Here is a 52,294-nt window from a genome sequence, read left to right on the forward strand (position 1 = left end):
GCTACCCGGCGCGCGGTACCGGTCCTGGCTCCGATGGCGGTGTCGACGTGATCATCGCCGACCATCGGGATCCCGCGAAGGTGTTCGCCGTGGCGCAATGCAAGGCGTGGTCGAAGCCTGTTGGCGTTGAGCCGGTGAGGGCGCTGTGGGGTGCCAGGGATCACTTCGGTGCGCAGCTTGCGATTTTCTATTCGGTAGCCGGATTCTCACCCGACGCGCGCACCTTCGCCGATGGCAAGCACCTGAAACTGGTGTCTGGAGAAGAACTGTTGGCGCAGCTACTGACGTTGCCGCCGATCGAGTGCACGGCCCTGTTGCAGCACGTGACTCGCGGCGACTACAGCACGCCCAGTTGCCCTAAGTGCGAGGTCAAGATGGTCCGCAAGCCGGGCCAGCAGGGTCGCAGCGATTATTGGGCCTGCGCAAACTTTCGGGCCTGTCGCAGTCGGCCAATACCCGTCCGAGCAGGGACGTAGCGAGCCGCAAGGTGAGGAAAGCCCCGCTAGACCGGGTTAGACGTGCCTAACCCGCCGTCCCGCGTTTCATGGGATTTCGTTGAACATGAATACGCGGAAGGCCGATCGTTATACGCTCTGGCAATAATCCGCCCGCAGGATGCGCATCGATCGCCGTATCCCCTGTGGTTCGCGGCGGGGGCGCTGCTCCCATATCCCGTCGGTAAACCGGCGGCTCAGCCGGCGGCGGTTTTCCTGGTATCGGTAATGCGTTGGGCTTCGGCGCTGAAGCGGGTGACGCGGGCCAGCGAACGGCAGGATGCAGCGCGGCACGAACCGCGTCTATCTCGGCATTCACCTTCTTCCGTCAAAGCGATCGCCTGGGTTGCGCACTCCAAGGGCAAATATGGGTTGGCATGCCCAACAGGCCCCCCCTACAAATACGGCGAGAACAGCCAGCAGGCGGCGTCGCGCGTGCGCTCGGCAAGGCCGCGGCCGCTGATTTCGTCGAGCGTCACCGGGCGGGCGGCGGCCCAGGCGGTGGCGAAGTTCTCGCCGAGCGCGGCGTTGAAGTCGGCGTCGAACACTTCGACGTTGAGCTCGAAGTTCAGGCGCAGGCTGCGCGGGTCGAGGTTGGCGGAGCCGACCTGGGCGTAGTCGTCGTCCACCAGCAGGACCTTGGTGTGCACGAACGGCGGCGGCTGGTAGCGGACTTCGACGCCGTGCTGCAGCAGTTCCCACAGCATGTTGCGCGTGGCCCAGTGCACGTAGGGCAGGTTGTTGCGGCCGGGCAACAGGATGGATACCGCCACGCCGCGCAGCGCAGCGGCCTGGAGCGCACCGACCAGCTCGCGGCTCGGCAGGAAGTAAGGCGTCACGATGGCGATGCGCCGCTGCGCGGCCGACACCGCCGCGAGCAGCACCAGCGCCAGGCGATCGAGATCCTCGTTTGGGCCGTCGGTGATGACGCGGCATGCCGCACCGTGCGCGTTGGGCCGGGCGGGTTTTGGGTCCGGCAGCGTCTGCCCGGTGGCGAACTGCCAGTCCTCGGCGAACACGCTCTCGATCTGGCTCACCACGGGCCCGGTGAGGCGCAGGTGCAGGTCGGCCACGCGAAACCCCTTGCCGTCGCCGAGCACGTGGTAGTCGGCGATGTTCATGCCGCCGGTGAAGGCGATCTCGCCGTCCACCACCAGAATCTTGCGGTGGTTGCGCAGGTTCACGTGCAGGCTCGGCGGCCACAGGCGCAGCGGCAGGAACAGCGCCACGCGCACGTCGCCCCGGCGCAGCGCCGGGGCCGCGCGCGCCAGCGTGTACCAGTGGCCGAGACCATCGATCAGCACGCACACGGTGACGCCGCGCCGGCGGGCGGCGCACAGCGCCTCCACGATGTCCCGCGCCGCGCCGTGCACGCCGAAGATGTAGGTGGACAGGTACACGTAGCGCTCGGCCGAGCGGATGGCCTCGACCATCGCCGGGTAGGCCTGCTCGCCGTTGTGCAGGTGTTCGATGCGGTTGCCGGGCAGGCACTGGCGGCGGCTGATGCGCGCCGACGCCCGCGCGATGGGGCCGGCCGGCAGGCCGTCCAGTGGGCCAGGCGCGGCGGGCTCGGCAAGGTCGGCATCGTCCGGCTGCTCGTAGTCGAACGCCATCGGCAGCGGAAAGCGCGTGCCCAGGCGCCGCCCGCGGGTGCGGATGCGGTTCACGCCGAACAGGAAGTACAGCAGCGGGCCGCCCAGCGGCAGCAGCAGGCTGATGCCGATCCAGGCGAGTGCCGAGCGCGGATCGCGCTTGCTGATCAGGGCGTGCCAGGCGCACAGCAGGCCGAGCGCGACCTGCAGCGCCAGCGCCAGCCACGCCAGCGTGGCGGTGAACTCGGCACTCACCGGGCGGCGCTCAGAAGCGGATCACGCTACGGATGCTGCGCCCGGCGTGCATCAAATCGAAGGCCTCGTTGATGCGGTCGAGCGGCAGCGTATGGGTGACGAACTCGTCGACCTTGATCTCGCCGTTGAGGTAACGCTCCACGTAACCCGGCAACTGCGAGCGGCCCTTGACGCCGCCGAACGCGCTGCCGCGCCACACGCGACCGGTGACGAGCTGAAACGGCCGCGTGCGGATCTCGTCGGCACCGCCGGCCACGCCGATGATGGTCGACTCGCCCCAACCCTTGTGGCAGCACTCCAGCGCCGCGCGCATCACGTCCACGTTGCCGATGCACTCGAAGGAATGATCCACGCCGCCCTGCGTCAGCTCGACGATCACGTCCTGGATCGGCGCCGCGTGGTCGGCGGGGTTCACGAAATCCGTCGCGCCAAGCTGGCGCGCCAGTTCGAACTTGGCGGGGTTGAGATCAACGCCGATGATGCGCGCGGCACCGGCCATGACTGCGCCCTGCACCACCGACAGGCCAATCGCGCCGAGGCCGAACACCGCGACGGTCGAGCCTGGCTGCACCTTGGCGGTGTTGAGCACCGCACCGACGCCGGTGGTGATGCCGCAGCCGAGCAGGCACACCTTGTCGAGCGGCGCGGCGGGGTTGATCTTGGCCACCGCGATCTCGGGCAGCACCGTGTACTCGCTGAAGGTGGACGTACCCATGTAGTGGTACACGGTGCGGCCGCGGGCGGTGAAGCGGGACGTGCCGTCCGGCATCAGGCCCTTGCCCTGAGTGCTGCGGATGGCCTGGCAGAGGTTCGTCTTGCCGGACGTGCAGAAGCTGCACTGGCCGCACTCGGGCGTGTACAGCGGAATCACGTGATCGCAGGGCTTGAGCGTGCTGACGCCGGGGCCGACGTCCTCCACGACGCCGCCGCCCTCGTGACCCAGGATGGCCGGGAACACGCCCTCCGGATCGCGGCCGGACAGGGTGTAGGCGTCCGTGTGGCACACGCCCGTTGCCACCAGCCGCACCAGCACCTCGCCGGCGCGCGGCGCGGCGACCTCGACCTCGTCGATTTCGAGCGGCTGGCCGGCGGCCCAGGCGACGGCGGCGCGTGCTTTCATCCATCGGCTCCCTGCGGGGTGTCACTGGCCGGGCATTATGCCGCTGTGGTTCTGTTGGTCGGGAAGGTTCGCGGACCGTTCGGGACCGTCTGCGTGGCGCTGGTACCATCCGCGCCGGCCGAATGGGCGTCACGCTGGGCGTGCGTCGACGTCGAGCGTAGGCATTCCAGGGCATTGCCTTACTTCGTGACGAATTGACACCGTGCTTCGCTTTATCTCGTTTGGTGCGGTGGGTGTGTTTGCGACGGCCGTCCACGTGGCGGTGGCGAGCGCGCTCATTTCGGTCGCCGGCTGGCCGGCCGGGCTTGCCAACGGCGCGGCGTTTTGCGTGGCCACCGTGGCGTCGTACTCGATCAATTCGCGTCTCACCTTTCGGCAGGCCATGTCCCGTCGCACGCTGTGGCGGTTCATCGCGGTCGCGGCGGCCGGTGCGGGGCTGTCGATGGCGATTTCCGGCGGCGCCGAGCGGCTCGGTCTGCACTATCTGGTCGGTATTGCGCTGGTCGTGGTCAGCCTGCCGCCGCTGACCTTTCTGGCGCACAGCCGCTGGACCTATCGCTAACGATGTCCGCAATGAACCTTCCGCTGCGCCTGCTGGCCGGCGCCCTATCACCCGCCGGTCGGCGCGCGCGGCTGTCGGTGCTGATCTACCACCGCGTGCTGGATCGGCCGGACCCATACCGGCGCGGCGACCCGACGGTGGCCGAGTTCGACTGGCAGATGGCGCTGCTGGCGCGGGAGTTCACTGTGTTGCCGCTGGCGGACGCGGTGGCTCGGCTGGCCGCCGGCACGCTGCCGGCGCGCGCGGCCTGCGTGACCTTCGACGACGGCTACCGCGACAACCTCACGCTGGCCGCGCCGGTGCTGCGGCGGCACGGCGTACCGGCGACGTTTTTCGTGGCGACCGATTACCTCGACGGCGGCACGATGTGGAACGACAGCCTGATCGGCGCCGTGGCCGGCGCGCCCGACGGGACGCTCGATCTTGCCGATCTCGATTTGCCGCGCTGCGAGATCACCGATGTGGCCTCACGCCGGGCCTGTCTGAACACGCTGCTGCCGGCGGTAAAGCACCTGGAGCCCGCCCGGCGCGCGGACGTGGTCGCGCGGATCAGTGAGCGCTGCCGGATGGATGCGCCGCCGCAGTTGATGTTGACGTCACCGGAACTGCAAGCCCTGCATGGGCAGGGTTTCGAGATCGGCGCACACACCTGCTCGCACCCCATCCTGACCCGCCAGGACGACGCGACCGCCCGGCGCGAACTGGCTGACGGCCGCGCCAGACTCGGGGAGATCACCGGCGTCACGCCGCGCCTGTTCGCGTATCCGAACGGCAAGCCCGGCGACGACTACGACGCCCGCCACGTGGCCATGGCGCGCGGGCTCGGCTTCGACGCCGCGGTGTGCACCGCCTGGGGCGCGGCGCGGCGCGGGGATGACCCGTTCCAGATTCCGCGCTTCACGCCGTGGGATGCGTCGCCGCTGCGCTGGCATGCGCGCCTGGCGGCCAACCTTTCGCGGCGCGACACCTGGCCCGCCCGGGTTTGATGCCCTGTTGATGCCGTTCGCGCTGCGCGGGCGTGCCCCGCGCAGCGCGGATCGGCGCCTACCTCAGTGCCCGCCGCCCGGAATCACCGGCACCAGCAGGTGCGAGGCGTGGTCCTTGTCGCGGTACAGCTTGTAGTAGGTGAGGGTCATCGACGGCAGCGGGCCCATCACGTTCAGGCGATGGTGCCAGGGGATGTCGATCGGGTCGCAGGTGGAGATTTCGAGCTCCAGGCGCTCGCCCGGCCGGAACACGTACGAGATGGTCGGGAAACCAATCGCGTAGTGGTTCACCTCGCCCGGCACCACCGGCTGCGGGTTCACGTGCGGGTGGACGGGGTTCCAGGGCGTCGATTTTTCCTCGTCGAGCGCGCGGTGCGAGGCCTTCAGCACGCCGCGGCACAGCGGGAAGCGCTCGCCACCCGGGCCGACCGCCCACAGCTTGGCGATGAAGGTCGCATCCGGCTGGTCGAGCGCGGCGTGCAGGTTCAGCACCACGGGGCCGGTGACTTCCAGGGGCGCGCTCATGGGCGGCGTCGCGTAGCGCACCTGGCTGCGCTCGGTTGAGATGATCGGCGGGCGGTGCACCAGCGGATCGGGCTCGGCGTCGGTCGGTTCCGGCAGCGGCGCCAGCGCCCCGAACGGGCGCAGGTACAGCTTGGTCCACTGCGTGCGGGCCAGCGGCCACTCGTGCTCGTAGCGGTACTGGTTGATGCCCATCACGTACAGGCGGATGGGCGGCTCGTCCATGATTCCGGTGTCGACGCCCTTCATCCAGTGGTCGTACCAGCGCAGCGCCTCGTACTTCAGCTCCGGCGGGCCGGGCAGGGCGGTGTGGATGTGGTGGCCGAAGATGGCGGCCTTCTTCGGCACGTTCAGAGTGGGGTCGTTCAGGTCGTCCCACACGGCCTGCATGAAGGGCTTGAAGAACGGGATCCAGCAGCTGGCCGTGTACACCGGCACCTTGATCTTGTGCACCTTGTCGCGCGAGCGGCGGCGCGCCCAGAAGTCGTCGTTCTCGGGGTGCAGCAGCTGATCGAAGAAGGCCGTCTTGCGCCGCGCCAGCAGGCGCACGTAGTTGCTGTTGAGCGCGATGTCGCGGTTGGCGCCGATGGCGTTGAAGCGCGCTTCGAGTTCCTCCGGCGAGTACAGCTTTGCCGATTCCGACTGCGTGGTGTGGGCCGGGATCTCGCGTTCGAGCTCCCACCAGAACGGCTGGATCACGCCGCCTTCGTAGGCCACGCCGTACAGATCATTCGCGGCTTCGTAGGGGAAGATCGCCGCCAGGTGCGGCGGCGCCTGGGCGGCGATGAAGCGCTGGATCATGCCGAACCAGGAGATGCCCATCATGCCGACCTTGCCCGAGCACCACGCCTGGGCGGCGATCCACTCGACGATGTCGTGCCCGTCCTCCTGCTCCTGCACGCTGAACGGGCCGTTCCACACGCCTTCGGATTTGCCAAGGCCGCGCTCGTCCGGGATCACGTACACGTAGCCGCGCGACACGAAGAACTCGATGTCGCCGGCCTCGACGTTGTGGTCGAACACCCAGGAATGAATCGGCTGCGCCGGAATCGGCACGCTCTGGCTGTCCTTGCCGTAGGCGGACAGCGCCAGCAGACCCGGGAACTGGCCGGGCGCGTCCGGGCGGAACACGTCCGCGCGCAGGACCACGCCGTCGCGCATGGGTACCGCCACGTCGCGCTCCACGACCATGCGGTACTGCGGCTTGGAGAGCTGCTCGACGTTCTTGAGGTATTGCGCGTCCCAGTAGGAAGGGCGCGGCAGGCTGACTGCCGCGAGCGCGCGTTCGAGTTCGGCGTCCGTCATGGTCGGGGTCTCCTCGTGGTTGTTATGGCTGCCGTGTGGCGGCCGCCATATTGCCACCCGAGACCGGCATTGAGTGTGCGCCCAGGGAACGCTGATTTGCTCAGCGCTTCAGCCCTTCAGTCAGGAAGCGCCGCGCGGGCGTGTGCCGCACGGCAGCGAGCGGAAAAATTCCTGGGACGGAATTTTTCCGCATCCATCCAGCCGCCTAGCTGTTCTTGAGTGCTTCCGACACGCGCGCGAAGGCCGGCTCCAGCATCTGCCGGTACTTCTCGTCGATGCCGACGTCCAGCATCGCCTGGCGCATGCACTTCATCCACTGCTCGGCGGCGGCATCGTCGATCTTGAACGGCTTGTGCGCCTTGGCGATGCACGGGCTGCCGCGTTTCTGGATGAACAGCGGCGGCCCGCCGAGCCAGCCGGACAGGTACTCGAACAGCGACTCGCGCATCGGGCTGAGGTCGTCCTTGTGCATGGCACGGATGGGCGCCACGGCGGGGTCGGTGTCCATCAGGTCGTAGAAGCGGTTGACCAGCTTGCGGACCGTCGCCTCGCCGCCGAGCCAGTCGTACATCGTGTCGCTCACGGAAACCTCGCGTCTGTGGGGAGTATCGCGGGCGGACTATGCCGGGCGGCGCGGGGCGCGGGTTGACGGCTGTCAATGCGGGCGGATTTGGCAGGCCCGGAGGCCTGCGGCTGCCGGTGTCAGAGGGGGTGGTGGCAGGCCACGCGCTGGCCGCCGTCGAGCGGCGTCGCGGTCGGGTAGCTTTCGCGGCAGCGCGTGTCGGCCAGCGCGCAGCGCGGGTGGTAGTGGCAGCCGGCCGGCGGCGCGGCCGGGGAGGGCGGGTCTCCAGCGGCAATGGGCGCCGGTGTCGCATCCAGCGCCACCCGCGGCACGGCAGCCAGCAGGGCCTTCGTGTACGGATGGCGCGGGTGTTTCAGTACCTGTTCGGCCGGGCCGTGTTCGACGATGCGGCCCAAGTACATCACCGCCACGTCGTCGGCGAGGTACTCGACCACGCCGAGGTTGTGCGTGATCAGCACGTAGGCGAGGCCCATCTCGGCCTGGAGCTCCCGCAGCAGGTCGAGCACGGCGGCCTGGATGGACAGATCGAGCGCGCTGGTGGGTTCGTCCAGCACCAGCAGCCGCGGGCCGACGGCGAGCGCACGGGCGATGCTGATGCGCTGGCGCTGGCCGCCGGAGAACTCGTGCGGGTAGCGTTCGCCGGCGTCGGCCGGTAATCCCACGCGTTGCAGCAACTGCGCGACGCGCTCGTCCCGCGCGCCACGCACGCCGATGCCAAGTGCGTCGAGCCCCTCGCGCACGATGTCCGCCACGCGAAGGCGCGGGTTGAGCGACCCGTACGGGTCCTGGAACACGATCTGGAAATGCCGGCGCAGCGGGCGCAGACGCCGCGCCGGCAGGCTGGCCAAATCCGTGCCCTCGAAGTGCACGCTGCCGCCGGTCGGCTCCAGCAGGCGCAGGATGGCGCGCGCGAGCGTGGTCTTGCCGCAGCCGGATTCGCCCACCACCGCCAGCGTGCGGCCGCGGTGCAGCGTGAGCGACACGCCGTCCACCGCGCGCACCGCGCCGACGGCGCGTTGCAGCAGGCCGCGGCGGATGGGGAAGTGGACCTGCACGTCGCGCACGTCGAGTACCGTTTCGGAGGCGTTGTCGCTTGCCGCGAGTGCCCCGGCATCGTGTCCAGCGGCGTTGCCTGTCAGCGCCTGCCCACGGCGCGAGAAGTCCGGCAGCGCCGCGAACAGCGCCCGCGAGTAGGGGTGCTGCGGGGCGGTGAAGAAGCGCTCGCGCGGCGCCTGTTCCACCACCCGCCCGGCCTGCATCACGGCGACGTGGTCGGCCATGCGCGCGGCGACGCCAAGGTCGTGCGTGACCAGCAGCAGGCCCATGCCGCGCGCGCGTTGCAGGTTTTGCAGCAGGTCGAGAATCTGCGCCTGGGTGGTGACGTCGAGCGCCGTGGTCGGCTCGTCGGCGATCAGCAGCTCCGGGTCGCAGGCCAGCGCGATCGCGATCATGGCGCGCTGCTTCATGCCGCCGGAAAGCTGGTGCGGGTAGTCGTCGTAGCGGCGGGCCGGGTCGGCCATGCCGGTGGCAGCCAGCAGCTCCACGCCACGGGCGCGGATGGCGCGCTCGCGCCCGCCCAGGTGCCGGCGAATGACCTCGGCGATCTGCGCGCCGATGCGCATCACCGGGTTCAGGCTCGTCATCGGCTCCTGAAAGATCATGCCGATGCGCCGCCCGCGCACGCCGCGCATGGCCGCCTCCAGCAGCGCGCTCAGGTTCACGCCATCGAGCCACACCTCGCCGCCGCTCTGGCGTGCGCCGGGCGGCAGCAGGCGCAGGATGGACAGCGCCGTCAGCGACTTGCCGCTGCCGGATTCGCCGAGCAGCACCAGCGTTTGCCCGGCCGGCACGGCGAGGCTCACGCCGTCCACTACTGTGCGCGGGCCGACGGCGGTGCGAAATTCGGTGCGCAGGTCGCGCAGTTCGAGCAGCGGCTGGGTCATGGGCGGTGATTGGCCTCGCGGGGGTCGAGCGCGTCGCGCAGCGCGTCGGCCAGCAGGTTGGCCGGCAGCACGAGGCCCAGCATGAACACGAAGGCCGCCGCGAGCGACCACCACACGGCGGGTTCGCGGGCGAGTTCGAGCCGCGCGGTGTTGATCATGTTGCCGAACGACGTGGTGCCGGGATCGACGCCGACGCCCACGTACGACAGCACCGCCTCGGCGAGCACCAGGCCGCTGAAGTCGATCACCGCGGTCAGCAGCACCAGGTGCATCAGGTTCGGCCACAGGTGGCGGGTGACGATTCGCCACTGCGCGAGCCCGAGTGCCTGTGCCGATTGCACGTATTCGAGCTCGCGCAACTTGAGCGCCTCGCCGCGCAGCAGTCGGCACAGGCCGATCCAGCCGGTGGCGCCCAAAATCAGGCACAGCGCCGTCAGGCGCAGGTCTGCCCGCTGCTGGGCGTCGGCAAAGGCGGCGAGGTTCTGGTCCATGTAGAGGTCGAGCGTCAGCACGGCGGCCGCGATCAGCAGTACGCCCGGGATGGCGTTCAGCGTCGCGTACAGGTACTGCACGAGATCATCGATGCGCCGGCCGAAGTAGCCGGCCGCCGTGCCGAGCAACAGCGCGAGCGGCAGCGCCAGCAGCAGGCTGCCGCTGCCGATGACCACGCCCGTGCGGATGCTTTTCAGGCTGAGGTACAGCACGTCCTGGCCGACCTTGTCCGTGCCGAGCACGTGATAACCGCCGGCCAGCGCCAGCACGGCGGCGGTGCCGACTATCAGCACCGCCGCGCACAGCAGCGCGCTGCGCCAGGCGACGTCCGTCTGTCCGCGCAGCAGGCGCCGCGCGGCCTCGGCAAACCGCCAGCCGTGCTGTCGCGCGAGGGCCGCGCACAGCAATGCCGCCAGCAGCACGGAGATCGCAAGACCGACTGCGACGGCCGGCCACAGCCGCTGGCGCAGGTCGGCCGCGCGCGCGTCGGCATCGGCCAGATGCGCGCCGCCGTGTTCGAGCCGCACGAACACACGCGCAACCCGCCCGTCGGCGTCGGTCACTGTCTCGCGCGCGTAGCTGTAGAGCGCGAGCGGCGCCGAGTAGGTCTTCTCGGTGCGCTCGCGCAGCGGTGCCAGCATTCGGTCGAGCACCGACTCGACCGTGTTGCCGTAGGTGCCCGGCGTGTCCGGCAGTGGCGCGCGAAAGTGCAGCGAATCGAGCAGAGCCACCATCACGTATGGCGCGAGGAACGCGAGCGAGCCCACCGCCACCGGCCGCCGTGCCAGCGCGCGGGAGGCCGCCGCGAGGCGCGGTGTGCGCCGTGCCCGCCACAGCAGCAGCGCGGCCGCCGCGACGATGGCCCACAGCAGCGCGTCGGTGGTCAGCAGCACCGGCTGGAAGGGCAGGTTCATCACGCGAGCCGCACCCGCGGGTCGGCCAGCGTGTACGACACATCGGTCAGCAGCAGACCCAGCAGGTACAGCACGGCGCCGAGGTACACCATGGCGCGCACGATGGAGAAATCCTGGCTCTGGATGGCGTCGATGGTGTAGCTGCCAAGGCCGGGGATGGCGAAGAACGACTCGGTGAGCAGCCCGCCCATGAACAGCAGCGGGATCACGGCCACCACGCCGGTGAGGATGGGAATCGCCGCGTTACGCAGCACGTGCCGGCCGAGCACCGCGCCCTCCGACAGGCCCTTGGCGCGGGCGGTGCGCACGTAGTCCTTGCCGGCTTCCTCCAGGAACAGGAGCCGGTACCAGCGCAGCCCGCCGCCGATGCCGGACACGACGCCCACCAGCAGCGGCAGGATGAGGAACTTGAGCGCGCCCGCGCCGTCCTGCCAGCCGGACACGGGCGCTAGGTTCAGCAGCTTGGCCACCACGTACTGCGCGCCGATGATGTAGAACAGCGTCGACACCGACATGCCGAGCACGGCGAGGAACACCGCCGCCCGTTCCAGCGCGCTGCCGCGCACGAACACCACGCCGAGCGCGAGCGTGATGTTGGTGAGCAGGCCCAGCACCAGCCCCGGCAGCGCGATGGCCAGACTCGGCCCCATGCGCTGGCGGATGTCGCGGCCGATGTCGCGGCCGTCGTCGGCGCGGCCGAAGTCGAACACGAGCAGCCGCACCGATTTCTCGAAGAACACCGTGCGCGTGAAGCGCTGCGCGCCCGGCGCATCCGGCGCGTACAGCAGCGGGCGGTCGTAGCCGTGGGCGCGCTTCCAGGCGTCGATGGCGTCGGTGGTGACGTGCTTGTTGCCCAGGTGCAGCCGCGCCATGTCGTCCGGACTGTTGACCACGAAAAACAGCACGAACGTGAGCAGGTTCACGCCGATCAGGATCGGCACCGCGTACAGCAGCCGGCGCAGCAGGTAGGCCGTCATGCGCGCGGGCCAGGTCCGGACTGCGCCGTGGCGGCGAGGCGCCGCCGCCACACACGCAGCGCCGGCAACACCGTCAGCAGGGCAAGGCCGCCCGCGATGGCCGGCGGTGCCCAGTGCGGGCGGTTCCATTCCTCGCGCAGACGCGCCCGCAGCGCAGGATCGAGGCGCTGGTACTTCAGCGTGTTGGTGGCCATGTCGTTCGGCTTGAGGTTGCCGGTCCAGGCGTGGTTCAGCACCACCTGCTGCGGGTGAAAGCCGGCCACCCAGGGCGCGTCGCGCCGCAGCAGTTCCACCATGCGGTCGATCAGGCGCTGGCGCTCGGGGCCATTCGGCAGCACGCGCATGCGCTCGAACAGGCGGTCGAACTGCGGGTTCGCATAGTTGCTGGCGTTCTCGCCGCCGTGCTCGACCTTGCCGTGCGGGCCGTAGAACAGGAACAGGAAGTTCTCGGGGTCGGGGTAGTCGGCGTTCCAGCCCCACTGATAAATCTGCGCCTGGCCGCGGCGCATCTTGTCCTGAAAGCGGTTGTAATCGGTGCTGCGCACGACCAGCTGCACGCCGAGCTTCGCGAACTGCTTGCGCAGCCAGTCGAGGTAGCTCTTGGCGTCCGGGCCGCTGGCCATGGAGTCGAAGTACAGCACCAGCGGGGCGCCGTCCGGCTTGCGCCCGCCGGGATAGCCGGCCTTCTTGAGGAGGGCGCGCGCCCGGTCGATGCCGAGGCGCCGCGGGCGGCCCTGGTCCCACGTGTACGCGTGGCGATTGATGCCGGCGGCGCCGTCGCGGTAGCCAAAAATCCCCGGCGGCAATGGCCCCTGCATGGCGACGCCAAGGCCGTTCTGGAAGATGGCGATCGATTCTTCCTGGTCGATGGCGATGGCGATGGCCTGCCGCAGCGCGAGGCGCTTAGCGTCGTAGCCGCCGACCACGTCGTCCAGCATGTTGAAGCCGGTGTAGAACACCGACGCCATCACCGGCGACGACAGAAGCATGCCGCGCGCCCGCATGGTGTCGGTGAGCGCGAGCTCCCCGCCGGCGCCAAGGTTCACCACCTGGTCGAAGCTGTCCTGGCCTACCGCCGAGCGGTCGTAGTAGCCCTGCAGGAACTTCGTCCACACTGGAATGCTCTCGCGCTCCAGGCTGAACACGGCGCGGTCGATGAAGGGCATCGGCCGGCCGGCATCCTTGAGCAGGCCGGCCGCGGCGTCGCCGGGCTCGCCGTCGCTCGGGTAGGGCTCGCCGCGGAACAGCGGATTGCGCTCCAGCACCATGCGCCGGTTCGGGTCGTTCACGGTCAGCATGTAGGGCCCGGTGCCGACGGGATACCAGTCGAGCGTGATGTTCTTGGCGGCAAGTCCGGGCTGGCTGTGGAAGCGGTCCGCCTCCCACGGCATGGGCGCGAAGAACGGCATCGCCAGCCAGTACTGGAACTGCGGGTAGACGTCGTTCAGACGGATGCGCAGGGTGTAGCGGTCGACCACGTCGATGCCGGCGAGCGGGAAGTCGCGCAGGTCGAGCCACGCGCCGGCGTTGGCCTTTGCGAGAGCGTCGGCCAGTTCCCGAAAGCCCGCAATGTGCTCGTGCAGCAGGCCGCGGATGGGCGATTGCACGCGCGGGCTCGCTAGGCGCTTGATCTGGTAGGCGTAGTCGTCGGCGGTGAGTTCGCGGCTGCCGCGCTTCGCAAAATCGGCCAGCGTGTCGATGTCGCCGAGCGCCGCCGCGTCCAGCCGGTGATAGAGCAGCTCGCCGTCGTCGCCCCGCGCCAGCGCCGGATGTGGGGCATAGCGGATGCCGGGGCGGATGCGCAGTTCGTACACGCTGCCCTTGGCCAGCGCGGGATCGGCGCCCGTCGGCAAGGGGCGGCCGCCGCCATCGAGCAGCGTCACGCGCGGCAGTTCGGCGGCGGCGAGTGGCTCCAGCGTGTACGGCCGGCGCAGGTAGTGGTACTGGAGCGGGGGCTCGTACACCTGCTGGATGAACACGTACTCGTTCGAGCTGTACGAGAGAGCCGGGTCGAGGTGCTTGGGACGCTCGGCGAATGCCGCGTAGAGCGTGTTGGCGTCGCGCTCGCTGGCCGGGTAGGGGCTGTTCGGCGGCACCCTGCCGCACGCGGCAAGCGCGATCAGCAGCAGCGGCAACAGCAGGCGGAGCGGGGTCGGGCGGCGCATCGGGCCGGATTCTGCCACAGCGCCCTGCGGGCCTTGGCGCCGGGGGCGGCGGCTATAATGCGCGCCGCATTTTTGGGCCAGTGCAGGGGGTGTGCGATGGGATTCTTGACCGGCAAACGGGCGCTCGTGGTTGGCGTGGCCAGCGACCGCTCCATCGCCACCGGCATCGCCGAGGCCATGCACCGCGAGGGCGCCGAGCTCGCCTTCACCTACCAGAACGACAAGCTGCGCCGACGGGTCGAGGAATTCGCTGGCGAGTGCGGCAGCGATATCGTGCTGCCGATGGACGTGGCCGAGGACGCGCAGATCGATGCCGCGTTCGCGGCGCTCGGCCAGCGCTGGGACGGGTTCGACATCGTGGTGCATTCGGTGGCCTTCGCGCCGCGCGAGGAGCTGCAGGGCGCCTTCGTGGACGCGGTGACGCGCGACGGTTTCCGCATCTCGCACGACATCAGCGCCTACAGTCTTGCGGCGCTGGCCAAGGCCGCCAAGCCCATGCTGCGGCCGGGCGCGGCGCTGCTGGCGCTGACGTATCTGGGCGCCGTGCGGGTGCTGCCGAACTACAACGTGATGGGGCTCGCCAAGGCGAGTCTTGAGGCCTGCATCCGGTATCTGGCCGCCTCGATGGGCCCGGATGGCGTGCGCGTGAACGGCATCTCGGCCGGACCCATCCGCACGCTCGCGGCGTCCGGCATCTCCGGCCTGCGCGGCATGCTTGACTACCACGCCGCCAACGCGCCGCTGCGGCGCAACGTCACCATCGAGGACGTGGGCAACGTGGCGGCCTTTCTGTGCTCGGATCTTGCCGCCGGCGTGACCGGCGAGATCACCTACGTCGACGCCGGCTACAACGTGGTCGGCATGGGCGGCATGCAGGACTGAGGCTCGCTCGCACCCCGGGCCGGTGTAAACCGGCACGGGGTTTGTGGCGCCGCGTGACCTACTGCTCGGCGGCCTGCAGGACGCGTACCGGATACCGCTCGCGCAGGGCCGCGAGCTGCGCCGTGAGCGCCTGATCGGCGCGGATGGTCAGCAACTGCCGGCGCAGCGCATCCCGCGCTTCGGTGTTGCTGGCCGCAGCGCCCGGGCGGCGCGCGGTGACCATGACGATCACGTAGTTGCCGTTGTCGAGTTCAACGCCGCCCTGGCCGGGCTTGTTGTCGCCCACGGCCAGCGTGAAGGCCTTCTTGAGCACGGCGTCGGCGAGGCCTTCCTTGCCCTCGCGTCCGACGTCGGTCATGTCGACGAAAGACGTGCTGTGCTTGCCCAGCTCGGTGTCGATGGCTTCGCCCGCGCGCAGTTTCGCGATCAGCGCCTCGCCGGCGTCGCGCGCCGCCGCGGCGCCCGTCTGTTGCTTCAACCGCGCCGTGATGTCGGCTTTGACCTCGTCCATCGGGCGCTGCATGGCCGGCGTGTGGTCGACCACGCGCAGCACCGCGTAGCGCCCGTCGCCCAGCTCGAACACCTCGCTGTTGTCGCCGCCGATGGCCTCGGCGCTGAAGGCGTGGCGCAGGAACTCGGGATTGGCGGCCACGCCCGCGCCGCCCCGGCGCGTGATCGGTCCGGTCTCCTGCACCGTGAGCTCCAGCGCCTCGGCGACTGGCGCGAGCGTGTCCGGGTGCTCGAACGACTGCGCGCGCAGTGTTTCGGCGGCGGCGAAGAACTGCTCCTGCGCCAGCTCGCGCTGCACGCGCTGGCGCAGCGTGTCGCGGATTTCCGCGAGCGATGGCGCGGCGGAGGGCTTGATGCCCGTCACCTCGATGAGATGAAAGCCGAACGGCGTGCGCACGGGTTCGCTTACGGTGTTGACGGGCAGCGCGAAGGCCGCTTCCTCGAATGCGGGCGTCATGCTGCCGCGCTCGAAATAGCCAAGGTCGCCACCCTGCTCGGCGGAGCCGGTATCGGCCGATTCCGTTTTGGCCAGGGCCGCGAAATCGCCACCCGCGCTCAACTGCGCGCGCAGCGCCACGGCTTTCTGGCGGGCCTGCTCCACCGCTTCCGGTGTCGCATCGGCAGGGATCCTGATCAGGATGTGCCGCGCCTGGCGCTGTTCCGCGCCGCCGAGTTCGGGCTTCAGTTCCTCGTAGCGCTTGGCGAGCATCGCGTCGTCGACGGTGATGCCGGCGGCCATGGCGTCGAGGCTGAGTTCAAGATACGCGACGCGGACCTGCTCGTCCGTCATGAACTCGGCCTTGTGGGCGTCGAAATAGGCCTTGATGGCCGCCTCGTCGGGTGGCCCCGCGGGCGTGAACTGCTGCCAATCGAGCGTCGCGAGACGCAGATCCCGCCGCTCGAACCACAGCGCCGCTAGCGCGTCGAGCTCGGCGTCAGACATGAAGGCCGAATTGGCGAGGCCGCCTTGAATCTGTTGCAGCGCGAGCGAGCGCTTGAGATCGGCCTCGAAGGCGGCCGGCGTCAGGCCCTGCCGGCGCAGCACCGACTCGTAGCGGGCCCGATCGAAACCGTTCTCCCCAGCGAACGCGTCCGCAGCCTGGATGACCGCCAGCACCGCGGCGTCGGACACCTGAAGGCGCCGCGCGTGGGCGTCCTGCGCCAGCAGCTCGCGGTTGACGAGGCCGTCCAGCACGGTGCGCCGGGTGGCCGGATCGTCCATGAGGGTAGGCGAGTAGGCGTCGCCGAGCGACTGGCGCAGGCGCTGTCCCTCCTGGCGCAGCGCCTGCTGCAGCGCGTCGACGCTGATTGCGGCATCGCCGACATGCGCGGCGTCCGCGCTGCCGCCCGGCTGCACGTAGGAGTTGACGCCCCACAGCGCGAACGGAACCACCAGCAGCAGCAGGATCAGGCTCACCAGCCAGCGCGGCGCCTTCTCGCGGATTTGTTCGAGCATGGTTGGATTTATCGAGGTGGTATTAAACGAAAAGGGCGGAGCCGGTTTCAGCCGACTCCGCCCTTCAAGGCTGGTACATGACGATTGCCAAAATGGCGGAGCGGACGGGACTTGAACCCGCGACCCCCGGCGTGACAGGCCGGTATTCTAACCAGCTGAACTACCGCTCCTTAGGTCATTCGGTGGGTGCTGAGAGGATCGAACTCCCGACATCCGCCGTGTAAAGGCGACGCTCTACCAGCTGAGCTAAGCACCCCTGCAGAGCGCGCTATTTTATGCCGTCTTTGAGGCCTTTACCAGCCTTGAATTTGGCCGTCTTGCTGGCCTTGATCTTGATGGGCTGGCCGGTGCGCGGGTTGCGGCCAGTACGGGCGCCGCGCTTGCCCACCGAGAACGTGCCAAAGCCAACCACCGTCACGGTGTCGCCTTTCTTCAGGGCACCGGTGATGGCGTCGACGGCGGAATCCAGCGCGCGCCCTGCGGCCGCCTTGGAAATTTCCGCACCGTCGGCAATGGCATCAATCAGGTCAGATTTATTCACGTGAGTCCCCCCGGGGTCGATGGTTGAGTTTGCCCTGAGCCTGCTCGGCCTTGGAAACGCGCGGAAAAGCCGCATTCCGCGTGGGCCGCCGAGTTATACCGCCCGCAAAAAACGCGTGTCAACAAGCCACTTTGCGGCCATCAGTGGGCGATGTAGGCCTCGGCCGACCCAGGGACGGATTCGGCTGGAGCGATCGGCCGGGGCAGCGGCGTCGGCAGGGCCGTGAGGGCGTTCTCGAACACCTCATCGATCCAGCGCACGGGCTGGATGTCGAGACGCTGCTTCACGTCCTCGGGGACATCCGCAAGATCCTTCTCATTGTCTTTGGGAATCAGGACCTTGGTTATTCCGCCGCGCAGCGCGGCGAGCAGCTTTTCCTTGAGGCCGCCAATCGCCAGCACCTCGCCGCGCAGCGTGATCTCGCCGGTCATTGCCACGTGCGCCTGCACCGGTGTGCCGCTGAGTGCGGAGGTCAGCGCGGTCACCATGGCAACGCCCGCGCTTGGCCCATCCTTAGGGATGGCGCCTTCCGGCACGTGCAGGTGGAAATCGTTCTGCTGGAAACTTTCCGCGGCGATGCCGAGCTGCGCCGCACGGCTGCGCACCACGGTGAGGGCAGCCTTGACCGACTCCTGCATCACCTCGCCGAGCTGCCCGGTCAGCGTGAGGCCGCCCTTGCCGGGCACGACCGCGGCCTCGACCGTCAGCAATTCGCCGCCGACTTCGGTCCAGGCAAGTCCGGTGACCTGACCCACGCGGTTTTCGGTGTCGGCGAGCCCCGGCCGGTAGCGCGGCACGCCGAGGTAATCCGCCAGATTGTCGGCGGTGACTTCGAGGGCGCCGGCGCGGGTTTTCTGCACCGCCTGGCGCACCGCCTTGCGGCACACCTTGTTGATCTCGCGCTCCAGGCTGCGCACGCCTGCCTCGCGGGTGTAGCGCTCGATGATCGAGCGCAGGGCGTCGGGCGCGAATTCGAGTTCGCCGGCCTTGAGCCCGTTGTCGGTCAGCGCCTTGGGCACCAGGTAGCGCGTCGCGATGTTGAGCTTCTCGTCTTCCGTGTAGCCGGCAAGGCGAATCACTTCCATGCGGTCGAGCAGGGGCGCCGGGATGTTGAGCGTGTTGGCGGTGGCCACGAACAGCACGTCGGACAGGTCGTAGTCGACCTCAAGGTAGTGGTCGTTGAAGGCGTGGTTCTGCTCGGGATCGAGCACTTCGAGTAGCGCAGACGCGGGGTCACCGCGAAAGTCCATCGCCATCTTGTCGACTTCGTCGAGCATGAACACGGGATTACGCGTGCCGACCTTGGCGAGGCTTTGCAGCACCTTGCCGGGCAGCGAGCCGATGTAGGTGCGCCGGTGGCCGCGAATCTCGGCCTCGTCGCGCACGCCACCCAGCGACATGCGCGCGAACTTGCGCCCGGTGGCCCTGGCGATCGAGCGCCCGAGCGAGGTCTTGCCGACACCGGGCGGGCCGACCAGGCACAGGATGGGCCCCTTCAGCTTGCGTACGCGCTGCTGCACGGCGAGGTACTCAAGAATCCGCTCCTTGACCTTTTCAAGCCCGTAGTGGTCCTGATCAAGCACCTGCTGCGCCTGGTCGAGGTCGCGCTGCACGCGGCTGCGGGTGCGCCAGGGCAGCTGCACGATCCAGTCGAGGTAATTGCGCACCACCGTCGCTTCCGCCGCCATCGGCGACATCATGCGCAGCTTGGCAAGCTCGCTGCGCGCCTTGGCCAGCACAGCCTTGGGCGGCCCCGCGGCCTCGATGCGCCGTTCAAGTTCGTCAAGATCATTGCCGCCGTCTTCGAGCTCGCCGAGTTCCTTCTGGATCGCGCGCATCTGCTCGTTGAGGTAGTACTCGCGCTGGCTCTTTTCCATCTGGCGCTTGACGCGTCCGCGCATGCGCTTTTCGACCTGCAGCAGGTCGATTTCGGATTCGAGCAAGTGCAGCAAGTGTTCGAGGCGCGCCCCGACGTCGACGATTTCGAGCAGTTCCTGTTTCTTTGACAGCCGCACCGGCAGGTGCGCGGAGATCGTGTCGGCAAGCCGCGAGGAGTCGTTGATCTCGGCGAGCGCCGTCAGGGCTTCCGGCGGAATCTTCTTGCTGCCGCGGACGTATTGCTCGAACTGTTCGAGCACGCCGCGCTGCAGGACGATGTCTTCCTTCGGGTCAACCTCGGCGGCCTGCGTGAGCGCGAGACGCGCCATGAGCCCGCCATCCTGCCGCGACCACTCCACGACGCTGGCGCGGCTGACGCCCTCGACCAGCACCTTCACGGTGCCGTCGGGCAGCTTCAGCATTTGCAGCACGTGCGCCACGGTGCCGGCGGTGTAGATGTCTTCCGGCTTCGGGTCGTCGACGCTGGCGTCCTTCTGCGCGGCGAGAAAAATCTGCTTGTCGTGGGCCTCGCTGAGGTCCAGCGCGGCAATCGATTTCTCCCGCCCCACGAACAGCGGGATCACCATGTGAGGGAACACCACCACGTCGCGCAGCGGCAGGACGGGCAGCATCGGGGAATCGGTGGTGGCGCCGCTGGCGGGGCGCTTGTGCTTACGGTCGGTCACCCGGGGTAGGCCTCGGCGGTGGGTAGGGGCGGTGCGGCACGGACCGCCCGCACCATATGCGGGCGGTGCCGGCCGAACTCAAGCCCCCGACCGGCAAGGCCGGCCGGGGTGGGCAGTCAATCGCGGGCGCCGCCCTGTTGCAGGGGCGCGTCTTCGTAGATCAGCAGCGGCTGGGCTTCCGCGCGCAGCAGGTTGTCGTCGTAGACAACTTTCTTGAGGTTACGCATCGACGGCAGCTCGAACATGATGTCCAGCAGCGCGTGTTCCAGGATGGAACGCAGGCCGCGCGCGCCGGTCTTGCGCTCCATGGCGCGATCGGCGATCGCGTCGAGCGCCTCGGGCCGCAATTCGAGGTCGACACCCTCCATCTTGAACAGCTTCTGGTACTGCTTGATCAGGGCGTTTCGGGGCTCGGTGAGGATGCGGATCAGCGACTCCCGGTTCAGCTCGCTGAGCGTCGCCACCACCGGCAGACGGCCGACGAACTCCGGAATCAGGCCGAAGCGGATCAGGTCGTGCGGCTCCACCTTGGCCAGCAGGCGGCTGGTGTCCTTCTCCTCGGCGTCGCTCTTGATGTCGGCCGAGAAACCGATGCCGCCTTTCTCCATGCGCTGCTGGACGATCTTTTCAAGACCGTTGAAGGCGCCGCCGCAGATGAACAGGATGTTGCGCGTGTCCACCTGCAGGAATTCCTGCTGCGGATGCTTGCGCCCGCCCTGCGGCGGCACCGAGGCGATGGTGCCCTCGATCAGCTTCAGCAGCGCCTGCTGCACGCCCTCGCCGGACACGTCGCGGGTGATGGACGGGTTGTCGGACTTGCGCGAAATCTTGTCGATTTCGTCGATGTAGACGATGCCGGTCTGCGCGCGCTCGGCGTCGTAGTCGCACTTCTGCAGCAGCTTCTGGATGATGTTCTCGACGTCCTCGCCGACGTAGCCGGCTTCGGTCAGCGTGGTGGCGTCGGCGATGGTGAACGGCACGTTCAGGATGCGCGCCAGCGTTTCCGCGAGCAGCGTCTTGCCGGAGCCGGTCGGGCCGACCAGCAGGATGTTGCTCTTGCTGAGTTCGACGTCGTCCTTCTGCTGCCCGGACTCCAGGCGCTTGTAGTGGTTGTAGACCGCCACTGACAGGATCTTCTTGGCCTGATCCTGGCCGATCACGTAGTCGTCGAGGTGCCGGCACAGCTCGCGCGGCGTCGGCAGGCGCTTGCGCCGCTCGTCGGCGGCCTTCTCGCCGACCTCGTCGCGGATGATGTCGTTGCAGAGCTCGACGCATTCGTCACAGACGAACACGGACGGGCCGGCGATGAGCTTGCGCACCTCGTGCTGGCTCTTGCCGCAGAACGAGCAGTACAGAAGCTTTTCGCCGTCGCTGCTGCGTCGATCGTCGTTCATATCCTCACCCTGCAAACCACTGTTCAGTTCGCTGCAAACGCCGCTGGCCACGGCGCGCCCGGGGGTCTGTCCCGGGCTGGCGAATGTATACCGCCAACCCGGTCCGCGGAAGCGGTCCCGGGCGGCTGGCCTTCCTCAGCTGCGCTTGTCGATGACCTTGTCGATCAGGTTGTATTCCAGCGCCTCGGTCGAAGACAGGAAGTTGTCGCGATCGGTGTCCTGCCGCAGCTGCTCCACCGTGCGCCCGGTGTGTCTGCACAAAATATCGTTCAGCAGGTCACGAATCTTGAGCATCTCGCGGGCGTGGATTTCGATGTCCGACGCCTGGCCGCGAAAGCCGCCGAGCGGCTGATGGATCATCACCCGCGAGTTCGGCAAAGCAAACCGCTTGCCAGCGGCGCCGGCCGCGAGCAGCACGGCGCCCATGCTGGCCGCCTGGCCGATGCACAGCGTCGACACAGCCGGTTTGACGAACTGCATCGTGTCGTAGATGGCGAGGCCTGCCGTCACCGAGCCGCCTGGCGAGTTGATGTAGAAATGAATGTCCTTGTCCGGGTTCTCGGATTCCAGGAACAGCAGCTGCGCGACCACGAGGTTCGCGATGTGGTCCTCGACCGGGCCGACCAGGAACACCACGCGCTCCTTGAGCAGGCGCGAGAAGATGTCGTAGGCGCGCTCGCCGCGGGCGGTCTGCTCGACCACCATCGGCACCAGGCCCTGGGCGAGCGGGGACGGCATGCTGGACGGGAAATCGCTCATGAACGGTGGCACTCCGTAGCGGGGCTGGCGGTAAGGGTCAGGTGGCGACGGCGGCATCGAAAGACAAGGTCTCGTCTGTGACCTGCACCTTGGACAGCACCCAGTCGACGAGTTGTTCTTCGAGCGCCATGTTTTCGACTTCCTGCAGACGCTCGGGCTGGCTGTAGTACCAGTTGACGAACATCTCCGTGTCGCCGAAACCGGCCGCCATGCGCTCGATCTCGGCGCGCACGCGCTGCGGATCGACCCTGATGCCCTCCCGCTGGGTGATTTCGGCCAGCAGCAGGCCAAGCTTTACCCGACGCGTGGCCTCGGCCTCGTAAGGGGCCATGTCGGCGTGTGGGTCGATGTTCGGGTTGCGCTCGTGGGCCTGGTGGGCGAGGTTGTGGGCCTCCCGGTGCACCAGCCCGTGGGGCAGGTCGAACTGGTGCTGATCGATCAGCAGCTCCATGACGGCTGCCTTGCGCCGGCGCCGCAGCGCTGAGGTCAGTTCCTGTTCGAGGCGCTCGCGAAGGCGCGCGCGCAGGGTGTCGAGGTTGCCGTCCTCGATGCCCATGCTCTGCGCGAACGCCTCATCCAGCGCCGGCAGCACGCTTTCCTGCACCGCCTTCACGGTCACGGCGAAGTCGGCGGCCTTGCCGGCCAGCGTGTCGCGCGGGTAGTCGGCCGGGAACGTGACCTTGACGGTGCGTGCGTCGCCGGCACTCGCGCCGACCAGCTGGTCCTCGAAGTCACCGATCAGCGTGCCGCTGCCGAGCACGATCGGCACGTCCTGCGCGCTGCCGCCCTCGAACTCGGCGCCATCGATGCTGCCGACAAAGTCGATCATCACGCGGTCATCACGCGCGGCGGGGCGCGCCACGTCCGGCCACTCGGCGCGCTGGCGACGCATGCGCTCCAGCATGGCCTCCACGTCCGCATCGGTCACGGCCGCCGTCGGCGCGTTCAGCGTCAGGCCGGCGAGGTCCGCCAGCACGATGTCCGGAAACACCTCGAAGCTCGCCGAGAAGCGCAGCGTGTCGGCGCCTTCGGCCGGTTCCGGGCGGATGTCCGGGTTGCCGGTCGGGCGCAGTTGGTGCTCGCCCAGCCCCTCGATGAACTTGCTTTGCAGCACTTCGCCGAGCACCTCGTCGCGCACGCGCGCCCCGTGCTGGCGGCGTACCACCGACAGCGGCGCCTTGCCGGGCCGAAAACCATTCACGCGCACCTGTCGCACCAGTTGATTCAGGCGCGTGGCGACTTGCTGTTCGATGTCGGTGACGGGGAGGGACAACATCAGCCGGCGCTGCAAGGCGCCGGTGCTTTCGAGGGAGGTGGTCATCGGGTGTCGGGCTTGGATGAATCGGGAAGGGAATGGTGCGAAAGGAGAGACTCGAACTCTCACGGGTTGCCCCGCTGGTACCTAAAACCAGTGCGTCTACCAGTTCCGCCACTTTCGCTGCGGGCGTCAGACACGCGCCGGGGCGGCAGTATACCCAAGCCGGCCGCGGGGTCCTTGGGGCGCGCCGGCGATGGCCCTCGTGTCACCAAACCGTCACCGAGTGGTCGTTGACTGCCTGTGGAAGAATGACGGCGAGCGCAGCGTCACTCCCCGCAGGCTCGCTCCCTCGCACTGTTCATAGTTACTACACCGGTCCCCATGTCCACGCCCGCCCTTGCCGCGCGCCCGGCGCCTGCCATGTCCGCCTTCGAGCGCTATCTCACGCTGTGGGTGTTCGCCTGCATCGTGGCCGGCATCGCGCTCGGGCAGGTGCTGCCGGGGCCGGTGCGGTGGATCGGCCGGCTCGAAGTCGCCCGCGTCAACCTGCCGGTCGGGCTGCTGATCTGGGTGATGATCATCCCGATGCTGGTGAAGGTGGATTTCGGCGCGCTGGGGCAGGTGCGCCGGCATGTGCGCGGCATCGGCGTGACCTTGTTCGTGAACTGGCTGGTCAAGCCGTTCTCGATGGCGCTGCTGGCGTGGCTGTTCATCCGGCAGTTGTTCGCGCCGTATCTGCCGGCCGGCCAGATCGACAGCTACATCGCGGGCCTCATCCTGCTGGCGGCGGCGCCGTGCACGGCCATGGTGTTCGTGTGGAGTCGGCTCACGAACGGCGATCCGCTGTTCACGCTGTCGCAGGTGGCGCTCAACGACACCATCATGGTGTTCGCCTTCGCGCCATTGGTCGGCCTGCTGCTCGGCATCTCGGCCATCCAGGTGCCCTGGGACACGTTGCTCACGTCGGTGGTGCTGTACATCGTGATCCCGGTGATCCTGGCGCAGTGGTGGCGCCGCACGCTGCTGCGGCGCGGGCAGGGCGCCTTCGATGCCGCCATGCAGCGCATCGGGCCGTGGTCCACGGCGGCGTTGCTCGCGACGCTGGTGCTGCTGTTCGCGTTTCAGGGTGAGGCCATCCTGCGCCAGCCGCTGGTGATTGCGCTGCTGGCGGTGCCGATCCTGATCCAGGTGTTCTTCAACTCGGCGTTGGCGTACGGCCTCAACCGGTGGCTTGGCGAGCAGCACCCCGTGGCGTGCCCGTCGGCGCTGATCGGGGCGTCGAATTTCTTCGAACTCGCGGTCGCCACCGCCATCAGCCTGTTCGGCTTCGAGTCCGGCGCCGCGCTCGCCACCGTGGTCGGCGTGCTGATCGAGGTGCCGGTGATGCTGCTGGTCGTGCGCGTGGTGAACCGCAGCCGGGCCTGGTACGAGCAGCGGGTGGTCTGAGGCCCGGCCGGCTACGCGGGTGGGGCTGACAGCGCCAGCGTCGCCTGCCAGGCCGGACGGGCGGCCAGGCGGTCGAGGTAGCGGTGCACCGTGCCGGGCAGGGCGAAGCCCGCCTCGTGCAGCACCGCCAGGTGCGGCAGCATCACCAGGTCCGCCAGCGTGTAGCGGCCGAGCAGGTAGTCGTTGCCGCCGAGCGCCTCGGCCAGGATTTCGAGATTCCGCGCGATGGTGGCGCGCAGCGCAGCGACGGCCTGCGCATCGCGGGCGGCGTCCGGCTTGGCGAGTTCCGCCACCAGCCGCTGGCGCGGCGGGTTGAAGGTGGCTGGCTGCCACAGCAGCCACTTGTATACGCGGGCCCGTTCGTCGAGCGCCTGCGGCAACAGGTTGCCCTGCGGGTATTTCTCGGCCAGATACAGCAGGATGGCCGACGACTCCCACAGCGTGAGCGCGCCGTCCACCAGCGTAGGCACCACGCCGTTCGGGTTGATGCGCAGGTAGTCCGGCGCGCGTTGCCCGCCGGCGGCAAGGTCGACCACCACGAAGTCGTAATCGACGCCGAGTTCCGCCAGGCACAGGCGCACCTTGCGCGTGTTGCCGGAGCGCCAGTAGCCGTAGAGCTGCATGGTCGAGCCTCCTTTTGCGACTAGGCGCGAGTCACGCGTCCGCCAGCAGCAGCAGCGGGTCTTCCACCGCCGCCAGGATGGGCTGCATGAAGCGCAGCGCCGTCACGCCGTCGATCAGCCGGTGGTCGTAGGACAGCACCAGGTTCAGGCGGCGCTGGATCTCGATGCGGCTGTCGTCCACCACCACCGGTTCGCTGCGCACCCGGCCCATGCCCAGGATGGCGACCTGCGGCGGGTTGATGATGGGCGTGCCGAAGATGTCCTGCCCGCCGTGGCTGCCCCAATTGCTGAGCGTGAACGTGGCGCCGCGCAGTTCGTCCGGACCCAGGCGCCGTTCGCGGGCACGGGCGGCCAGATTCTCGATGGCGTTCGACAGCTCGACCACGCTCAGCCGGTCGGCATCGCGGATCACCGGCACCACGAGGCCGCCGTCCGTGTAGGCCGCGAAACCGATGTGGTAGTAGTGCTTTTCGATCACTTCCAGCGTGTCGTCGTCGAGGCTGGCGTTGAACTGCGGCATGGCCTTCAGCGCAGGGATCAGCGCCTTGATCAGCAGTGCGACGAACGACACGCGCGTGCCGGTGTGGGCCGACAGGCGCTTGCGCGCCGCCTCGAAGGCAGCGGCGTTCACCGCAAAGCCGGTGGTTGCCTGCGGCACGCGGGCGGCACGGCTCATGCTGTCGTACATGGCCTTGGCAATGCCGGTCAGGCGCCAGCGTTTCTCGCCGCCGGCCGGGGCGGGGGAGGGCGCCGACGCGGCGCGGCGCGCGGCGGCGTCGATGTCCTGCCGCAGCACGCGGCCCTTGGGGCCGCTGCCGGCGACGGTGCCGAGGTCCACGCCGTGTTCGCGCGCGTAGCGGCGGGTGCTGGGTGCGGCGCGCACGGGGCCGGTCGGCGCGGGCGGTGGTTCGGGCGCGACCTGTGGGGCGGCGGGCGGGGCAGCCGGTTTCGGTGCGGGCGCAGGCGCGGCGTGCTTCTCGCCCGAGAACTGCTGCACCGGCGGCCGCTCGGCGTCGAACACGGCGAGAATCTCGCCGACCCTGATGGTCTGCCCGACCTGCGCCCCCAGTTGCTCGACCCGGCCGCTGCACGGCGCCGGAATCTCCACCGTCGCCTTGTCGGTCTCGATCTCGCACAGCACCTGGTCCTCGCGCACCTCCTGGCCGGGCGCCACGTGCCAGGTCAGCAGTTCGGACTCGGTGATGCCTTCGCCGACGTCCGGCAGGCGGAATTCGAATCGCATCGCGTTCTCCTCAGAACTTGTATTGCAGCACCGACTCGATGCCGTGCCGAACGCGCCGCGCGTCGGGCAGGTAGAAGTCCTCGGTCTGGTTTTCCGGGAACTGCACGTCGAACGCCGTCACCCGCCGCACCGGCGCCTTCAGGCAATCGAACACGTGCTCGGTGACCAGCGCCGACAGTTCGGCGCCCAGGCCCAGCGTGCGCCGCGCCTCGTGCACGATCACGCAGCGCCCGGTGCGGCGCACCGAGTCGAGAACGGTGGTCACGTCGAGCGGTGCGAGCACGCGCAGATCGATCAGCTCGGCGTCGACTTCCATCTCGTCGATGGCCTGCTGCGCCACGTGCACCATGGCGCCCCAGGCCAGCACCGTGACCTCGCGCCCCGCGCGCACCACGCGCGCCTGGTCGAGCGGCAGCACGTAGGGCGCGTCCGGCACCGGCTCGCGAAACGCCCGGTACAGCCGGCTGTGTTCCAGGAACACCACCGGGTCGTCGCAGCGGATGGAGGCGGCCAGCAGGCCCTTGGCCTCGGCCGGCGTGCTCGGGCACACCACGCGCACGCCAGGCGTGTGGATGAGGTACGACTCGGTCGATTCCGAGTGGAACTGCAAGGGCTTGATGCCGCCACCGAACGGCGTGCGGATGGTCATCGGCACCGAGAACTGGCCGCCCGAGCGCTCGCGCACGTTCGACATCAGGCACACGAACTGCCCGAACGCGTTGTACAGGAACCCGAGGAACTGGATTTCCACCACCGGCCGCTCGCCGCGCATGGCCATGCCGACGGCGGCGCCGATGAGGCCGTTTTCCGACAGCGGCGTGTCGATGACGCGCTCGCCGCCGAAGGTGTCGTACAGACCCTCGGTGGCGCGGAACACGCCGCCGATGGGGCCGATGTCGTAGCCCATCACGCGCACGGCGGGATCGCGGGCGAGTTCGCCCTGCAGCGCGGCGTTCACCGCCTGCACCAGGTTGAGATCAGTCGTTGCGCCGCTCACGACAGGGCCTCCGGGTCGATCACGGTGTAGGGGTTGGCGCCGTTGATCTCGGCCGCGAGCTCCCGCTGCTGCAAGCGCAGGTGCCAGCCGGGGTCGCCGAACAACTGGCTGTCGAACATGGTCATCGGGTCCGAGCGCGGAATCGGCAGCGCGCGCGCCGCGGCGGCCTGCACTTCGGCCAGGCACTCCGCCTCGTACTGCTCGCGCAGCGCGTCCGTGTAGAGGCCGCGGGCGGCGAGATACGCCTCGAAGCGCGGGCGCGGGTCGAACTGCTTCCAGTGTTCGGCGAGCGCCTGGTCGCGGTACACCTCGGCGCTGTCGGACGTGTTGTGGTCCACCACGCGGTAGGTGACGGCCTCGATCAGCGTCGGCCCGCCGCCGCTGCGCGCGCGGTCCACCGCCTCGCGGGTCTTCTGGTACATGGCGAGCACGTCGTTGCCGTCCACCCGCTCGCCGGGCAGGCCGTGCGCCAGCGCCTTGTGGGCAAAGGTGGGCGCCGCGTGCTGGCGGTGCGCGGGGGTCGAGATGGCCCACTGGTTGTTGTGCACCACCACCACCAGCGGCGCCTTGAACACGGCGGCGAAGTTCAGCGCATCGTGGAAGTCGCCCTCGCTGGTGGAGCCCTCGCCGGTGAAGGCCAGCGTCACGATGTCGCGGCCGTTGAATTTGTCCGCCATGGCCGAGCCGGCGGCGTTCAATACATTCGTGCCGAGGATCACGCCGTACGGGGTGAAGGTGACGCCGGGCGGTGTTTCGAGCGGCAAATGCTCGGCGACCGTCTCGGGCGCGCCGCCGCGCAGGATGGCGAGCGTGCGGTCCATGGGCACGCCCCAGTACAGGTGCGCCGCGAACTGCCGGTAGGACGGAAAGCACCAGTCGCCCTCACGCAGCGCCGCCGCGGCGCCAAGACCCACCGCCTCCTCGTACATCGACTGCGCGGTCACGCTGAGCTCGCCGCGCCGCTGCATGCGGATGGTGTGCGTCTCGTAGGCGCGCGTCAGCACCAGTGTGCGGTACAGGCGCAGCAGGGTTTCATCGTCGAGGTCCGGTGCTTCGCCGCTAAGGCGGCCGTCCGGTTCCAGAATGCGAAAAAAATCCTCGTCCGGGGCCTGCTCGGCCCACTTGTGCTGTCCCATCGCTGCCTCCTCGACCGCCGGCCCGTGCGACCGGCCGGCCTATAATGCCATCGAGCTTCTGCGGCGCCCGCGCCGCGTCACTCCAAGGACAACACATGATCGACTCGCCGCTGCTGCCGCACCTTGACGCCTACATCGACGGCCGCTGGACGCGGCCCACGTCCGGCAAGACCTTCAAGGTCATCAACCCGGCGACGGGCGATCACCTGGCCGACGTCGCCTCGCTGGCGCGGGACGAAGTCACCGCCGCCATCGAGGCCGCGAAAAAGGCGCTGCGCACGCCGTCGAGCTTCGAGCAGCGCCACGCCTGGCTTACCGGCATTGCGCAGGCGCTGCGCGAGCACCGCGAGGAAATCGGCCGCATCCTGTGCCTCGAACACGGCAAGACGTGGAAGGAAGGCGCCGGCGAGGCCGACTACGCGGCCGGCTTTTTCGCCTACTGCGCCGAGCATCTGGATTTGCTCAAGCCGCGCACGCTCAACGAAAAGCCCCGCGGCTGCACCTGGACCGTGCAGTACCGCCCGGCCGGCGTGGTGGGCCTGATCGTGCCGTGGAATTTCCCGATCGGCATGATCGCCAAGAAGCTGTCCGCCGCCATCGCGGCGGATTGCGCCAGCATCGTCAAGCCCGCCTCCAAGACGCCGCTGACCATGCTGGCGCTGTTCACGCTGCTCGATCAGGTCGTCAAGCTGCCGGCCGGGCGGGCGAATCTCGTGATGGGCTCCGCCGGCATGATCGGCGACACGCTGCTCGGCCACCCCGACGTGGCGGTGGTGAGCTTTACCGGCTCGACCGAAGTCGGCCGCGAGCTGATCGAGAAGAGCGCGCCGCAGGTCAAGCGCCTCACGCTGGAGCTCGGCGGCAACGCGCCGTTCATCGTGTTCGAGGACGCCGACCTCGACCACGCGGCCGACCAGCTGATGCTGAGCAAGTTCCGCGGCAACGGCCAGACCTGTGTGTGCGCCAACCGCGTGTACGTGCAGCGTTCGGTGGCGGACGCCTACCTCGAAAAAGTGGTCGAGCGGGTCAAAAAGCTCAAGCTCGGCAACGGCATGGACCCCGACACCGACATCGGCCCGCTGGTGGACCGCGCCGGTTACGAGAAGGTGCGCCAGCACGTGGAAGACGCCGTGGCCAAGGGAGCGAAGCTGCTGATCGGCGGCGGTGGCAAGCCGCTCGACGCCGAGTGGGGCGGCTTTCACGCCCCGACCGTGGTGCGCGGCGTGACGCGCGACATGGCCTGCTGGCGCGAGGAGACCTTCGGCCCGCTGGTGCCGGCGGCGGAGTTCGACAGCGAATCGGACGTGCTGGAGCAGGCCAACGACACGGAGTTCGGCCTCGCCGCCTACGTGTTCACGCGCGACGAGGCGCGCGCCCAGCGCGTCATCGCCGGCTTGCAGTTCCAGCACGTCGGCTGGAACACCGGCTCCGGGCCGACGCCGGAGGCGCCGTTCGGCGGCATCAAGCAGTCCGGCTTCGGCCGCGAGGGCGGCGCCGAGGGCATCTACGAGTTCGCCGAGGCGCAGACGGTGCCGCGCGGCGCCTGATTACCGCTTGAGCCAGCGCAGCGCGGGCCAGCACCGCGCTGCACAAACGGAAAAACGCCAGTGATGGCGTTTTTCCGTTTGTGAATCAGTTATCTCTCGCCCCGGCGCGCACCCAGGCTTCGATCAGGTCGAGCTCGTCCTTCGCCAGCCCGTTGCCGCCGGTGTCGGCGTTGAACGGCATCGGCGCGCCGCTGCCTCCGGCCTTCAGGTGCGTGCCGCGCAGCTTGTGGATGAGGTAGCTGCGTTCCGGGGTGCCGGGCGCGATGCGCGGCAATTTGGACTGTGTGCTGGGTACGCCCACGGTGGCGGCGTGCGTCTCGCCGGCCTCCAGCATCAGGCCGCCCTGTTGCGATTCGTACAAATGGCAGGCCACGCAGTGGCGGTCGAGGATGGGTTGCACGTCCCGGGCGAGGCTCACCTCGCCGGCGGTGACACCGCTCATCCACAGCGCACTGCCCAGCAGCGCGGCCACCCGCCGGCGAGTACCGATCACAGTGCGCGGGGCTGCGCGGTTGCCGCCGCGCTGCCGGCGAGTTGCCCGAACACCACGGCCGGGCCGATGGTGCCGCCGCCGCCCCAGTAGGCGCCGCCGGTGGGGCTGGCGATGCAATTGCCGGCGCCGTACAGGCCGTCGATGGGCGCGTTGTCGGCGCGCAATACCTGCCCGCGCGGGTCGATCACCGGCCCGCCCTTGCTGTCGATGGCGCCCGCCACCAGCAGCGCGGCGAAATACGGACCCTGTGCCGACAGCGGGTGCAGGGTCGGGTTTGGGTACTCGCTCGGAATCACCGGCAGGTTGCCGAAGTAGTTCCAGGCGATGTCGGCGGCCGCGGCACCGCGCGCGAAGTCCTCGTCCACGCCGCGGCGGGCGAAGTCGTTGTAGCGCGACACGGTGGCCGCGATGCGCGTGGCAAAGTCGGGCGCCAGGCGCAGCTCGCCGATCTGCGGGCGCAGTTTTTCGAGCCGCGCCGCGATGGCCGCCGTCAGCGACGGCCAGTCGTCGCCAGCGATGACGTGCCCCGGCAGCGGGCCGTCGGCCTTCTGGATGCCCATCACGCCACCGCGATGCTGCACAGTGCGCGCGTCCCAGATCATGAGCGTCACGCGCTGCGGGTAGTCGCCCGTGACGGCATCCCAGGCGAAGTGCGCCCGTGGCCGGCTGCCGGGGTGGTTCTTCTCGTTCGCGTAGCGCGCGCCGGACAGGTTCACCGCCAGGCTGCTGTCGCCCGGGACCACCCACACGCCGGTCGGCGCGTCGGAGCTGGCGAGTGTTTCCTCCAGCAGCAGTTCCATCCACCAGCCGTGTTGCAGGTTGCCGAGCGCGGCCCCGGCGTGGGCGCCGAGACGCAGAAAATCGCCCTGGTTGGTGGGCGCGCCGCAGCCGCCGTAGACCGGGCCGAGCAGATGGCGGGCGCGCAGTTGCGGGTTGTGAATGTAGCCGCCGGTCGCGAACACCACGCCGCGCCGGGCGCCGATGCGCAGCCGCTGCCCGCGGTGCTCGCAGGTCACGCCGATCACGCCGCCGGTGCTGTCCTGCACGAGGTCACTGACAGCGTGGCGGGTCAGGATCGGGATCGACCGCGCCGCCGCCGCGGCCTGGAACAGCTCGATCAGGTCGACGCCCACGCCGCCGCCGTTCAGGTAATAGAACCGGCCTTCACGTTGGGCTTTCGGCTTGCACACCATGCCGCGGCCGCGCGGGGCGCGGTTCTCGGGCAGTTCCGCGTAGTTGTCCGGGAACGGGCTGCGGTCGTAGTCGATGAACGGCAGGTAGTCGACGATGCCAAGCTCGGTCAGCCGATCCACGGTCGGCGCGGCATGGTCGTAAAACGTCTCCAGCAACGCGTATTCGAGCTCGCCGCTACCAAACAGCGCCGCCTGTGGCCGGTAGCGGTCCGGGTAGCTCATGCGCACGGCGAGGCGCAGAAAATCCTCGCGCGGATCGGCCACGCCGGCCGCGCGCAGGAAGCGGTTGTTCGGGATGTAGTGCACGCCGCCCGAGCGCAGCGTGGTGCCGCCCGCCACCGGGCCTTTTTCCAGCACCAGTACGTCGGCGCCGGCTTCCCTGGCGAACAGCGCGGCGCTGAAGCCGGCCGCGCCGGAGCCGACCACCACCACGTCCGCCACGCGCGAGAAGTCGGCATCCGCACCGCTCGCCGCCACAGGCAGGGCGCCAAGGCCGGCCGCCACCAGCCCGCCGCCGGTGGCGAGCACGAAGCCGCGGCGGGCGGGATCGGCGACGTCCTGGTCGTGTTTGCTCATGCGCGTGCCCCGTTGAGATCAAAACCACGCCCTGCCGCCAGGTTGGCCGCGGTGCGCATGGCCGCGAGCATGCTCTTGTGCTGCGCGATGCCCTTGCCGGCGATGTCGTAGGCGCTGCCGTGCGGGATGGACAGGTGCACGTACGGCAGGCCGATGTAGATGGAGCAGGCGCCCTCGAACACGGCGGTCTTGACGGCGATCTGCCCCTGGTCGTGGTACATGGAAACGACCGCGTCGTGCTTGCCCTCGATGCACTGGCGAAACACCGCGTCGGGCGACACCGGACCGTGGGCGTCGATGCCGTCCGCGCGCGCTTGCTCCACGGCCGGCGCAATCTGCTCGCGATCCTCCGGCCCCATGGCGTGCGGGTTCAGCCCGGCCACGGCGATGCGTGGCTTGCGGAGCCCAAAGTTTTCGAGCGTGCTGGCCAGCACGCGCAGCAGCGTGAGCACGTTCGCCTGCGTCACCGTGGCCGGCACGTCGCGCATCAGCACGTGCTCGGCGATCGGCACCACGCGCAGGCCGTCGCCGACGCGCAGCAGCCAGGTGCCGGCCGGTTGCAGGTCGTCGAGTTCCTTGAGTCGGCCGGTCAGGCGCAGCGCGGTGCTGTCGATGGGCGCCATGATGGTGGCCTGCACGGCGCCGGCCCGGCCGAGGCGCTCGGCGGTGTCGAGCCAGTGCAGCACCGCCTGACCGCAGGCCGCCGAAGCGCGACTGAACACGATCTCGGCGGGGTCGAGCGGATAGTCGTCCAGCACGTCGACGATACCCGGCTCGAAGCGCGCCGCGTCGATATGGGCCACCGCCCGCAGCGCGATGTCGATGCCGCAGGCGGCGCGGGTCCTGTCGAGCGCTGCGAGGCTGCCGATCAGCAGCGGCCGTCCGTCGCGCGGCAGGGCCGGGTCGGCGAGCGACTTCAGCACCACCTCCGGCCCGACGCCGCAGGGATCGCCGATGACCGTGGCGACGATTGGTGACATGGCCGCTCCTCCTGTGGTTGTTGTGGCGTCGAGTCTAGCCTGTGGGTTGCGCGCCGTTTCCGGTGTATCCGTAGCGGCGCAGGCCGCGCCAGCAGCGCAGCGCGACCTCGAAACGGCTGCGCGCCGGCATGGCGCGGCGCCACTCGTCGTCGGCCGCGATGCGCAGATCGCCGTGCTGAAACCGCATCGGATTGCCGGACACCGAGTGCCCGACCTGCACCTGCGCGATCGGGCCGGACAGAAACCCGAGCCCCGTGTCCGCGTCCACCGGCAGGCCCAGGGTTTCGACGACCGTGGCCAGCGCACGGCGCGGGTCGGCGGCGAGATCCTCGTAGCGCAGACGCATCCAGGGTCGATCGATCTGCCGGCGCATGCGCTCGGCGAGCCGCTGCGTGGTGTTCCAGCTGGCCGCGCTGGCGCCGGCCGAGCGGGTCGCCATGTACGACTCCATCCAGTGGATCTCCGGCCGAAGGCGCCGTCGCATCTTCGAGAACGCCACCGCGCGCGGGTCGCGGACCAGGTGCAGGTAGCGGGTGTCGAAGCCCGGCAGGCCAGCGAGTTGCGCCGCGTGCTGCGGCGTCTTCGACGAGTCGACCAGCCAGCGGGCGCCGGAGACCTCGGCAATGGCTGTGAACAGGTGCTGCCAGTGCCGGCCAAACGCGGCTTGATCGTCCGTCGCTTTCGTGCGCCGCAGGCCGGCTTTGTAGACCCGACGACTCAGACGATCCGCCGCCACGGCATCGAGGTCGCCGCCGGCGGCAAGACGCCCGCGCACCTCGCCCCAGAATGCGCAGTCGTGAAACGGCTGCCCGCAGCTGCACAGCTGGTTCTCGACGAAGCCGCGTCTCCATACGCGCTGCAACTCGCCGACCGACACCACGCCCGGCAGCTCGTTCAGCAGGCGCTCCAGCAAGGTGCTGCCGCTGCGACTCGACCCGACGATGAACAGGATGCCGGTCATCGCACGTCTCCCCCGCGCTTCGTCACCAGCACATCTTCCATGATCAGGTATTCGAGATCGCAGCCAAAGAACATGTCGAGCGCGTCCTTGGGCGAGCACACCATCGGCTCGCCGCGGCGGTTCAGCGACGTGTTCAGCAGCACGGCGTTGCCGGTGCGCGCGGCCATCGCATCCAGCAGCGCGTGATAGCGCGGGTTGGTGTCGGCGGTCACGATCTGCACGCGGGCGGTGCCGTCCTCGTGCACCACTTCCGGTACCCGCTCTTTCCAGTGCGGTGCCACGTCGAAGGTGAAGGTCATGTACGGCGCCGGGTGGTCGGTGCCGATCAGGTCCGCTGCCACGCGATCCGACACCGACGGGCAGAACGGCCGCCAGCGCTCGCGGTACTTGATCTGCGCGTTGATGCGCTCGGCGATGCCGGGGAAGGACGGGTTGCCGACGATGCTGCGGTTGCCGAGCGCGCGCGGGCCAAATTCCATGCGCCCCTGCAGCCAGGCGAGCGGGTGGCCGGCGGCGAGGATGTCGGCCGCCGCGGTCACGGTGTCGTCGAGCCGTCGGAACGTGGGCTGCGCCGGGTGCGTGGCGCAGGCGGCGAGGCACTCGTCGGTGCTGTAGGCGGGACCGAGGTACGCGTGGCGCATGGGCTGCACGGTGTCACCGGCACCGGCAGCCACGTACGTGGCCGCACCGAGCGCCGTGCCGGCATCGCCCGACGCCGGTTGCACGAACAGCCGCCGCACGTCCGGCCGCGCCATGAGGCGCTGGTTCAGCTTCACGTTGAGCGCCACGCCGCCCGCGTAGGCGAGCTGGCCACCCTGCGCCAGGGTGGGGCCCAAGTGCGTCTCGACCAGCCGCAGCACGGTGTCTTCGAGCAGCTTCTGCACCGCCGCCGCGTAGTGGATGTACGGCTCGTCGATGGCGTCGCCCTGCCGCGGCGGCCCCAGCCAGTCGACCAGCTTCGGACTGAAGAAATAGCCCTTGCCGGCGCGCTTGTAGCGGCGCAGGCCCACCACGTTGACGAGCCGATTGTTCACCTGCAGGCGCCGCCCGTCGCAGCGCAGCAGGCGCGACAGGTCGTAGCGCTGCGCATCGCCATAGGGCGCCATGCCCATGACCTTGAACTCACCGTCCAGCATCTCGAAGCCGAGGTACTCGGTGACGGCGCCGTACAGGCCGCCGAGCGAATCGGGCTCGTAGAACTCGGCGAGCCTGTGGATGCGCCCGGCCTCGCCGTAGCCGAAGAACGTGGTCGCGTACTCGCCGCGGCCGTCGATGCCGAGGATGGCGACCCGGCCGTCGAAGCCCGACAGGTGGTACGCGCTCGACGCGTGCGCGAGGTGGTGCTCCACCGGCACGAAGCGCGCGCCGGCGTTCGCAAAGCCGATCTCGCCCAGCATGGCGAGCGCGCGGCCGCGGTTTCGCGTGTAGCGGCGGTTGCCGGCAAAGAGCGCCGTCAGGGCACGGTCCGGCGCGTACCAGTGGCGGGCGGCGTAATGCCAGCGCGCCGGGGATGACAGCCCGATCGGCGCGTAGGGGTACGCGATGGCGTCCACCTGGTCCGGTCGGATGCCGGCCTGGGCGAGACAAAATCGCGCCGCCTCGGCCGGCTGGCGGCCCTTGGCGTGCTTGTCGCGGATGAAGCGTTCTTCCTCCGCCGCGGCGACGATCTCGCCGTCGACGAGCAGCGCGGCGGAGGCGTCGTGATTCACGGCGCCCGACAGGCCCAGCACGATCACGGCGCAAGCCCCGCATCGGCGAGTGCCCGGTCGAGCTCGGCCAGCAGCGCCGGCTGGTCGGCCCAGTTGGCGCGAAGGCGGGCCACGTCGCGGGCGAGGGCACGGAAACAGGCGTCGCGCCGCCGGTGGCGGCGCAGGGCATCGAGGTCCAGCAGCATCAGCGTGTTGTCGTTGTCGACCAGCAGGTTGGTGGCTTTCAGATCGCCGTGGCTGAGGCGCAGGCGCGCCAAAGTGCCGAGCAGCGCGCACAGGTTTTTCAGCAGCAGCGCGCGGGTGGGCGGATCGGCCGTGGGCAGGGCTGTCGCCAGCGGCTCGCCGCGCGCGTACTCGCTGACGTAAAACGCCCGCCCGCGCAGTGGGCCGAAGCGCTCTTCGAGCAGCGCCACCGGCTTTGGTGTCGGCACCCCCCAGAGCAGTAGACGCTGCGCGGCGCGCCAGCTCTGCCAGGCGCGGCTGGGCCTCCAGAAGCGCCGCAGGCGATGCAGAAAATCCTTCAAATTGTAGCGTTTGACGACCACGTCCCGGCCGTCCAGGGTGAGGCGCACCACGCTCGCGCTGCGACCGCGCTTGAGCCACACCGCCTGCGGGTCGTCAAACGGCGCATCCGGCGCCGCAAGCCAGGCGCGCAGCGCCGGCGTGTCCGCGGCGCGATCGATGACGCTGAAGCGGCGCCACGTGCGGCTCGCGATGTAGGCCCCGCAGGTGCGCAGCGACTTGGCGACCTGGCGACGCTCGCGCTCGCGGCGCTCGCGGGCGATGTGGTTGCGGAATCCATCACCCGAGCCGACCCGGCCCCGATCCCAGCGCGTGGTGCGGTACAGCGTCAGCAGCTCGCCGCTGCGCCGGTCGATGCCGGGCGGGTACTGCGCAAGCCAGCGCGCGAGGTTGTGGCGGGCACGCCGTGCCGACAAAGCCCGGCTGGCGCGGATGCCGGCGCCGTCGAGCGTCCAGGCTAGGCCGTCCGCAATCAGAAAATTGCCAAGATGCGCGTCGCGCTGCTCGATGCCCTCCGCGTGCTGCAGGGCCACCGCGCGCACCACGGCCGGCAGGGCGGCCTCGCCGAGCGCGTCGGCGGGGGTGCCGTCGAGCGCGGCAGTTACCACGACCCAGCCGGCGGGTTCGGCGAGCGCGCCGGCGTACAGAACCTGCGGCGCGCTGATGGCGTGCCGGTGCAGCAGCGCGAAGCCGCGTTGCTCGCGCCGGAAATCGCGTCGGGCGTGCCGGCCGGCGAGGAACAGCTTCACCACCACGGCGCGCGCGCCGCGCTCGGTCGCCCCCGCGAGCGTCCAGCGCCGGCCCGGCAGCACGCGCAGTGCCCGCGTGCAGACCACGGCGCCGAGCTCCGGCAGGTCAAGGCGCAGCGGCAGGCTGGGGGTGGTACTCACGGCGGCGCCGGCAGGTGGGGTGAACGATGATGCGCCTTGCGGTACAGGAACACCGCCTGCGCGCTGACCTTGCGCCAGAAGGCGCGATCGAGCGCCGCGCGCAGCGGCTCGCCGCTGTAAAGGCGCATGAAGCGCAGGCAATCGGTGCGCGTGAGGCCCGCGTCCAGCGCCGAAAAATACAGCCCGGCGATGTCCTTCACGCGCCAGCGCGCCGGCGTGCGCCGGCGCTGCTGCACCCGGTGCAGGTCGATCAGGTGCAGGTCGAGCCGCCCGCCGGGTTCGGTAAGCCCCGGGCTGCCACGCTGCAGCAGGAAGTGGCACAGGTAAAAGTCGCGGTGGTTGACGCCGTGCTCGTGCAGCGTGCGGGCCGTCGTCGCCAATTGGCGCACGAGCGCGCGCTTGAGGCGAAGGCGCGCAGCATCGCCCGGCGTACCGCCCCAGTCGGCGCAGAAATCCTCCAGGCTCACCGTGTCGTCGAGCGCGCGCGTGAGCGCGAACGACTGTCGCCGCGCCGGGTTCCAGCCGTGCTGCCCCCAGCCGGCGCAGTGCATGGTCGGTATGCCCAGTTGCTCCAGCTTGCGGATGGCGCGCACTTCGGTCGCAGCGCCCAGCACCGGCAGGCGCAGTTGCAGCAGATTCTTGCCGATCTCCCGCCAGCCGACGCCGTGATGGCGCTTGAGGAAATACGCCTGCCCGGCGATCTCGACGCGCAGGGTCTGCCGCCCGCCGGTGGCGCGGTACACCTCGCCCGGCATCTGCATCAACGCGGCGAACGGATCGGCGCCGAGTGCCTTCGCGATCTCGGGCTCCAGTTCCAGCGTCATCGCGCCAGCACCGCTTCGATGGCGTCCGCCGCCCGCGCGTGCAGGTGCCACAGGTCGTGGTCCTGCCCGTAGGCGATGCCGGCCGCGCGCCAGGCGGGGCGCCCGTTGCCGGAATCGGCGCCGGTGAGCGCGGCGGCCAGCGCGGCGTTCAGCTCCGCCTGCGAGAACGGATCGCCGAGCGTCCGCCCGCAGCCGCTCGCCGCCACGTGCTCGGCGTAGCCGCACACCTGCGTCACCAGCACCGGCAGGCCCGCCACCACCGCCTCGATCAGCACCGCGCCGGTGTTCTCGTAGCGCGCCGGGTGCAGCAGCAGATCGGCGCCCTGCAGAAAGCGCGGGATGTCGTCCCGCCCCGGCAGGATGGTGAAGCGCTCCGCCACGCCCAGCCGGCGCGCCAGACGCTGATATTCACCCGGCTTGTCGCGGCCGATGGCGACGAGGCGCGTGCGGGCGCGCACGGCCGCCGGCAGGGCGCCGAGCGCCCTGATGCTGCGGTCGAGCCCCTTCATGCGAAAGCCGGAGCCGATCGCCAGCAGCAGGAATTCGTCGTCCGCGATGCCGAACTCGGCGCGCAGGCTCGCGCGCAGTTCAGCCGCATCCTGCCCGGCGCGGCGGTCCTCGGTAATGCCGGGCGGCAGGTGGTGAAAGCGCGCGTCGGGCGTGCCCCAGGCGGCCTGGTAGCGGCGCGCCTCGGCGACCGAGATGGCGAGGATGTGCGTGCGCGAACCGGGCGCGAACACTGCCCCTTCCGCCGCCACGAAGGCGCGGTAGCGCCGGGACAGCCGGTGCCAGAACGGACGCTTTTCCATGCGCGCCACAAAGCAACTGTCGGCGGCGTAGTAGACGTCGAGCCCCGGCATCCGGTTGAAGCCGACGCGGCCGTCGAAGTCGCCTGTTGCTGCGACAAACGCCTCGGCATAGCGGGAATAACGCACGTGGTTGGCGAGGCCGCGCGCCGGCAGCACATGTACCGGCAGCGCCGGTTCGCGCTCGCCCTGCCAGTCGAGCGTGAAGAACTCCACCCGGTGCCCGCGCGCCACGAGCAGGCGCGCGATGCACAGCGCGTCGCGCTGCATGCCGCCGTAGGGGAAGTACTTGAACAGGCCAAACGCGATCTTCACGCCGCCCGCCGCAGGGTTTCCAGGCTCGCCCACACGGCGTCGGCGTCGAGCCGGCCGTAGCAGGGCGGATGCAGACCGTTGTCGGCCGGCAGCGGGCAGACGCGCTTCAGACACGGCGCGCACGGAAACGCGGCCTGCGCCCGGTGCTGGCGCGCGCCCCAGGTGCCGGTGAGCGTGGGGTCGGTGGCGCCGTAGATCGACACCGTCGGCACGCCGAGTGCACTCGCCAGATGCGTCGGCCCGCTGTCGACGCCGACCACGGCGCGCGCGCCGGCCAGCGTGGCGGCGAGCTGCGGCAGGCGCAGCGGCGGCAGCACGCGGGCGTGGGGTTGGCCCTGCGCCAGCGCCTCGGCGCGGCGCTGCTCGTCGGGGGTGCCGAACGGCAGCAGTACCTTGAGCCCGGCCTGCCCGGCGCGGGCGAGCAGCGCGCGCCAGTGCGCATCCGGCCACAGCTTGCTCGCCCAGGTGCTGCCGTGCAGGAACACGAGGTAGTCGCCGGTTTCCCTCGGCACCGGCAAGCGGCTACGGTCGATGCCGTAATCGGGCGGCGCGGGCGACGGCGCGTAGCCGAGCGCGGCGGCGAACAGCGTGCGCAGGCGCTCGACCGCATGCTCGCGCCGGTCGACCGGCACCGTGCGGTCATAGCAGAAACTCGCCAGGCCCTCGCGGGCACTGCGCCGGTCGAATCCGACCCGCGGCCCGCGCGCCAGCAGCGTGACGGGCGCGGTCTTCAGCAGGCCCTGCGCGTCCAGCACGCAGTCGTAACGCTGCGCGCGCAGCCGCGACAGAAACTGCCCCGCCTCGCCGCTGCGCCAGGCGGCGAACGGCGCGCGCCGCCAGCGGCGAATCGCCACCGGCAATACGGACCCGACCGCCGGGTGCCAGGCGGGGATGTCGGCGTAGGCCTCTTCCACCACCCAGTCGCAGGCAAGCGTCGGGATGTGCTCCCTGGCCTCGGTGAGCGCCGGCAGCGCATGCAGCACGTCGCCGAGCGACGAGGTCTTTATCAGAAGCAATTTCATGCGAGCAGCGCGTCGGCGGCCGCGAGCACCTGCGCCGGCGCGAGGTCCGTGAGGCACTTCATGTGGCCGAGCGGGCACTCGCGCTCGAAGCACGGGCTGCACGAGAGTCCCAGCGTGAGCACCCGCGCGCGGTCCGACAGCGGCGGCGTGAAGCCCGGATCGGACGAGCCATAGAGCGCCACCAGCGGCCGGTCGAAGGCCGCCGCCACGTGCATGAGGCCGCTGTCGTTGCTGACCACAAGATCCGCCGCGGCGATGAGATCGCAGGCTTGGCCAAGATCGGTGCGCCCGGCCAAATCGACCGCGCCCGGCGCCCGCGCCGTAATCGACGCCGTTACCGGCGCGTCCTTGGCCGAGCCCAGCAGCCACACCTGCCAGCCCTGGGCGATGTAGTGCCCCGCCACAACGGCGAAATGCGCCTGCGGCCACCGCTTGGCCGGGCCGTACTCGGCGCCGGGGCACAGCACCAGCACCGGCGCCGTGGCAGTGAGACCCAGCGCCACGCGCGTGGCGGCCACGGCGGCCGGGTCGCTGCGCAGGTGCGGCACCAGACGCGCCGGCACCGCGGCGCCCGGCTCGGCGCCGAGCGCCCAGAAACGCTGCACCGTCATCGGCAGGGCGCGCTTGTCGAGACGGCGCAGATCATTCAGCAGCCCGAAGCGCAGCTCGCGGACAAAGCCGGTGCGCTTTCGAATGCCGGCGAAAAATGGGATCAGCGCGGATTTCCACGACCCCGGCAGCACAATGGCCTGCGCATACCGCCCGCGCAGCGCCCGGCCGATGCGCCGCCGTTCGCCAAGCGCGAGCGCGCCGTGGCCGATCGGCAGGTCGATGGCGGCGCGTACCTGCGGCATGCGCTGCAGCAGCGGGCGCGACCAGGCCGGCGCCAGTACGTCGATGGCGGGCGCCGGCTGGCGGCTTTTCAGCAGCGCCAGCAGCGGCTCGATCATCACCATGTCGCCGACCCAGGACGGGCCGACCACCAGCACCGCGGGGGCGCTGGGCTCAGGCGACAGCGTCGCCAGCCTCGCGCACCAGCACGTACACCGCCCCGCAGTAGGGGCATTTTTCCTCGCCGGTCTCGGCGATCGGCAGGAACACCCGCGGGTGCGAGTTCCACTTGCTCATGCCCGGCATGGGGCACGACAGCGGCAGGTCGTGGCGGGTGACCTCGTAGCGGTTCTCGGCGTTGGCCAGAATTTCGCGCGTCATGGCAGCCTCACTTCACCGGCGTCAGCCAGTCCAGATGCGCCTCGTTGCCGCCGTTCACGGTGGCGAAGAAGCGCTCCTGCAGCGCCGCGGTGATCGGACCGGGCTTGCCGGCGCCGATGACGCGGTCGTCGAGCGAGCGGATCGGCGTCACCTCGGCGGCGGTGCCGGTGAAGAACGCCTCGTCGGCGATGTACACCTCGTCGCGCGTGATGCGCTTCTCGCGCACCTCGTAGCCGGCCTCGCGCGCCAGGGTGATGACCGTGTCGCGGGTGATGCCTTCGAGCGCCGAGGTGATGTCCGGCGTGTTGATCACGCCCTTGCGGATGACGAACACGTTCTCGCCGCTGCCCTCGGCCACGTAGCCGTCCACGTCCAGCAGCAGCGCCTCGTCATAGCCGCAGGCCTGCGCCTCGCGCAGTGCCAGCATCGAGTTGATGTAGTTGCCGGTGGCCTTGGTGCGGCACATGGTCACGTTGATGTGGTGGCGCGCGTACGACGAGGTACGCAGGCGCACGCCGCGTTCGAGCGCGCCATCACCCAGGTACGCGCCCCACTTCCAGGCGGCGACCGTCACGTGCACGGACAGGTTCGGCGCGCTCACGCCCATGGCCTCGGAGCCGTAGAACACCAGCGGGCGCACGTAGCCGTCTTCGAGGCCGTTCTCGCGGATGGCCGCCCGGCAGGCCTCGATGATCTGCTCGCGGCTGAACGGGATGTGCATCTGCAGGATGTGCGCCGACGTGAACAGCCGGTCGATGTGTTCCTGCAGGCGAAACAGCGCCGTGCCGCGCGGCGTCTTGTACGCGCGGATGCCCTCGAACACGCCCATGCCGTAGTGCAGGGAGTGGGTCAGTACGTGCACCTTGGCCTCGCGCCACGGGACAAGCTCCCCGTCGAACCAGATGACGCCGTCCCGATCTTCCATGCCCATGGCACGAATCCCCGTTTCCTTGACCCAAAAAAAGCGCCGCGCGACGCGGGTCGGCGGCGGCCGGGAAGTGTACACGCTGCCCGCCGGGGGCTGATCGACGCGCTGGCGTCGCGGGCATACGCATACACTGCCGCCCGCTGCGTCCAACGTTCAGGGGAAATCGCATGTTCTACAAGCTCGTCGCCGTCACGCTGTTCGTGTCGTTCATTGCCATGTCGACGTCCGGCCTTCTGATGTTCTTCATCGAACGGCCGTCGTTCACCATCCAGATGCACCCGGTGCACAAGCTGTTCGGTCTGGTCATGGTGGCGGCGATGGTTGCCCACATCGCGCTCAACTTCCGCGCGCTGCGCGCCTACGTGCGCAGCCGCGCCGTGGCCATCACCGGCGGCGTGCTGGTGGCGCTGCTGGTGGTGCTGTACGCGGTGGCCATCAACAACACACTGCCGCCCGAGATCGCCGAGCCGATGGACGCGCTCGGCGCGCAGGCGGAGTGACCCGCCTGCCTTGACGCGCGCCCCCGTTGACGCGCGTCAAGGCCGGTCGGAACCGCCGCGCGAGAGTTCTCCCGTCCTCACCGAGGCGGGAGAACTCACGCATGAAACCCAACGACATCGACACGCTGATCGTCGACCGGCCGGATACCTGGCAGTTCGAGGTCAGCCGCAGCCTGTTCACGGACCAGGAGCTGTTCGACCTCGAAATGCGGCACATCTTCGAAGGCACGTGGATCTTCCTGTGCCACGAAAGCCAGGTCGGCAAGCCGAACGACTTTTTCCGCACCCGCATGGGGCGCCAGCCGGTCATCGTGACCCGCGACGCGACGGGCGGCATCCACGCCTTTTTGAATGCCTGCCCGCATCGCGGCGCGGCGCTGTGCCGCACCGCCCACGGCAACCAGAAGTTCATCACCTGCCCCTACCACGGCTGGGTGTTCGACACCGCCGGCCGCTGCGTGGACATCAAGGACCAGGCCAAGGGCGCCTACCCACCGGCCTTCATCAACCAGAGCCACGATCTGGCGGCGGTGCCGCGCGTGGGCGTGTACAAGGGCTTCGTGTTCGGCAGCCTCAGCGCGGACGTGCCGCCGCTTGAAGAGCACCTCGGCAACACGCGCCCGTTCATCGACATGCTGGACGGCATGGGACCGGACGGCATCGAGGTGCTGCGCGGCAGTTCCACCTACACCTACCACGGCAACTGGAAGATGCAGTGCGAGAACGGCATCGACGGTTACCACTTCACCTCCGTGCACGGCAATTACGTCGGCGTGCTCACGCGCCGTCTGGAGGGCGCCGGTCCGGGCGGCCGCGACGACAAGGTGAAGTCCGGCTTCGACAAGAACGCGCTCGCCGGGCGTACCGGCTGTTATGACCTCGGCCGTGGGCACGCGCTGATCTGGAGCACCTTCCCGCGGCCGGAAAATCGCCCGCTGTGGGGCAGCGCCGACGAGGTCAAGGCGCGCATGGGCGAGGTCTACGCCGACTGGATGCTGCGCCGCCAGCGCAACCTGCTCGTATACCCGAACGTGAATTTCATGGAGCAGGCGTCGTCGCAGATTCGCGTCTGGCAGCCGATCGAGCCCGGCCTCACGCAGGTGCAGATCTACTGCATCGCGCCCAAGGGCGAGAACGGTGGTCAGCGCGAGCGGCGCATCCGTCAGTACGAGGATTTCTTCAACGCCACCGGCATGGCGACGCCGGACGACTTGACCGAGTTCGAGGCCTGCCAGGCCGGCTTTCAGGCCCGCTACGTGGCCTGGCAGCAGGGCTACGACCGCGGCATGACGCACCTGGTGAAGGGCGCCGACGACATGGCGCAGGCGCTCGGCATCAAGCCCGAATCGAGCGGCGCGGACATCACGGACGAGACGCTCTACTACGGCCAGTACCGCGAGTGGCGGCGGCTGATCGGGCGGGGTGTGCTCAAGGGCTGACGGATGGAGGCGCCGACCCGGGCCCGTTGCGTCGGGCCCGGGTCAATGTCTCAGGCCGCCGGCTGCTCCAGGCTGTAGTCCGGCACTTCGATCTCGACGTCGCCGTCCAGCAGCTTGGTGACGCAGGACAGGCGCGCGTTCGGTGGCGCGCCCTCGGCGGCGAGCGTGCGCGTTTCGGTCGGGAAAGGCGCGCTGAGATGCTCCATGCCGGACAGGATCAGCACGATGTCCGACCCGCAGTTGCCGAGCCCGCAGGAGCTGTGAATGGGGATGCCGGCGCGGCCGCGGATGAGGCCGAGCAGGCTCGAGCCCGGCATCACCCGCCGCCACGGCCCGCCGTTGATGCGCACGCGCGCCATTACCAGCGCGCGACCATGTCGAAGATGCCGACGCCAATCGCATCCGACACCAGACTGGCGCCGGCGGTGCAGGCCTTCTGGGTGTTGATGTCGTCGGCGCCGACGTACTTGTCCAGCACGCGCAGGCCGTCGTTGCCGTGTTCCATCTCCACCTCGCCGCCGTGGATGCGGAACCATTCGGCGTCTTCCTCACTCAGGCCGTAGTGCTCGATGGCCGCCTTGCCGAGCGAGCCGAACACCGCCGGCGTGACCGTCTCCACGCCCACCGCGGTGGCTGCCATGCCCTCGACCCACGGCCGGTGGTAGACGTAGCCCTCGATGATGATGCGCAGCGCGTGGATGTACGGATCGGGCTCGAAGGAGACCCAGTCCGGGCCTTCGAGAATCGCGTCGCCGGGGCCGCCGAGTGCGTTCACCACCTGCGCCAGCAGGAACGGGTGGTCGCGCTCGATGTAGGCGTTCTCGAGCAGCGCGGCCTTCACCACGTGGTCGTTCTTCGGGCAGCGCGCGGCGAGCGCCGCCACGTACTCCGGAAAGCCGGTGATGACCCACTGCAGGTTGGCCATCATGCGGGCGAACTTCTCACGCGGCAGGCGACCGCTGCGGATGTCGGCGAGCACCGGGTGCTTCAGCCCCTTCGCCGCGATCGGCTCCAGCACGTCGTTTTTCATGCGCTGCAGCCACGGGCTGCCGACGGCGATCAGGTAGTCGGTCGGAACGTTCTCGATCACGCTAGCCATTGGGTTCTCCTCCAGAAATAGTTTTCCAGTCGATCCCGGCATTGGCCGCGCCGTCCCTGGCCACGGCGCCGCCGTGTCCATGCGTGGGCCTGCGAGTGGCGTTCCCTGGCCCGGGCCGATAGTGCGCCCGCGCCCTGTTGGCTTACAAGGGGGGATGACAAGCGGCCGACGAGCCGCGCCGCGCGCAAAAAAAAACGGCCAGCCTCCATCGCGGAAGCCGGCCGGCTTACCCCCTTGCGTGCCGGCGCTCAGGCCGCCGGCTGTTCCAGACTGTAGTCCGGTACTTCTACTTCGACATCCCCGTCCAGCAGCTTGGTGACGCACGACAGGCGCGCGTTCGGCGGCGCGCCCTCGGCCGCGAGCGTGCGGGTTTCGGTCGGGAACGGCGCACTCAGGTGCTCCATGCCGGACACGATCAGCACGATGTCCGACCCGCAGCTGCCAAGCCCGCAGGAGGTATGGATGGGCAGCCCGCCGCGGCCCTTGATGAGGCCGAGCAGGCTCGAGCCCGGCATCACCTTGCGCCACGGCCCGCCGTTGATGCGGATACGCGCCATTGGGTTTGCCTCGGGGGTTCTACCAGCGCGCCACGGCGTCGAACAGGCCGGTGCCGATGGCGTGCGCCACCAGACTCGCGCCGGCGATGCACGCCTTCTGGGTGTTGATGTCGTCGGCGGCCACGTATTTTTCGAGCACCCGCAGGCCCTCGTTGCCGTGCTCCATCTCGACTTCACCGCCGTGGATGCGGAACCACTCGGCGTCTTCCTCGGCAAGACCGTAGTGCTTGATGGCCGCCTCGCCGATGCGGCCGAACACGGCCGGCACCACGCTTTCCACGCCCACCGCGGTGGCCGCCATGCCCTCGATCCACGGCCGGTGGAACACGTAGCCCTCGATCACCATGCGCAGCATGTGGATGTACGGGTCGAAGTCGAACGACACCCAGTCCGGGCCCTCCAGCACGGCGTCGCCGGGGCCGCCGAGCGCATTCACCGCCTGCGCCAGCAGAAACGGGTGGTCGCGCTCGATGTAGGCGTTCTCCAGCAGCGCCGCCTTCACCACGTGGTCGTTCTTGGGGCAGCCGGCGGCGAGCGCCGACACGTACTCCGGAAAGCCGGTGATGACCCAGCACAGGTTGGCCATCATGCGGGCGAACTTGTCCTTCGGCAGGCGGCCGGCTTCGATGTCCTTGAGCACCGGGTGCGCCAGCGCGGCGGCCGCGACCGGCTCCAGCACGTCGTTCTTCAGGTGTCGCAGCCAGTCGGCCTTGACGTCGATGAGGTAAGCGGTGTGTACGTCTTGGGCTACGGTAGCCATCGGTTGCTCCTCCGGATGAAGCCGCCGCAGGGCCAATCCCGGCGGCGCTGTCGTCGAACCGCGCGGCCTGCCCATCCGTGGCGCCGAGCGGGTAATCCCTGTGTGGTCCGGCCTCGTGCCGCGTCGTCGTCGCGCCGCCCGTCCGTCGGCGGCGCCTCCATCGGCAGTCGTATCAGGCGGCGCCCGCCTTCGCCGGCACCTCGTCCGCCACCATGTCGAGGTCCATGCCGAAGCCGGACGCCTCCACCTCGTGGCCCCAGATGTCGGCCGAGTAGTACTCCTGCTGGCTCGGCGCGCTGCGCGCACCCCAGCCGATCTCGGACAGCCAGCCGGACGGGTTGCCGCAGTAGAAGGTGACCGCCTGGTCGTTGGAGTGCTTGCCGATGTCGATGCCGACCGGCAGCTTGCGCGCGCGCACCGCGTGGTAGGCGACGCCAAGGTCGTTCAGGTCCGTGTACTCCAGCATCAGGTGGTTGATGCGCTTTGGCATCGGGCCGCCCAGGAAGGCCACCGAGTGCTGGCGGTCGTTGCAGTGCATGAAGGTCGGCATGACGATCGAGCCGTCCGGCTGGCGCAGCTTGTACTCGACCGAGCCGCGCATGCCGAACACCTTGGTGTAGAAGTCGTAGGCGGCCTTCACGTCGTTCTGGCGCAGGATGCAGTGACCCAAGCCCTGATCGCCGGTGACGAAGCGGCCGAACATCGGCCGGCCGGGGTGGAACGGGCGGAAGGTCATCACCTCCGGGCCGTAGAACACCTCGGTCGGGTTGCCGCCGGGGTCGTTCAGCTTCAGCAGGCCCAGCACGCGGCGCTCGTCGCACTCGGCGCTGCTCGCCCAGCGGTAGGGAATCTTGGCGGCTTCGAGCTGGGCGGCCATTTCTTCGAGCTCGTCCGGGCCCGGCACGCGCCAGCCGATGTAGGCCATGTCGTCCTCGGTGCTCTTGTGCAGCACGAAGCGGTGGTGCCAGTCGTCCAGGCGCAAATACTTGCGGTCCCCCTCGCCGGCGTCGTGCAGCTCCATGCCGATGATTTCGGTGGCAAAGCTCTCCCACGCCGCCATGTCGGTGACGTTGAAGCCCATGTAACCGAGTTCCGTGACCTTGACCATTGCGCTCTCCCGCCGGTGACTGTGCGCCGCGACCGTCGTGGCGCGGGCTGGCGGCGATTACGCCACGCACGCCCCGGCGGAACTTGACCCACGTCAGGCCGGGCGCTTGCTGTACCGGCCGCGCGGGCTTCGCTTATCCTGCCGACTGACCGTTCGGGCACCCGCTGGGCGCCGCGGCCACCCACACACAATCCCGCCAGGAGAAACCCGCCCATGAGCGAGCCGCAGGTCACCTACGCCCGCGAAGGCCACGTCGCCGTCCTCACCATGAACCGCCCCGAGGCCATGAACGCCATGTCCGTGGCCATGCTGACGGACCTCACCGCCGCCGTGCGCCGGTACGCCGAGGACGACGAGGCCTGGGTGGGCGTGCTGCGGGGCGAGGGCCGGGCGTTCTGCACCGGCGGGGACCTGAAGGAAGCGCTGGAGCTGATCGGCGACGAGCCGTCCAATTTCTACGTGATGCCGCGCCAGGGCCTCGAAGCCTTCGCGCTGGTGCGCGCCACGCCCAAGCCGATGATCGCCGCCGTGCACGGCTACTGCATGGCGGGCGGTCTGCTGCTGGCCAACGCCTGCGATCTGATCGTGTCCGGCGAGTCGTGCAAGTTCGGTATCCCGGAAACCTCGGTCGGCATGCCGACCATGGGGTATCTGGACCTGTGGAAGTTCATGGGCCCGCGCGTGTTCATGGAAAAGGTGCTGACCGCCGAGCCGTTCGGCGCCGCCGAGGCCAAGGCCTGTGGCCTCGTCAACCGCGTGGTGGCGGACGACCAGGTGCAGGCGGAAGCCATGAAGCTGGCGCAGAAGATCGCCAGCAACTCGCCGCGCTCGGTGGCGTCCCACACGCAGGCCGTGCGCCTGTCGGTCAAGTACAACCGCGAGGTGCTGGAGGAATTCCAGCGCCAGATCTGGGACCCGGTCGTGTTCGGGCAGGACATCCAGGAGGGCCTGTCGTCGTTCCGCGAGCGCCGCAAGCCGCAGTGGAAGAACCGCTGAGCGGCCGATAGAAGCTGTGGGAGCGGCGCCCTCGCCGCGAATGCTGGCCTGACGCATTCGGCCCGAGGGCGGGCCTCCCACAAGAATCCCGAGGTTCGCGGCAGCGCGCCGCTCCCACGCCCGCCATCGAGAACAACCGAATCCCGGCCGAGGAGAAACGCCATGCTGGAACTCACCGAACCCGAACACATCCGCCTGCTGCGCGACCAACTGCGGCGCTTCGTGGAGCGCGAGATGCCGCGCGAGGCCGCGGCCCGCTGGGACCGCGACGACGTGTTCCCGCGCGCCGTGTTCGACAAGCTGGCCGAGCTCGGCGTGTGCGGCCTCACGGTGCCGGAGGAATACGGCGGCGCGGGCGTGGACATCCCGGCCTGCATGGCGGTGATCGAGGAACTCTCGCGCCGCTCGCTCGCGGTGTCGGTGCCGTACATCATGTGCACCTGCTACGCCGGCATGAACATCAACGAGGTCGGCTCGGAAGCCCAGAAGCGCGAGCTGCTGCCGAAGATCGCCGACGGCAAGCTGATCTTCGCCTACGGCCTCACCGAGCCCGACGTGGGATCGGACCTCGGCAGCGTCAAGACCACCGCGGTGCGCGAGGATGACACGCTCATCATCAATGGCGCCAAGCGCTTTTGCTCCGGCGCCGACGAGGCCGACTACATCTACGCGCTGGTCTGCTCGGACCGCGCCGGGCAGCGCTACCGGAACCTCTCGTTCGTGCTGATCCCGCCGACCGCGCCCGGCGTCACCGTCACGGCGTTCGAATGCATGGGCGTGCGCGGCATCCACACCACGGACGTCACCTTCGACAACGTGCGCGTGCCCATCGGCAACCTGGTCGGCGGCGAAGACGCCTGGAACCGCGGCTGGGACATGCTGGCCGGGCCGGGCCTGGACGTCGAGAAGATCGAAGTCGCAGCGATTGCGCTCGGCGTCGCCTGGGCGGCGCTGGAAGACGCCTGGCAATACGCGCAGGAGCGCAAGCAGTTCGGCAAGGCCATCGGCACCTACCAGTCCATCCGCCACCTGCTGGCCGACATGCAGGCCAAGCTCTACACCGCCCGCACGCTGGTCTACCAGGTGGCGGGCCAGCTCGGCAGCGAAGGCCGCCACGGCGTCGAAACGGCCATCGCCAAACTCATGGCCACCGAGTACTGCACCGAGATCACGCTCGCCGCGCAAAAGGTCATGGGCGCCTACGGCTACGCCAGCGAATTCCCCATGGAACGCTACGTGCGCGACTCGCTGGCGCTGCCCATCTTCGGCGGTTCGTCGGCCATCCAGCGCAACAACATCGTCAACTGGCTGGGGCTGCCGAAGTAAGGCCCGGCCCCCGAACACCGACGCGGCTGGTTAGCGATCAGCAGCGCAGGACGGCGTGTCCGGGGACACAGAAGGCGGCATACGCTGCGCTAGTCCGCCCTGTGCGGGCTAGGCAAAGTCCGCCGAAATATGTACAGTAACGCGTACACATTTGGAGGCCACCCCAATGGACGCCATTACCTACACCACGGCCCGCGCCAACCTCGCCAACACCATGGACCGGGTCTGCGACGACCACGAGCCGCTGATCATTACCCGCAACGGGCAGCAGTCCGTGGTCATGATGTCGCTGGAGGACTACAAGGCACTCGAAGAAACCGCTTACCTGCTCCGCGCCCCCAAGAACGCCAAACGGCTTCTCGAAGCCGTGGCCAGCCTGCACAGTGGCCAGGGTCAGGAGCACGGACTCGCCGAGTGAAACTGGTCTTTGCACAGGCGGCCTGGGAGGATTACCTGCATTGGCAGGACACCGACAGGAAGATGCTCAAACGCATCAACGCACTTATCTTGGAAACCACCTGCACGCCATTTACCGGCACCGGCAAACCCGAAGGACTGAAACACGCGCTGGCCGGATACTGGTCACGTCGCGTCAACGACGAACACCGAATGGTCTACAAGGTAGACGGCGACTCCCTCCTTATTGCGCAGCTGCGCTACCACTACTGAATGCGAAACGTGAACGTGTGTCGTTCGAGCGGTTTCTTGTTAAGTCGGTGTAGGGCGGGGTAGGCGTAGCCGTAACCCGCCAATCCGCAAAGAATTGGCGGCCTTTGCGAAACAGGGAAGGCGGAATACGCTGCGCCATTCCGCCCTACGCCGGCTTTATTTGATGCTCAAGCGTACGCCTCAGCCGTCCCCATGGACCTCTTCGTCTTCCGATCCGAATGAGGAGCATGACCGCATCGTCATTCTTCAAGTCGATCAGATCTCGCGCTTGCGAGGGAATTAATTCGGCCGATAAGCAGTCCAGTCTGATCGCCGGATCGTTCGCGACGCGAGATAGCCGCTCGGCGGGCGAAAGGCGGGCAAGGGCAGCAAGCAGCTCCAAACGGGCGGCGTTCCTCCGTCGCGTCTCGGCCACACGGTCGGCGTGAGCTACAGCCCTCTTATCCCGCTTGACACGCCTTCGTTCTGCCGCTTCCTCCCGTTGCCGTTCATATCGCGCTCTGTTCTCCTCGATATCCGCACGCATCCGTGCCAACGCGTCGCCTGCCGGGGTACCAGACAGCTCGGTATCGAGCACCAATGGCACGTCGTATCGAGTCAGATGATCCAGATCCCCGACGATCGTACTGAAAGCATAGGAGGGAGTCCAAGAGGGCGGCAATTCTCGAAGACCGGCAACGAGGGTTCGGACCAAGTCCTCGCGATCCGTGCTCGACACTCCGGCGAGAAGATCGCGCGGGATCTCAGCGGTATCGACCCTGGCGTCGATGTCACTCTGCCGGGCCGCAGCGGCCCAGACGCTCCGCCTAAACTCCATGGCTCCGCACGTTCCGCAGGCCGGCCTGGTGCACCATCGGGCTTTTTGAGACTCGACAAACACTGCCTCGAGCCAACCATAGCGTTTACGATTCGGCATCGGTGTTATGTAGACCTTACTGACGTTTGATCTTCGGCTGCGGCCCAGCTAGGCGGTACGCCGAGAGCCCGGCCAGTGGCCCACTCGCTTGTACCGCTCGTTAGTTAACTAACATCACGGCCGCTTCAATTGCTGCGCTAGAGTAAGTTTCAACTCCTTTTTCGCTTTTTTTCGTACGACCTCAAGCTCTTGCACGAGCGCATCTATCGCTGCATCCACCTCTAGGT

At 69.1% G+C, this 52,294-nt stretch carries 47 protein-coding genes and 3 tRNA genes; 12 read left to right on the plus strand and 38 right to left on the minus strand.

Annotated elements, in window-relative coordinates; translation table 11 throughout:
- Positions 1–476: restriction endonuclease (locus tag AB7F93_RS11215; RefSeq protein WP_428302997.1), on the plus strand; the 476-nt coding region annotated here is incomplete at its 5' end.
- A 413-nt stretch (positions 477–889) separates the two neighbouring features.
- Here AB7F93_RS11215 and AB7F93_RS11220 read toward each other — a convergent pair.
- Both AB7F93_RS11220 and AB7F93_RS11225 read right to left on the minus strand, forming a co-directional pair.
- A complete protein-coding gene (locus AB7F93_RS11220) occupies positions 890–2,341 on the minus strand; it encodes a phospholipase D-like domain-containing protein (RefSeq protein WP_428302998.1) in 1,452 nt (483 codons plus the stop codon).
- Between the two features lie 10 nt (positions 2,342–2,351).
- Positions 2,352–3,461, minus strand: a complete 1,110-nt coding sequence (locus AB7F93_RS11225) for an S-(hydroxymethyl)glutathione dehydrogenase/class III alcohol dehydrogenase (protein WP_428302999.1) — start codon at positions 3,459–3,461, stop codon at positions 2,352–2,354.
- Between the two features lie 202 nt (positions 3,462–3,663).
- Here AB7F93_RS11225 and AB7F93_RS11230 point away from each other — a divergent pair, with 202 nt between their 5' ends.
- Positions 3,664–4,023: a GtrA family protein gene (locus tag AB7F93_RS11230; RefSeq protein ID WP_428303000.1), complete on the plus strand. Its 360-nt coding sequence runs from the start codon at positions 3,664–3,666 to the stop codon at positions 4,021–4,023.
- 11 nt (positions 4,024–4,034) lie between these two features.
- Complete coding sequence (locus AB7F93_RS11235) at positions 4,035–5,009, plus strand: polysaccharide deacetylase family protein (protein ID WP_428303001.1); 975 nt, start codon at positions 4,035–4,037, stop codon at positions 5,007–5,009.
- Positions 5,010–5,072: 63 nt separating this feature from the next.
- Here the strand turns inward: AB7F93_RS11235 and AB7F93_RS11240 are convergent, their stop codons facing one another.
- From AB7F93_RS11240 to AB7F93_RS11265, 6 genes are all read right to left on the minus strand, one after another.
- Positions 5,073–6,836, minus strand: coding sequence for a CocE/NonD family hydrolase (locus AB7F93_RS11240; protein ID WP_428303002.1), 1,764 nt, complete (start codon positions 6,834–6,836; stop codon positions 5,073–5,075).
- Positions 6,837–7,041: 205 nt separating this feature from the next.
- On the minus strand, positions 7,042–7,419 hold the full coding sequence (locus AB7F93_RS11245; protein WP_428303003.1) for a group II truncated hemoglobin: 378 nt from the start codon (positions 7,417–7,419) through the stop codon (positions 7,042–7,044).
- Positions 7,420–7,538: 119 nt separating this feature from the next.
- The gene (locus AB7F93_RS11250) at positions 7,539–9,362 is read right to left on the minus strand and encodes a dipeptide ABC transporter ATP-binding protein (RefSeq protein WP_428303004.1); all 1,824 of its coding nucleotides are present in this window, start codon (positions 9,360–9,362) and stop codon (positions 7,539–7,541) included.
- Positions 9,359–10,768: an ABC transporter permease gene (locus AB7F93_RS11255; RefSeq protein ID WP_428303005.1), complete on the minus strand. Its 1,410-nt coding sequence runs from the start codon at positions 10,766–10,768 to the stop codon at positions 9,359–9,361. Before AB7F93_RS11255 ends, AB7F93_RS11250 begins: the two co-directional genes overlap by 4 nt.
- Entirely contained in the window at positions 10,768–11,745 is a 978-nt protein-coding gene (locus AB7F93_RS11260) for an ABC transporter permease (protein WP_428303006.1), read from the minus strand. The genes AB7F93_RS11255 and AB7F93_RS11260 overlap by 1 nt, the downstream gene beginning before the upstream one ends.
- Positions 11,742–13,910, minus strand: a complete 2,169-nt coding sequence (locus tag AB7F93_RS11265; protein ID WP_428303007.1) for an ABC transporter substrate-binding protein — start codon at positions 13,908–13,910, stop codon at positions 11,742–11,744. Before AB7F93_RS11265 ends, AB7F93_RS11260 begins: the two co-directional genes overlap by 4 nt.
- A gap of 96 nt (positions 13,911–14,006) precedes the next feature.
- Here AB7F93_RS11265 and AB7F93_RS11270 point away from each other — a divergent pair, with 96 nt between their 5' ends.
- On the plus strand, positions 14,007–14,792 hold the full coding sequence (locus tag AB7F93_RS11270) for an enoyl-ACP reductase FabI (RefSeq protein WP_428303008.1): 786 nt from the start codon (positions 14,007–14,009) through the stop codon (positions 14,790–14,792).
- A gap of 58 nt (positions 14,793–14,850) precedes the next feature.
- On the opposite strand, the gene AB7F93_RS11275 is transcribed toward AB7F93_RS11270, so the two are convergent.
- The 9 genes from AB7F93_RS11275 to AB7F93_RS11315 form a co-directional block, all read right to left on the minus strand.
- Entirely contained in the window at positions 14,851–16,758 is a 1,908-nt protein-coding gene (locus AB7F93_RS11275; protein ID WP_428303009.1) for a SurA N-terminal domain-containing protein, read from the minus strand.
- Between the two features lie 93 nt (positions 16,759–16,851).
- Positions 16,852–16,928: transfer RNA gene (locus AB7F93_RS11280), tRNA-Asp, on the minus strand.
- 13 nt (positions 16,929–16,941) lie between these two features.
- Positions 16,942–17,014, minus strand: a tRNA-Val gene (locus AB7F93_RS11285).
- A 12-nt stretch (positions 17,015–17,026) separates the two neighbouring features.
- Positions 17,027–17,299 (minus strand): HU family DNA-binding protein, encoded by a 273-nt coding sequence (locus tag AB7F93_RS11290; protein ID WP_428303010.1) that lies wholly within the window; start codon positions 17,297–17,299, stop codon positions 17,027–17,029.
- A gap of 140 nt (positions 17,300–17,439) precedes the next feature.
- Positions 17,440–19,809 carry an endopeptidase La gene (gene lon, locus AB7F93_RS11295; RefSeq protein WP_428303011.1) on the minus strand — a complete coding sequence of 790 codons (2,370 nt, stop codon included), beginning with the start codon at positions 19,807–19,809 and terminating at the stop codon, positions 17,440–17,442.
- A 170-nt stretch (positions 19,810–19,979) separates the two neighbouring features.
- On the minus strand, positions 19,980–21,257 hold the full coding sequence (gene clpX, locus AB7F93_RS11300; protein ID WP_428303012.1) for an ATP-dependent Clp protease ATP-binding subunit ClpX: 1,278 nt from the start codon (positions 21,255–21,257) through the stop codon (positions 19,980–19,982).
- A 135-nt stretch (positions 21,258–21,392) separates the two neighbouring features.
- On the minus strand, positions 21,393–22,016 hold the full coding sequence (gene clpP, locus AB7F93_RS11305; protein WP_428303013.1) for an ATP-dependent Clp endopeptidase proteolytic subunit ClpP: 624 nt from the start codon (positions 22,014–22,016) through the stop codon (positions 21,393–21,395).
- Positions 22,017–22,053: 37 nt separating this feature from the next.
- Positions 22,054–23,337 (minus strand): trigger factor, encoded by a 1,284-nt coding sequence (gene tig / locus AB7F93_RS11310; RefSeq protein WP_428303014.1) that lies wholly within the window; start codon positions 23,335–23,337, stop codon positions 22,054–22,056.
- Between the two features lie 33 nt (positions 23,338–23,370).
- Positions 23,371–23,455: transfer RNA gene (locus AB7F93_RS11315), tRNA-Leu, on the minus strand.
- Positions 23,456–23,655: 200 nt separating this feature from the next.
- Here AB7F93_RS11315 and arsB point away from each other — a divergent pair.
- Positions 23,656–24,720, plus strand: a complete 1,065-nt coding sequence (gene arsB, locus AB7F93_RS11320) for an ACR3 family arsenite efflux transporter (RefSeq protein WP_428303015.1) — start codon at positions 23,656–23,658, stop codon at positions 24,718–24,720.
- A gap of 11 nt (positions 24,721–24,731) precedes the next feature.
- Here the strand turns inward: arsB and AB7F93_RS11325 are convergent, their stop codons facing one another.
- The 4 genes from AB7F93_RS11325 to AB7F93_RS11340 are packed head-to-tail and all read right to left on the minus strand — an operon-like array spanning position 24,732 to position 28,719.
- Positions 24,732–25,343 carry a glutathione S-transferase family protein gene (locus tag AB7F93_RS11325; protein ID WP_428303016.1) on the minus strand — a complete coding sequence of 204 codons (612 nt, stop codon included), beginning with the start codon at positions 25,341–25,343 and terminating at the stop codon, positions 24,732–24,734.
- A 31-nt stretch (positions 25,344–25,374) separates the two neighbouring features.
- The gene (locus tag AB7F93_RS11330; RefSeq protein WP_428303017.1) at positions 25,375–26,586 is read right to left on the minus strand and encodes a dihydrolipoamide acetyltransferase family protein; all 1,212 of its coding nucleotides are present in this window, start codon (positions 26,584–26,586) and stop codon (positions 25,375–25,377) included.
- 10 nt (positions 26,587–26,596) lie between these two features.
- Entirely contained in the window at positions 26,597–27,583 is a 987-nt protein-coding gene (locus tag AB7F93_RS11335) for an alpha-ketoacid dehydrogenase subunit beta (RefSeq protein WP_428303018.1), read from the minus strand.
- Positions 27,580–28,719 (minus strand): thiamine pyrophosphate-dependent enzyme, encoded by a 1,140-nt coding sequence (locus tag AB7F93_RS11340; protein WP_428303019.1) that lies wholly within the window; start codon positions 28,717–28,719, stop codon positions 27,580–27,582. Before AB7F93_RS11340 ends, AB7F93_RS11335 begins: the two co-directional genes overlap by 4 nt.
- Before the next feature lie 95 nt (positions 28,720–28,814).
- On the opposite strand from AB7F93_RS11340, the gene AB7F93_RS11345 reads away from it, so the two are divergent.
- Positions 28,815–30,266 carry an NAD-dependent succinate-semialdehyde dehydrogenase gene (locus tag AB7F93_RS11345; RefSeq protein WP_428303020.1) on the plus strand — a complete coding sequence of 484 codons (1,452 nt, stop codon included), beginning with the start codon at positions 28,815–28,817 and terminating at the stop codon, positions 30,264–30,266.
- 85 nt (positions 30,267–30,351) lie between these two features.
- On the opposite strand, the gene AB7F93_RS11350 is transcribed toward AB7F93_RS11345, so the two are convergent.
- Genes AB7F93_RS11350 through AB7F93_RS11405 form a run of 12 tightly spaced genes read right to left on the minus strand, consistent with a single transcriptional unit; the run spans position 30,352 to position 42,700 of the window.
- Positions 30,352–30,738, minus strand: coding sequence for a hypothetical protein (locus AB7F93_RS11350; RefSeq protein WP_428303021.1), 387 nt, complete (start codon positions 30,736–30,738; stop codon positions 30,352–30,354).
- Between the two features lie 17 nt (positions 30,739–30,755).
- The gene (locus AB7F93_RS11355) at positions 30,756–32,528 is read right to left on the minus strand and encodes an FAD-dependent oxidoreductase (protein ID WP_428303022.1); all 1,773 of its coding nucleotides are present in this window, start codon (positions 32,526–32,528) and stop codon (positions 30,756–30,758) included.
- On the minus strand, positions 32,525–33,508 hold the full coding sequence (locus AB7F93_RS11360) for a PdxA family dehydrogenase (protein ID WP_428303023.1): 984 nt from the start codon (positions 33,506–33,508) through the stop codon (positions 32,525–32,527). The genes AB7F93_RS11355 and AB7F93_RS11360 overlap by 4 nt, the downstream gene beginning before the upstream one ends.
- A 34-nt stretch (positions 33,509–33,542) precedes the next feature.
- Positions 33,543–34,469 (minus strand): sulfotransferase family protein, encoded by a 927-nt coding sequence (locus AB7F93_RS11365; RefSeq protein ID WP_428303024.1) that lies wholly within the window; start codon positions 34,467–34,469, stop codon positions 33,543–33,545.
- Positions 34,466–36,205 carry a carbamoyltransferase family protein gene (locus tag AB7F93_RS11370; RefSeq protein ID WP_428303025.1) on the minus strand — a complete coding sequence of 580 codons (1,740 nt, stop codon included), beginning with the start codon at positions 36,203–36,205 and terminating at the stop codon, positions 34,466–34,468. The genes AB7F93_RS11365 and AB7F93_RS11370 overlap by 4 nt, the downstream gene beginning before the upstream one ends.
- Positions 36,202–37,590: a lipopolysaccharide kinase InaA family protein gene (locus AB7F93_RS11375; RefSeq protein ID WP_428303026.1), complete on the minus strand. Its 1,389-nt coding sequence runs from the start codon at positions 37,588–37,590 to the stop codon at positions 36,202–36,204. The genes AB7F93_RS11370 and AB7F93_RS11375 overlap by 4 nt, the downstream gene beginning before the upstream one ends.
- Positions 37,587–38,414, minus strand: coding sequence for a lipopolysaccharide core heptose(I) kinase RfaP (gene rfaP, locus AB7F93_RS11380; protein ID WP_428303027.1), 828 nt, complete (start codon positions 38,412–38,414; stop codon positions 37,587–37,589). The genes AB7F93_RS11375 and rfaP overlap by 4 nt, the downstream gene beginning before the upstream one ends.
- The gene (locus tag AB7F93_RS11385; protein WP_428303028.1) at positions 38,411–39,535 is read right to left on the minus strand and encodes a glycosyltransferase family 4 protein; all 1,125 of its coding nucleotides are present in this window, start codon (positions 39,533–39,535) and stop codon (positions 38,411–38,413) included. The genes rfaP and AB7F93_RS11385 overlap by 4 nt, the downstream gene beginning before the upstream one ends.
- On the minus strand, positions 39,532–40,557 hold the full coding sequence (gene waaC / locus AB7F93_RS11390; protein WP_428303029.1) for a lipopolysaccharide heptosyltransferase I: 1,026 nt from the start codon (positions 40,555–40,557) through the stop codon (positions 39,532–39,534). The genes AB7F93_RS11385 and waaC overlap by 4 nt, the downstream gene beginning before the upstream one ends.
- Positions 40,554–41,513: a lipopolysaccharide heptosyltransferase II gene (gene waaF / locus AB7F93_RS11395; RefSeq protein ID WP_428303043.1), complete on the minus strand. Its 960-nt coding sequence runs from the start codon at positions 41,511–41,513 to the stop codon at positions 40,554–40,556. Before waaF ends, waaC begins: the two co-directional genes overlap by 4 nt.
- A 49-nt stretch (positions 41,514–41,562) precedes the next feature.
- Positions 41,563–41,769, minus strand: a complete 207-nt coding sequence (locus AB7F93_RS11400) for a zinc-finger domain-containing protein (RefSeq protein ID WP_428303030.1) — start codon at positions 41,767–41,769, stop codon at positions 41,563–41,565.
- 7 nt (positions 41,770–41,776) lie between these two features.
- A complete protein-coding gene (locus AB7F93_RS11405; RefSeq protein WP_428303031.1) occupies positions 41,777–42,700 on the minus strand; it encodes a branched-chain amino acid transaminase in 924 nt (307 codons plus the stop codon).
- Between the two features lie 164 nt (positions 42,701–42,864).
- On the opposite strand from AB7F93_RS11405, the gene AB7F93_RS11410 reads away from it, so the two are divergent.
- The gene (locus AB7F93_RS11410; RefSeq protein ID WP_428303032.1) at positions 42,865–43,197 is read left to right on the plus strand and encodes a DUF4405 domain-containing protein; all 333 of its coding nucleotides are present in this window, start codon (positions 42,865–42,867) and stop codon (positions 43,195–43,197) included.
- 101 nt (positions 43,198–43,298) lie between these two features.
- Complete coding sequence (locus AB7F93_RS11415) at positions 43,299–44,636, plus strand: aromatic ring-hydroxylating oxygenase subunit alpha (protein WP_428303033.1); 1,338 nt, start codon at positions 43,299–43,301, stop codon at positions 44,634–44,636.
- A gap of 50 nt (positions 44,637–44,686) precedes the next feature.
- Here AB7F93_RS11415 and AB7F93_RS11420 read toward each other — a convergent pair whose 3' ends face one another.
- From AB7F93_RS11420 to bphC, 5 genes are all read right to left on the minus strand, one after another.
- A complete protein-coding gene (locus tag AB7F93_RS11420; protein WP_428303034.1) occupies positions 44,687–44,995 on the minus strand; it encodes a 2Fe-2S iron-sulfur cluster-binding protein in 309 nt (102 codons plus the stop codon).
- Positions 44,995–45,735, minus strand: coding sequence for a TenA family transcriptional regulator (locus AB7F93_RS11425; protein ID WP_428303035.1), 741 nt, complete (start codon positions 45,733–45,735; stop codon positions 44,995–44,997). The genes AB7F93_RS11420 and AB7F93_RS11425 overlap by 1 nt, the downstream gene beginning before the upstream one ends.
- 248 nt (positions 45,736–45,983) lie before the next feature.
- Positions 45,984–46,292 (minus strand): 2Fe-2S iron-sulfur cluster-binding protein, encoded by a 309-nt coding sequence (locus AB7F93_RS11430; protein WP_428303036.1) that lies wholly within the window; start codon positions 46,290–46,292, stop codon positions 45,984–45,986.
- Between the two features lie 19 nt (positions 46,293–46,311).
- Entirely contained in the window at positions 46,312–47,052 is a 741-nt protein-coding gene (locus tag AB7F93_RS11435; protein ID WP_428303037.1) for a TenA family transcriptional regulator, read from the minus strand.
- Positions 47,053–47,224: 172 nt separating this feature from the next.
- The gene (gene bphC, locus AB7F93_RS11440; protein WP_428303038.1) at positions 47,225–48,160 is read right to left on the minus strand and encodes a biphenyl-2,3-diol 1,2-dioxygenase; all 936 of its coding nucleotides are present in this window, start codon (positions 48,158–48,160) and stop codon (positions 47,225–47,227) included.
- A 213-nt stretch (positions 48,161–48,373) separates the two neighbouring features.
- Here bphC and AB7F93_RS11445 point away from each other — a divergent pair, with 213 nt between their 5' ends.
- From AB7F93_RS11445 to AB7F93_RS11460, 4 genes are all read left to right on the plus strand, one after another.
- Positions 48,374–49,156, plus strand: coding sequence for an enoyl-CoA hydratase/isomerase family protein (locus AB7F93_RS11445; RefSeq protein ID WP_428303039.1), 783 nt, complete (start codon positions 48,374–48,376; stop codon positions 49,154–49,156).
- Positions 49,157–49,318: 162 nt separating this feature from the next.
- Positions 49,319–50,482 (plus strand): acyl-CoA dehydrogenase family protein, encoded by a 1,164-nt coding sequence (locus AB7F93_RS11450; RefSeq protein WP_428303040.1) that lies wholly within the window; start codon positions 49,319–49,321, stop codon positions 50,480–50,482.
- 166 nt (positions 50,483–50,648) lie between these two features.
- Positions 50,649–50,900 (plus strand): type II toxin-antitoxin system Phd/YefM family antitoxin, encoded by a 252-nt coding sequence (locus AB7F93_RS11455; protein WP_428303041.1) that lies wholly within the window; start codon positions 50,649–50,651, stop codon positions 50,898–50,900.
- Positions 50,897–51,151 (plus strand): Txe/YoeB family addiction module toxin, encoded by a 255-nt coding sequence (locus AB7F93_RS11460; RefSeq protein WP_428303042.1) that lies wholly within the window; start codon positions 50,897–50,899, stop codon positions 51,149–51,151. Before AB7F93_RS11455 ends, AB7F93_RS11460 begins: the two co-directional genes overlap by 4 nt.
- Positions 51,152–52,294: the final 1,143 nt, after the last annotated feature.

The organism is Immundisolibacter sp., assembly GCF_050250495.1.
In the GTDB taxonomy this organism is placed as follows: Bacteria; Pseudomonadota; Gammaproteobacteria; order Immundisolibacterales; family Immundisolibacteraceae; genus Immundisolibacter.

Excerpts from the sequence above, each read along its gene's own strand:
- AB7F93_RS11400 (WP_428303030.1), bottom strand. The coding sequence starts at position 41,769 with ATGACGCGCGAAATTCTGGCCAACGCCGAGAACCGCTACGAGGTCACC.
- AB7F93_RS11410 (WP_428303032.1), top strand. The coding sequence starts at position 42,865 with ATGTTCTACAAGCTCGTCGCCGTCACGCTGTTCGTGTCGTTCATTGCC.
- AB7F93_RS11270 (WP_428303008.1), top strand. The coding sequence starts at position 14,007 with ATGGGATTCTTGACCGGCAAACGGGCGCTCGTGGTTGGCGTGGCCAGC.
- AB7F93_RS11360 (WP_428303023.1), bottom strand. The coding sequence starts at position 33,508 with ATGTCACCAATCGTCGCCACGGTCATCGGCGATCCCTGCGGCGTCGGG.
- AB7F93_RS11345 (WP_428303020.1), top strand. The coding sequence starts at position 28,815 with ATGATCGACTCGCCGCTGCTGCCGCACCTTGACGCCTACATCGACGGC.
- AB7F93_RS11235 (WP_428303001.1), top strand. The coding sequence starts at position 4,035 with ATGAACCTTCCGCTGCGCCTGCTGGCCGGCGCCCTATCACCCGCCGGT.
- arsB (WP_428303015.1), top strand. The coding sequence starts at position 23,656 with ATGTCCACGCCCGCCCTTGCCGCGCGCCCGGCGCCTGCCATGTCCGCC.
- AB7F93_RS11445 (WP_428303039.1), top strand. The coding sequence starts at position 48,374 with ATGAGCGAGCCGCAGGTCACCTACGCCCGCGAAGGCCACGTCGCCGTC.
- AB7F93_RS11260 (WP_428303006.1), bottom strand. The coding sequence starts at position 11,745 with ATGACGGCCTACCTGCTGCGCCGGCTGCTGTACGCGGTGCCGATCCTG.
- waaF (WP_428303043.1), bottom strand. The coding sequence starts at position 41,513 with ATGGTGATGATCGAGCCGCTGCTGGCGCTGCTGAAAAGCCGCCAGCCG.
- tig (WP_428303014.1), bottom strand. The coding sequence starts at position 23,337 with ATGACCACCTCCCTCGAAAGCACCGGCGCCTTGCAGCGCCGGCTGATG.
- lon (WP_428303011.1), bottom strand. The coding sequence starts at position 19,809 with ATGCTGCCCGTCCTGCCGCTGCGCGACGTGGTGGTGTTCCCTCACATG.
- bphC (WP_428303038.1), bottom strand. The coding sequence starts at position 48,160 with ATGGTCAAGGTCACGGAACTCGGTTACATGGGCTTCAACGTCACCGAC.
- AB7F93_RS11355 (WP_428303022.1), bottom strand. The coding sequence starts at position 32,528 with ATGAGCAAACACGACCAGGACGTCGCCGATCCCGCCCGCCGCGGCTTC.
- AB7F93_RS11435 (WP_428303037.1), bottom strand. The coding sequence starts at position 47,052 with ATGGCTACCGTAGCCCAAGACGTACACACCGCTTACCTCATCGACGTC.
- AB7F93_RS11430 (WP_428303036.1), bottom strand. The coding sequence starts at position 46,292 with ATGGCGCGTATCCGCATCAACGGCGGGCCGTGGCGCAAGGTGATGCCG.
- AB7F93_RS11240 (WP_428303002.1), bottom strand. The coding sequence starts at position 6,836 with ATGACGGACGCCGAACTCGAACGCGCGCTCGCGGCAGTCAGCCTGCCG.
- waaC (WP_428303029.1), bottom strand. The coding sequence starts at position 40,557 with ATGAAATTGCTTCTGATAAAGACCTCGTCGCTCGGCGACGTGCTGCAT.
- AB7F93_RS11455 (WP_428303041.1), top strand. The coding sequence starts at position 50,649 with ATGGACGCCATTACCTACACCACGGCCCGCGCCAACCTCGCCAACACC.
- AB7F93_RS11425 (WP_428303035.1), bottom strand. The coding sequence starts at position 45,735 with ATGGCTAGCGTGATCGAGAACGTTCCGACCGACTACCTGATCGCCGTC.
- AB7F93_RS11255 (WP_428303005.1), bottom strand. The coding sequence starts at position 10,768 with ATGAACCTGCCCTTCCAGCCGGTGCTGCTGACCACCGACGCGCTGCTG.
- rfaP (WP_428303027.1), bottom strand. The coding sequence starts at position 38,414 with ATGACGCTGGAACTGGAGCCCGAGATCGCGAAGGCACTCGGCGCCGAT.
- AB7F93_RS11450 (WP_428303040.1), top strand. The coding sequence starts at position 49,319 with ATGCTGGAACTCACCGAACCCGAACACATCCGCCTGCTGCGCGACCAA.
- AB7F93_RS11250 (WP_428303004.1), bottom strand. The coding sequence starts at position 9,362 with ATGACCCAGCCGCTGCTCGAACTGCGCGACCTGCGCACCGAATTTCGC.
- AB7F93_RS11265 (WP_428303007.1), bottom strand. The coding sequence starts at position 13,910 with ATGCGCCGCCCGACCCCGCTCCGCCTGCTGTTGCCGCTGCTGCTGATC.
- AB7F93_RS11340 (WP_428303019.1), bottom strand. The coding sequence starts at position 28,719 with ATGGGACAGCACAAGTGGGCCGAGCAGGCCCCGGACGAGGATTTTTTT.
- AB7F93_RS11420 (WP_428303034.1), bottom strand. The coding sequence starts at position 44,995 with ATGGCGCGCGTGCGCATCAACGGCGGGCCGTGGCGGCGGGTGATGCCG.
- clpP (WP_428303013.1), bottom strand. The coding sequence starts at position 22,016 with ATGAGCGATTTCCCGTCCAGCATGCCGTCCCCGCTCGCCCAGGGCCTG.
- clpX (WP_428303012.1), bottom strand. The coding sequence starts at position 21,257 with ATGAACGACGATCGACGCAGCAGCGACGGCGAAAAGCTTCTGTACTGC.
- AB7F93_RS11415 (WP_428303033.1), top strand. The coding sequence starts at position 43,299 with ATGAAACCCAACGACATCGACACGCTGATCGTCGACCGGCCGGATACC.
- AB7F93_RS11225 (WP_428302999.1), bottom strand. The coding sequence starts at position 3,461 with ATGAAAGCACGCGCCGCCGTCGCCTGGGCCGCCGGCCAGCCGCTCGAA.
- AB7F93_RS11325 (WP_428303016.1), bottom strand. The coding sequence starts at position 25,343 with ATGCAGCTCTACGGCTACTGGCGCTCCGGCAACACGCGCAAGGTGCGC.
- AB7F93_RS11275 (WP_428303009.1), bottom strand. The coding sequence starts at position 16,758 with ATGCTCGAACAAATCCGCGAGAAGGCGCCGCGCTGGCTGGTGAGCCTG.
- AB7F93_RS11365 (WP_428303024.1), bottom strand. The coding sequence starts at position 34,469 with ATGACCGGCATCCTGTTCATCGTCGGGTCGAGTCGCAGCGGCAGCACC.
- AB7F93_RS11330 (WP_428303017.1), bottom strand. The coding sequence starts at position 26,586 with ATGCGATTCGAATTCCGCCTGCCGGACGTCGGCGAAGGCATCACCGAG.
- AB7F93_RS11405 (WP_428303031.1), bottom strand. The coding sequence starts at position 42,700 with ATGGGCATGGAAGATCGGGACGGCGTCATCTGGTTCGACGGGGAGCTT.